We start from the raw sequence: 57,671 nt of genomic DNA, 5'->3' as shown, positions 1-57,671 counted from the left end.
TGGCCTGCACCTGGACGCTGAAGCTGCCGTCCCTGCCGTGGAAGTCGGATCCCGGGATGCATCCGTAGGCGGCGAGTGCTTCGGTGGCCGCCTTGATGACGCAGGCGTCCCGGGACTCCGGAGAACCGGCCACAGCCGCCACGGGCAGGGAGAAGGTCAGAGTGTCCACGTAGGTGGCGTTGCCCGGCAGCCCCAGATCGTCATACAACTCGATGGTGTACTCACCCGGGCCGACACAGCCGATGTAGGCGCTCACCCAGCCGTAGACGCGACAGCCGCCGTCGCCCTCGTCTTCGTCACCTTCGCCATCCCCATCGCCCACAGGACCCTCCACGGAGTCCATCGCCCAGGCCTTCCATGCCTCGTCCGGATCGCCACCTGCGGCCTCCAGACAGCCGTTGGGGTCAGCCAGACCGTGATGGAGGGCAGCGGAGGCGAAGGGGACGGCGTCACGGGCATTGGTTCCGACGATGTCCGGGTCGATGCCCGCACGAACCAGAGTGTCGGCGTCTTCGAGACTGCACCCCAACTCGAGGAATCTCACTCTGGCGGCGTCGTTCCCACCCATGCCCAAGCCCTCCCACTCTGCTGACGCCGACGACCTGCTCGATCGCCGGATGACCGGGTAGCCCACCCCCATGAGGCAACCGTTGTCAAAGGCCATCAGTATGGGCTGTCGTGCGCTAAGTTCACAACGATTTGCCACCTGAATCGACGCTCAGGCTGTCCATCGGTGCGCGGGAGGCATAGGCTCGCCCAGCAGCACATGGCCCACGGGGAGGGGACCGCCCATGCGGAAGGGCAGCCATGAATACGAACAGGCGCTGGACGCTCTGGTCGGGATTCTGCGGGACCGAGCGCGTCAGGGGGCGGAACCCTTGCAGTACGGCCAGTTGAGCAATGAACTTCAGCGGCTCGGCCATCCGGTGCCGGCCCACGAGGGGCCGATGCCTCACCTGTTGGAAGACGCCTCCGCTCGCGAGAACCCGGACGGTTCATTGCCCATGCTGTCGGCGCTGGTGGTGCTGCAGGAGACGCGCATACCGTCCGGCGGCTTCTTCAAACTGGCCCGGCGTGCTCCGTACCGACGCAGCGGCGACGAAGTGGAGCTCTGGGTCAACGAGTTGAAGGCTCTCGCGGCGCATCACGCCGCCCGTTGACTCCTCACCGCATCAGCACACAGTGCTCGCCGCGACTCCGGACCCCCATTTTCTCTGACCATCAGTCCGTCCGCTGGCCCGCTGGGCAGACCAACAGTTCAAGGAAGTGCGCGTGAGCGAGAACGGCTCCGGCGGAAGAGTGCAGCCCGCCCGCCCCGGCGATCCCACCCGCATAGGCCCGTACCGCATCGTCGGCCGTCTCGGCGCCGGAGGCATGGGCACCGTCCACGCCGGAGTCACCTCCGAAGGACTGCGGGTGGCGGTCAAGGTGGTCCACCCCGAGCATGCCCAGGATTCCGAGTTCCGGGCCCGGTTCAGGCGCGAGGTGGAACTGTCCTCCCGGGTCACCGGGCCGCACCTCGTCCCGCTGCTCGCCGCCGATCCGGACGCGCAGACGCCGTGGCTGGCCACCGCCTACGTGCCGGGACCGACGCTGAACCAGCATGTGAGCGCGCGCGGGCCCCTCGACGAGGGAAGCCTGTACGCCTTCGCCGCCGCCACGGCACAGGCACTGGCCGCCATCCACGCCGCGGGGGTGGTGCACCGCGACGTGAAGCCGCAGAACGTCCTCCTCACGCCCTCCGGGCCCCAAGTGCTGGACTTCGGCATCGCCCACGCCGCCGACGGCACCAGCGTCACCCGGACCGGGGTGATGACCGGCACCCCCGGCTGGATCAGCCCAGAGCAGTACCGTCAGGGCACCGCGGGTCCGGCGGGCGACGTGTTCGCCTGGGGAGCGCTCGTGGCCTACGCGGCCACCGGGCGGCTGCCGTTCGGGGCGGGCGCACCCGACGTGGTGGCCTTCCGCGTGATGTCGGGTGAGGCGGATCTGGACGGCGTCCCCACCGCCCTGCGCGGGGTCGTGGAGAAGGCGCTGTCCAAGGAACCCGCTGATCGCCCGTCGGCCGCCGAAGCCGCCTGTGAGTGCGCCGTCCGGCTGGCCTCCGAGGCGACCCAGGTGGGGGGCGCTGGCTCGGGACCGGCGACGGCCGTGGACATGGTCGCGGCTGCATGGGACGTGCCGGCCGGGGACGATCCGTCATGGCACCTGACCGCGGACCGGAAGCGGCCGAAGAAGCGGCTGGTCGGCGGCCTGCTCCTCGCGGCGGGCGTCATCGGTGGCCTGGCCGGAGGGGTGGCGGCGCTGCTGCCGGGGGACACGGGGACCGACACGCACACGTCGTCGGCGGCGTCCTCGGCCTCGTCGTCGTCGTCGGCCGGATCCGCGCAACCGTCCACGAAGACGGTGAAGAGCGGCGCGGCGGCGAAGCAGCGGGCCACGAGCGGCGACGAGGCGACCGCGCAGCTGGGGCCAGGCGCGAGCGGCTCAGGGCGCGGGCGAGCACGACGTGGCGCGCGCGGTCCTGCACGACGAAGGTGTCGTCGCCCAGGAGCTGAGCGACGGCGCCGACTTCTCCCCGGAGACCGTGCGGTTCCACGAGTCGCGCCGGGAGGTCTACCTCTCGTACACGCTCAGCTCCGACGAGCAGGGCGCGATGTACGCGGAGACGGAGATCGCCAGGAACATGTGCCTGACGGCGCGGGATGTCGTACTGCGTCTGCACCCGGACCTCCCGTACCGCCGGTACGTGATGGTGAAGGAGGAGCCGGGCCAGGATCCCGAGGTCACCTGGCAGGACGACTTCGTCACCAACTCCAAGTGCCAGGTGGCGGCCGACGACGGCAGCGTGCAGGACTCGGACGGCAACGCGCAGGACTGGGCACCGGACGAGGACGGCCTCGGTCAGGCGATGATCCCCAGCACCGACGGCGACGAGATCCGGGTCGCGGACCACCTCGCCCGGAGGCTCATTCAGCGGAGCAACTCCATGCGCCAGGTCCTCGGTACCGATCGGGTGCTGGGCAACGCGGAGATCAAAGTGGGCTTCGACCCGGCCAACTCGGTGATGTACGTCTGGTCCGACTACGCACCGTGGAACCAGGGGAAGGCCGAGTCATGGGCGGCCATGGCCGCCGGCGAGGCGTGCCGGGCTCTCGTGGCCCAACGGGAAGTCGCGGGTGACGCATGGCCGTACGCGCGCTACGCCGTGGCGCAGATCGGCGGCAACCACTACCTGATGATGCGTTGGGGCAACGCCACCACCCGGGCAGCCTGCCCTGCCTGAGCGGTACGCCGGAGCTGAGGCGGGGTTGACCCTCGACCTTGTCGAGGGCCCAGAGTTCCGGGTGTGGAGAGCGAGATGCGCAGCATCGGGGAAATGGCCCGAGACAGCGGACTGAGCGTGAGTGCGCTCCGGTTCTACGACCGGGCCGGTGTACTGGTTCCCGCCTGGGTGGACCCGGTCAGCGGCTACCGCTGGTACCAGCCCGAGCAGGTGGAGGAGGCCCGCTTGCTGGTCCGTCTGCGCCGGGCGGGCATGCCCCTGGCCGACATCCGGCTCGTCCTGGCCGGCTGGTCCGGCTCGGACGGCGATCTCGTGCGAGGTCTGCTCCAGGCACACCTGCGCCGTCTCGAACGAGGGCTGTCCGACGCCCGCGGTGAGTTCTCCACGCTCCGAGCCCTACTCGACCACAGGGAGAATCCCATGACGTCGCTCCGCACCACCACCGCCCGGCCGTCCCTCTCCGCACCGGCGCTGGCCGCCGCGCTGGACGCGGTCCGTTTCGCCGCCAGTACCGACACCGAGTTGCCGACGCTCGGCGGGGTCCTGTTCGACATCGAGGGGGAAGAACTCCGCCTCGTGGCCACCGACCGCTACCGGATGGCTGTCGCATCCCGGACGCAGGTCGTCGTGCCCCTTCCGCTCGCCGACGCGATGCGGGCGCTGCTGACCGGTGAGGAACCCGTCCAGCTCACGGTGGACGGTGACCGCGTGACGCTGGAGGCAGGGGATCGCCAGGCGGCCGGCCAGAGCCTGGGACACGAGTTCCCCGACTACCGCCGCCTCACCGGTCTCCCGGCCGGCCGCCGGGCGCACGTCGACACGGCGGCCTTCCGCCAGGCGCTGGAGACCGGTCCGGTCCGCGCCGGCGAGACCCGCGAGCAGGACCACACGACCCAGGACCTCAGTGTGCTCAGGGTGACGGAGAGCGGAACCGTGATCGTGTGCGACGACGGTGACGACGACCAGGGCAACGTCGCCGTCAACCGCGATTTCCTGCTGCACGCGCTCGCGGCCGGGGCGCGGGAGGAGCTGGTCCTGGAGCTGGGCGCTCCCACGGCGCCCCTCGCCGTCCGCCGGCCCGACGACGAGGGGACGTTCTCGATCCTGATGCCGGTCCGCCTGGAGAACTGACCTCCGCACGGGCCGGGTCCGTCCTCGGTCACGTACGCCCGCCTCAGCCCCGTGCCGGCGTCAGGGCACCTCGCGCCGTACGAGTGCCTCGGCGAAGGGCTCGCCGCTGCGCCGGGCGTACGTCATCCGTTCGCGGACCTCGCTCAGGGTGCGAGGGCGGTACCCGGGCCCGCCGCAGCAGCTGTTGTGGAAACGGACGCCGGCGTGCAGCAGTACGGACAGCGTCCGCCAGGCCGCGGTGTCCCGGCGGCGGGGTGGGGCGAACGCGGAGCCGACGTGGATCAGCGGCCGGGCGCAGCGGGGGCAGGTCCGCTGCCTGTCCCGGTCGTAGGGCTGCTTGTAGGAGGCCCGGCAGGGCAGGCAGACGTAGGAGGTCTTGGCGTGGGCCATGGCGCCAGGGTAGGCGGCACGCGTGGCGGAGTCCTCGGGATTTCCGGGCCGCGACCGTCAGCAGATCAGGTCGCCCGACGCGCCGGGTTCGTGGGCGCCCGTGGAGAGCGAGATCTGCTTGACCTCGCCGGTGTAGTCGCCGACGGCTCCGTCCTGGATCTGTCCGTCGGAGTAGTAGAGGGCGGACGCCCAGGGCTCCGGATCCTCCTCCAGTCCGTCCGTCAGTTTTTCCATCGTCGCGGTACGGAAGTTGGTGCTCAGGCAGCCGCCTTCCATGTACGACCAGTCGGCGTTGGTGCCCTCCTCCGGCTCCGTCGCCTCCGCGTCGGAGGGGAGCAGGGCGAGCGTGGCCTTCCGTGCCCGGTCCTCGTCGACGGGGGACGAGAAGACGATGTCCACGTTGATGAGGTGTTTCTTCCAGGCAGTGGCAGGCGGGACGGTGGCGCAGACGACCTCGTCCTTCGCCAGGCGGTAGGCCACGGGGTCGCCGGCGGGCATTCCCGTCTGCGCCGCACACGCCTTGGACCACGAGACACGTGGGTAGCGGTGGTCCCACCAGCTCACTGGAGAAGCGAGTCCCCGGCCGCCGCGGTCGTCCTCGGTCGGTCCGTCGAGGGTCTGGTCGGGAAGCGGCGCCTCCTTGAACGGCGTCACGTGCGGGCAGAACTCCGTCCGCAGGAAGTCGGCCATCGCGGCGGCCTGCTCCTCGGTCCCGCCGTTCGCCTCGTCCGAGTACTGGATGCCCTCCCACGTCCGGTGACCGACGGCCACGTTGCGGCAGGCGTCGACCTGGAGGACCGCGAGCCGCCGGCGGTCCTCCAGGCTGGTCTCGACGCCCTCCCCGAGGCCGTAGTTGTTGGCGTCGCCCACCTCGCCGAGCCGGTTGACCAAGTCGTCGTCGACACCTGCGGCGGTCAGGACGTCCTCGATCGAGTTGTCGCCCTCGGCCGTCGTCTCCTCCGGTGCGGGGTCCGAGTCCGACTCGCTGTCGGACGGGGTCGGCTGATTCCCGGTCACGTCCTCCGTAGCGGTGGTGGAGGACTCCCCGGCAGCGGGTTCGTCGTCACTCCCGCAGCCTCCGACGGCAAGCACGGCGGCGACAAGGAGTGCGGTGCCGGCGGCACGTCGGTATCGCGACATGGGGTGACTCCGTACGGGGGCGCGGTTGGTGAGCGAAGTGGCAGAGCTTGTCGTGGTGCGGGCGGTCCGGCAACTCGTCGCCTTAACCGCCGCATCGGCTCTGCCGTCCGAGCCGGTCACGGGTCCCCCGGGCCACGCGCGCCTGCCGGGAGGCAGGCAACGGTTGATCGAAAACAGTATGCGATCCATGTACTCAGTTCACAAGAGGCGAGCGTTCCACTTCGGGCGTTCGATCCCGGCCGAATGGACGGCGGCCATAGGCTCGGCGGTCTCGGACCACGAGGCCGGGAGGGGCACATGCAGAAGGGCACGTTCGAGTACGAGCAGGCGCTGGACGCCGTGATCGAGATCCTGCGTGCGCGAGCACGGCAGGGGGCGGCGCCCATTCCGTACGGTGACCTGAGCAGGGAGTGGCTCGGCTCGGTCATCACGTCCCCGCCCACGAGGGCCCCATGCCCTACCTCCTGGAGGACGCCTCGGTCCGGGAGAGCCCCGATGGAGCACTGCCCCTGTTGTCGGCGCTCGTGGTGTTGCAGTACAGCGGCCAGCCGTCCGGCGGCTTCTTCAAACTGGCCCGGCGCGCACCGTACAAGCGGGCGGGCGACGACACGTTGCTGTGGGTCCGGGAGATCGAGAAGCTGGCGGAGCACTACGGCGGACGCTGACGGTCTTGCTCATCGGGGTTGCGGCGGCTTTCGCAGGCGGGTGGGTCACGATCCCGTGGTGTGGAGCGGCACTTCCGCCCAGATGGTCTTCGTGTACGCGTCGCGGGCCCCGCATCCCCAGCGGTCCGCGTAGGCCTGGACGAGGAGCAGTCCGCGGCCCGATGTCTCGTCGGCGGACTGTGGTGTCACGGGCGTCGGCAGGCGCTCGGGCCGGGTGTCCGTGACCTCGATGCGGAGGGCCCGGGGCAGGTGGAGCAGCGTCAGACGGAAGTCGCGGCCGGGGAGGCTGCCGTGGCGGATCGCGTTGGAGGCGAGTTCGGCCGTGACGAGGGCGACGCTTTGCGCGGGGTCGGAGTCGTACGGGAGGCCGGTCCACTCGGTGAACTGCTGGACGGCGAGTTGGCGGGCCAGGCGGGCGCCGCGCCTGGTGCTGCTGAAGCGCAGGGTCAGGTGGTGGGTGGCGGCGTCGGACCGTGTCTCGTCGGTGATGCGGTGCTGTGTCACGTCGGCAGCGTGGAGGGGCGAGCGGGCTGGTGACCAGGGGGTACGGCCGTACGTCGAGGGCGTCGTACGGAGGGCTCGGGGCGGAGTGGTGGTTGTTGTACGGGGCTTGTACGGCCGTTGTACGGGCACCGGGCCGTGTCCCAGTTTCTTCGGCCCGCGTTGTGCATGGCCCCGGTGGTGTGGGCGGGGTCTGCTTCGGGACGGAGGGGCGTGGGATCGTGGCGACGGTACGGGATGCGCGGAACAGGCGGACGGTGAAGGCGAAGGAGGAGGGGCCCGACCTGCCGGGCGTGTGGGCGGCCTATGGGGTGTTGCTGCAACACCTCCGCAGGCGCGCCGGGTTGAACCAGCAGCAGCTCGGGGACGCGATCGGATACTCGCTGGAGCAGGTGGCCTCGGTCGAGCAGGGGCGGCGGCCGGCGAAAGCGGCGTTCACGGTGGCGGCGGAGCGGGTGCTGGAGGCCGGTGGGGTGTTGGAGGTGCTCCAGGATGAGGTGGACCGGGCTAAGTTGCCTCGGTTCTTCCGGAACTTCGCGGTGATCGAAGCGGAGGTGGTAAGCCGCTTCTCGTACGATCCGCTGCTGGTGCCGGGGCTGTTGCAGACGGAGGCGTATGCGCGGGCGGTGTTCGCCGGACACTGTCCGCCGCTGAGCGAGGAGATCATCGACCAGCACACGGAGGGGCGGCTGAGTCGACAGAAGCTGCTGGCGCGGGTGCCGCTCGCTGAGTTGTCGTTCATCATCGGTGAGGAGGCCCTGCGAAATCCGGTCGGCGACAGGGAGGTCATGCCCGGGCAGTGGCAGCGTCTGCTGGAAGTCGGTGCGTTGCGCAATGTCGAGGTGCAGGTCATGCCTGTAGGGCCCGGCTTCCACTCTGGTTTGAACGGGCCGTTCGTGGTGCTGGAGACCAAAGAGCATCGGCACCTCGGATACATCGAATCTCAGGAAGTCGGGTGCGTCGTCCAAGATCCCGCAGAGGTCAGCGCCTTCGGCTTGCGGTATGGCAAGCTGCGATCGCAGGCTCTGAACGCTGTCGAGTCTGCACGGCTCATCGAACGGCTGGTGGGAGAGACGTGAGCGTGGAGCAGGTATCCGAGAACGTGAACGAGCTGCGCTGGTTCAAGAGCAGCTACAGCGGGTCGGGCGGCGGCGACTGCGTGGAGGTGGCCGCCGGTATGGACGCCGTGTACGTGCGAGACTCCAAGGCCGTTGGTGGCGGGCCGGTGCTGCGGGTTGGTCGGGACAAGTGGGCGGCGTTCGTTGCGCTCGCGGTGGAGTAGAGCCGAGCAAGCTCCTGACCGGAACAACGGGCTCGCTCGCGGCACTCGGAGTGCCGCGAGCGAGCCCGTTGTCATTCCGCCGGCTCAGAACAGGGCGCCCTCAGCGCCCTCCCCGAAATCCGAACCACCTCGGGCGGCCAGCTCTTCCTTGCGCTTCCGGACGGCCTCGGGAGACGGCGGGGGCAAGTCGGGATGCTTCTCCCTTGCCTTTTCATCCGTCACTCCCTTGTGCCGACGGAGGTGAACCTCATCGGCGTAAGCCTGGTGGTTCAGTTGGCGGAGGCGGTCAATGATCTCGGTTCGGGCGAGAAGGCCGATGGTGTAACGAATGCCCTGGTCGGTCTCATGGAAGCCGTGGTCGAGCGGGAACGTCTCGTGGGTCGGGTCGGCAGGTGGGGTCTGCCCAGAGTCGTCCAGGAGGTCATGCCAGCCGTACGCCTCGACGGTAGCCCGGTCGATCTCCTCGTGGATGCGGCGGAGTCCGAGGATACCCTCGTCCTGACAGCTTGGGTCGTGAACAAGGTTGTAGACAGCAGTCAGGCCCACATCACGCGCGAGCATCAAGTCACGACGAGCACTTTCAAGAAGAACGCCAGCCTCACGCATACGACGCGTGAATTCGGGGCGGTAGAGCGTATCAAAGACGGCAGAAGGAGCATAGTTAAGATCCGCCTTCATTGTGGAGCTATTACCGATTGCCCACCAATAATGAGCAGCACTACTAAGGAATGCCAGCATCGCACGATCATTGCTCGCAAATACACAGAGCTTATGAGACAGAACCTGCTTGGCCGGAACGACGAGCGGCATAACCACTTTACTTACCAAAGTGAGCGCAATTACTTCTCTCAAACCTGCACAAGCCTTCATCATAACAGGGGCGCGGCCAGCATATTGCCACCACTTTTCCCGACGAGATGCCATCTTATTCTTCTCACGTTCGGGACGCACCATCCGCTCCACCTGCTCGAAGCATGATGGGTAGGATTTGGCCACATCGAGCGACCAGTCGTGGAAATTGATCACCCATCGACTCGCCGACCCATCGGGCCTCGAGTTCAGATCCTCCCCATTCAAGTAGGGGAACAGGATATGAGCATTCCGCTCATCCTGCCTGATCAATTCCGCAGCTTTCTCCGGGGTTAGAGTGAATCCCATACCTAGCACCAGCATGCCTTGAAACGCGATTTCCCTATTAGAGGACAGCCGTTCGCTCCAAGACTCAATCCTCGAAGCAGGACTCAACGAACTTGTGATACGGCGGACACTCATACCGGAAAGAATCACCGGCACGCCGAGGGAAACAGGAGCCCGACTCATCCATACCGCGCAATACTCAAGGACAGCCGATCTCGAGGGCCACGGGGCACTTTTGATGGCGCGACGGATCATATTTCCGGCAACCAAAAGCGGACTTAGAGCCACTTCTCGGGAATCCCCTTGAGCCAAAGTATTCGTGGCCACAACGCCAAACTGTCCGTACTTGTTCATCAACGCACTCAAACGCAACACAAAGTAGGCGGACAAGTCAGCCGTACCACGAACGCCCTTGACGCCGTTACCAAGATCATTCACTAGATGATCACGATACGCTTCGCCGTATGCGGTCTTGAGTTTGAGGCCGCCCAAGAAGGGAGGATTTCCAATGATCGCATCAAACCCACCCCTCCGAGTAAATACCTCCGGAAACACCAACGGCCAATGCACAGGCCGCCGCTCCAGCGCCCCCTCCGGCAGTTCCGCCCCCAGCCACTCCTGCGCCCGAGCCCGCGCCTCCCCTACCACCTCGGAGTCGTCCTCGACCCCGTCCTCCATGATCCGCTGGACGATCCACGCCGCCTGCGGGAACAGATCCCGGACCCGCTCCCCACCGTCCTCCGCGTACCAAGGCACCCGCCCCGAAGCGCACGTAGCAATCGCCGCCCCCGCGATCAGGTCGCCCACCAGACGCAGCCGCCGCGAGTGCCGGTTGACCTCCTCCAGGCGCTCCCGCTTCCTCTGGAGCGCCGGCAGGTCGACGCCCTTGATCGCCGTGATGGCCAGGCGCTCCCGGGTCAGCTGGTCCACCAACTGCCGTGCCTGCTCGGCCAGGATGTCGGCCTGCTGCTCCGGCTTCATGTGGACGCCCTGGATCTGCTCCATGCTGTGCACGCCCAGCAGCGAGTCGCCGCACGCCAGCCGGTCGTCCAGGAACGTGAAGGGCCGCTCCGGGTCCATCGACACCAGCCACAGCGACAGCTTGGCCATCTCCACCGCCATGGGGTTGATGTCCACCCCGTACAGACAGTGCTCGATGATCTGGCGCCGCGCCTCGACGACCACCGGGTCCTGTTCCGCGTCGGCCGCCGTCACGGCCTCCACCGCGCGCCCGGCCCGGTAGACCATCGCGTCCGCGCGGCCCTCGTTCTCCCAGGCCTCTATCAGCCGGTCACCGAGGTAGCGGCAGGCCGCCACCAGGAACGCCGCCGAACCCATCGCTATGTCGGCAACCTTCAGGTCGAGGATCTGGTCCGCCGACTTCAGGCGCCACTCCGCCGTGTCCGCCGTCTGGAGCGGGCCCGGCTCGTACACCAGTGGCTCCAGCGCGTGCAGCACGACCTCCTCCGCCAGGAAGCGGGGCGTGTAGTGCGTGCCGGTGTTCTTACGGAGCGAGGACTCGGTGACGTACAGGGCGCCGTTCGGGATGACCGTCGGCAGGCCCCGCAGGTCGTCGCGGAGGATGCCGGCGAACGGCAGCAGGCGCTCCGTCAGCGCCGGGTCCTTCGTCACGGCGTTCAGGCGGCGTCGCGTCTCCGCCGCGGCCTCGGCCCCCACCGGGGCGAGCTTCTTCTCCAGCTGTCCCGCCGTCGCGGGCGGCTTCGGGTCCTTCCACTTCTCGTGGATGGACTTCGCAAGCGTCTTCAGCGAGCCGCCCGCCTTCGCCGCTAGCAACTCCAGCTCCCGCAGCGGGACTTCGTGCTCCAGGCCCTCGGGGCCGATCAGCCCCACCATGTGCTCGGTCGCGCGGCGGCCGTCGTACGACAGCAGGCCCTCGTAGACGTAGCCGATCTGCTCGACGTCCAGCGCGCGGAAGCTGAGCGTGCGGACCTCGCGGTCCTTGCCCTTGCCGACGCGGACCTCCTGCACCGCCTGGAGCATGTGCAGGACCGTGCGGTCGTCTATCGGGAGGAGCGGGGTGGTGCGCTCCAGCCAGGGGTAGGCGTCGGGGTCGAAGATCGAGCCGTCGTAGGCCGGGAGGTGGAGGTCGGAGCCCGGGTGGTCCACTCCCCCGTGGACGGCGTGGAACAGGGCTATCAGACGGTGCCAGGCCGACCTGGTGTGCTCCAGCGACGCCTCGCCCTCTTCGTCGGCGCGCGCCTTCAACTCGTCGCGGAGGAAGCGTGCGGAGTACGACCGCGCGTAAACCTCGTTGTCCGCCGGCAGCAGGCCGCGCTCCTCGGCGAAGAGCAGGAACACTATGCGCATCATCACGGCGACCGAGGCGCGGTACACCTCACCGGCGCTGACCCCCGACGCGTGCAGGCCGGGGCCGCCGTCCTCCATGGCCCGTACGTCCGCGCGGCCGATGGCGTCCACCAGCAGCTCCACCGCCTGGCGGACCTGGACGCCCAGCGCCTCGGTGACGTCCTCGCCCGCCGCCAGGCTCTCCTTGAGCAGGCCCACCAGCGTCTCGGGCTCGTCGTACTCGAAGAAGCGGCGGCGGCGCAGCAGCGAGACGAAGGCGCGGACGACGTTGCGCTCCGCCGCCTCGTTCCAGCCGATCGCGTCGAAGACGGCCGTCGTCGTGACGCCGCCGAGCGGGGCCCACACCAGGCACCACCAGCGGCCGTCGGTCACCAGGCCCAGCGGCACGCCGTGGTGGCGCAACAACCGGGCCAGGCGGTCGGCCGGGGCGGCAGCCCAGTCGCCGCCTCCGCCCGCCCGCGCGGTGGGCGCGGTGCCCGCCGGGACCGTCAGGCCGAGCAGACGTACCCGCTTCGCGGCGGCCTCGGTGCTGGGCTCGGTCGCCAGGTCGGTGCCCGGGTCGACGAGGGCGAAGTCGGGGCGGACCTCGGTGTTGTGCTCGGCGACGCGCAGGGTGAGGCGGTCCAGGCCGTGGTGCTCCGACTCCCCCACGCGGAGCGTCAGGGCGTCGTTCCAGCCGAGCAGGCGGCTCAGGATGTACGCCACCCACTCGTCGCGGCCCGCGGTCGTGTCCGTCTGCCAGTCGGCGTGGCGGGCGCGCAGCCGGGCCCGTTCGTCCTTCTCCAGGGCGTCGAGCTGGGGCCAGGCGCGCAGCAGGACGGGCATGGTGAGGAAGGGGCCGGAGACCTCGGTGAGGTCCAGCCACTCCTGGTGCTGGCGGCGGCCGTCGGCGGCCTGGGCCTTGGCTGCGGCCATTCCGGAGCTCGCGGGGCGGCGGGGGCTCATCGGCGGGCCTCCTTTGCGGGGACGACGAAGACGACGGCGGCGGGGAAGAGGTGGGAGCGGGGCTCGCGGTAGCGGGCGGCGATGGCGGCGAGTTCGCGTTCGCGTTCGGCGGGCAGGCCTTCGAGGCGTTCGCGCCAGCGGCGGCGGTCGTCCTCGAACTGACGGCGCTCGTGGCCGGTCAGCTCGTGCGTGGAGAGCAGGGCGAGCTGTTCGCCGTCGCCGTCCCCCTCCTCCCGGAGCTTGGCTCGCAGGGTGGCCTCGAAGCGGTCGAGGGTGGCGGTGATGCGGCGCTCCTCCTCGGCCCGGCGGTCGGCGAGCCGGCTTTCCAGCTGGCGGCCGAGTTCGGCGGCGCGGGCCTCCAGGGACCGGTAGAGCGGGTCGCGGAGCACCGGCCAGGCCTCGGTGAGTTCCTTGCGCAGGTGCGGGGCGGCCTCGGTGCCCTCGGTGAGTGCCTGGGAGAGGACCCGGCCCTGCTCGTTCACCGACTCCCAGCGGCGGAAGCGGCCGGTGTCGCCGAACCAACCGCCCGCGTACAGGACTTCCTCGTGCAGGCGGGTGCCGTCGGTGCCGACGAGGACGTAGCGGGCGTAGGCGGAGACCAGGGTGGTCGTCACCGCCGGGTCGTCGGTCACGACGGCGGTGACGCGGCTGAGGCCGACCGAGTCGGCGTTCCAGACGGCGGCGGTGAGCAGGCGCGTCGACAGGGCGACCAGGGGATGCTTGAGGTGGGCGAGGACCACGTCGTCACCGGCCTGCGCGGCCACCACCGGGGAGAACGTGAGCGGGCGCTGCTCGCCCTCCCGCAGCTTGTGCGCGAGGCCGCGGGTGGCGCGCTCCCAGCTGCCGGAGAGGGGCTGCACCTCGAAGAGGTCGCCGGGCTCGAACTGCTCGGCGCGGAAGGTGGAGGGCAGGAGGGGCGGCTGGTGGTCGAGTGCGAGGGCCGTGTCGACGACGCGCTTGACGTTGGCGGGGGTCAGGCCCAGGGCGGACACGGTGCCCTCGTACTGGTCGGCGAGCCGCTTGGTCTGGGCGGTGACGTTCTGTTCGGGCGCGACGTCGCCGCCGGTGCGGCGGCCCTTGATCGGCTTGGGCTTGGCGTTCTCGATGTCGACGGGGGCGGTGTCGCCGGTCATGCGGCGCTGTACGGCGTCGGCGAGGACGGCGTTGACGGAGCCGAGGTCGTGCTCCATGCGCGCGACCTTCTTGGCGACGCGGGAGAGGAACTCGAGGTCGGCCTCGTAGGAGCCGGCCTGGGCCTGCTGCCATCCGGAGCCGATGAAGTGGGTGATCTCCGGGTCCTGCTTCTGGCCCCAGCGGTCGATGCGGCCGATGCGCTGTTCGAGCTTGTTGGGGTTGAAGGGTATGTCGTAGTTGATCAGGCGGTGGCAGTGGTTCTGGAGGTCGATGCCCTCGCCGGCGGCGTCGGTGGCGAGGAGGATGCGCACCTTGCCCTCGGGCTGGGAGGGGTCGGCCTGGAAGCCGAGGCGGATGCGCTCGCGCTCCTCGGCGGACAGCCCGCCGTGGAGGCGTTCGACACGGCCGCCGTCGGTCAGTTGCTCCTGCTGGAGGAGGTCGTGGAGCCATTCCTGGGTGTCGCGGTACTCGGTGAAGACGACGACCCGCTCGTTCGTCCAGTGCTTGCCGTCGGACGTCCGGCATATCGCCTTGAGCGCGCGTATGAAGGCCTCCGCCTTGGAGTCGGGGGCGGCCTCGTGGGTGAGGGCCCAGCGCTCCATCTCCTGCAGCAGGTCCAGTTCCCGGCCGTCCTCGGCGGGCGTGAGCGAGGTGGAGCGGGTCAGGGCGTCGTCCTCGGCGTCGACGAGGCCGGTGTCGTCCAGGTCGGCGACAAGGTCGGCGAACTCCTCCAGCCACTCGGGGACTTCGGCGGCGGCCGCGCGTCCCTTCGTCGGACCGGTGTCCTCCAGGTGGGAGAGGTAGACCTGGACGGTGTGCAGGAAGGCGGCCGGGGAGGAGAACAGGCGCTTCTTCAGCAGCAGGGTCACCAGGTCGGCGGCGCGGCGTCCGCCCCGGGCCTTCGGGGTGAGCTTCCTGCGGCGCTGCTCGGCGAACTCCCCCAGCAGGCCGTGGATCTCGCGCTCCTGCGGGGTGTAGTCGACGGGGAGTTCGCGGGTCCGGCGGGTGCGGAAGCGGGGGGTGCCGTCGGCATTGGTGACGGTGGACTTCAGACGCCGTACGACGGTGTCCTTCAGGGCTTCCTTGTCGGGGTCGACGCCGCGGGCGAAACGCTGGTCGTCGATGAGTTCGAGCAGGGCGGTGTAGGACTCGGGGTAGCCGTTGTGCGGGGTGGCGGAGAGGAACAGCCGGTGCTCGAAGTGCGGGACAAGACGCCGGATCAGCTTCGTCTGCTGGGAGTCGACGGCGTACACCTGCTTGGGCGCGGCGGGCGCGACGTGGTGGGCCTCGTCGAGGACGAGCAGGTCGAAGAACCGCTTGTGTTCGCCGTCGGTGCTCTCCTCGGGGGCGCCGATGACCTCGTCGAGGAGGCGCTGGGCCTTCTGGCCGCGCAGCCAGGGCAGGGAGACGATGGTGAGGGGGTGGACGCGGAAGGGGTTCGCGGCCGTGCCGTGGGTGCGGCGCAGGCGGGCGCAGTGCTCGGAGTCGACGATGGTGAACTCCAGGCCGAACTTCTCGGCCATCTCGTCGCGCCACTTGAGGGTCAGGCCGGCCGGACAGACGACCATGGCGCGGCGCGCCCGGCCGCGCAGCAGGAGTTCCTGCACGACGAGTCCGGCCTCGATGGTCTTGCCGAGACCGACGTCGTCGGCGAGGAGGAGATTGACGCGGGGTGCGCCGACCGCGCGGGACACCGGCTCAAGCTGGTACGGCTCCACGGCGACGCCGGAACGGAACGGCGCCTGGAGGGTCCTGGCGTCGGCGGAGGCGACGGCGGACCAGCGGACGGCGTCGAGGAACGCGGCGAGGCGGTTCGGGGAGTCGTAGGAGTCGGTGGAGGCATCGGGGAGGGAGCCGGCTGGCAGCACCCGGCGGCCGGGCTCCACCTCCCAGATGACGGAGAGGGTGTCGCCGAAGCGGCCGTCGGCGACGGACTGGAGGTGGACGAGGGTCGCGCCCCGGCGGTCGTCGTCGCCGGCTCGTGGGGAGGGTTCGACTCGGGCCACCACCCACGACTGTCCGCGGACCTCGACGAGATTGCCTTCCGTGGGGAGCTGTTCGGCCCCCTTCCGCTCGGTCGCACGCTGAACTGCCGACGTCATGGGCGCTGTTCCCCTCGGTGTCTCCTGTGCCGTCCGTAGACCGTGATGTGTCTCCCCACCGGAACGGCGCGACGGAGCGTAACACGGTCCGTCAACTGTGAACAGAGCTCACAAAGTTGAGTTTCGGCTGATATGTGATTGCTTCAGCCCATCCGCCGCAGCCGCTCCAGCAGCGCCCGGCTGCGCCCGTGCCCGGTGCCGGCAGCGGGCATGACCGCGTCCTCTTCGTCAGCCAGGCGGCGCAGCAGTTCCTCGGCGGCATGTCTTTCTCCGGTGCGGATCAGCAATACGGCGATCTCGTAGCGGGTGTCCAGCACCGCGGGATGGCCCGGTCCGAGCAGGCTGCGTTGTTCGGCGAGGACCGACTTCAGCTCGTCCAGGGCCTCCCGGGTGCGGCCGAGCGCGCCCACGCACAGGGCGGCTCCGGACCGCGCGGCGAGCGCGGCCGAGCGGTCGAGGCCGGGGGCATCCATCAGTTCCCGGTACTCCTCGAGGGCATGAGCCGGACGGCCGGCGCGGCGCAGGGCCTCGATCTCGGCCAGGCGTGGATGAGGGGGCGCCGACTCGGCGGCGGAAGCCGGCCGGGGGGCCCAGGCGGTGAGCAGGGCCGCCACCTCGGCGGCCGAGGCAGGCCGGTCCTCCGGCCTCTTCTCCAGCAGACGCTCGACCAGGGTCCGCAGGCCGTCGGGCACGTCTGGGCGGCGGTCGGCGAGCGGCGGGACGGGCTCATTGGCGTGCCGGTGGTACAGCATGAAGGGGCTGCCGTCGGTGAACGGCGGTGTGCCGGTGAGGAGCTCGTACAGGACACAGCCCAACGAGTAGAGGTCGCTCGCGGGCACCGTGCAGCCCACGGCCTGTTCGGGCGCCATGTAGACGACCGTGCCCGGGGTGGCGTTGGAGGCCGTGAAGTGCGTCTCGCCGGACTGCGGTTCCAGGGCCGCGGCCACCCCGAAGTCCAGAACTTTGATGTCCCCGTCCGGGGTGACCATCAGGTTCGACGGTTTGAGGTCGCGGTGCACGACGCCCTGACCGTGGGCGTAGGAGAGCACTTCGGCCGTGCGGCGGGCAACGTCCGCGGCCTGATCGACGCCGAGCGGCCCGTCGTTCTTGAGGACTGCGTCCAGGGCTCGGCCAGGGACGAGGTCCATGATCAGGTAGAGCTCGCCCTCGTGGTTGCCGTGGTCATGGACGGCGGGGACACCAGGGTGGCGCAGGCGGCTGGTCAGGCGGATCTCGCGCAGGAAGCGGCGTTCCAGTGTGCCGGGTTCGGTACCGCGGCCGCGGGTCGCCAGGAGTTTGACGGCCACGTCGCGGTGATGGTCGCGGTCGTGCGCCGCCCAGACGACGCCCATGCCGCCCCGGCCCAGTTCGTGCGTGAGCTCGTACCGCCCAAGGCTTCGCCCCATCGCGCCCCGTCCCCAGTCCCGGCGCTCCCCACGCCCGCCGCCTCCCGGCGACCGGGGCACGTCACGGCACCCGGCCGACGAGATCATTGTGTCACCGGCACACGGCACTTGCAGCCCTTGGATACCCAGAAAGATGATTCCTACAACCACCCCCCGGGGCGGCCAGGAATGGGGGCACGCCTCACAGCGGCATCGGGCCCTGCGGAACCAGGAACGGCCGGCGGGGATCCTCGGGCACGGTGCGCCTGACGGCCAACTCGGGTCGCGGCTGCGGCAGGTGGGGCGCGAGGGCCGCGTAGACCTCGGCCGCGGAGGAAGGGCGGTCCTCGGGCCGTTTGGCGAGCAGGGCCGTGAGCAGCTTCTGCAGGTCGCCGGGCACGTCCACCCCGGAGTCGGCGACGAGGGGCGGGGGCGAGGCGAGATGGTGGGAGGACAAGAGCGCGGGCTGATGGGTGGGGAAGGGGGTCTCACCCGTCAGCATGTGGTGCAACAGGCAGCCCACGGCATACAGGTCGCTGCGGCCGTCGAGCTGGTCCCGCCCCGCCAGCAGCTCGGGTGAGGCGCAGAAGAGGTTGCCGATGCCCTCGCCGGTCGTCGTCAGCCGCGCATCCGTGTCCCTGAGCAGCTTGACCAGCCCGAAGTCCAGGATCTTCACGACGCCGTCCCGCCGGATCATGATGTTCTGCGTCTTCAGGTCCCGGTGGACGAGGTCGGCGGCATGGACCGCGGACAGTCCCGCGCAGAGCTGGGCCGCGACGGCGACCGCCGAGGCGAGGTCGAACCGCCCGTCCTCCTGCTGGTCGAAGAGGTACTCGAGAGTGGTGCCTTCGATCAGTTCCATCACCAGGCAGCAGGTGTCGTCCGTGAGCGATGCGTCGAAGACAGTGGCGACGTTCGCATGGTCCAGGCGTGCGGCCGCCCGCGTCTCCCTGCTGAACCGGGCCAGGGCCGCGTCGCGGCTGCTCGCCACGGCCAGCAACTCCTTTGCGACGGTCTTGACCGCGACGGGCCGGCCGAGGGACAGGTCCTGCCCCTGCCACACCTGCCCCATCACACCGCGGCCCAGAACCGACTCCAGCCGATAGCGGCCACCAAGCACCATTCCCGGCCCGAGACCCGGCATCTTCCCCGACCTCCGCATCTCCCACACATCACAGTGGAACGTAAACTCTGTGAACAGAGTCAATGAGCGTAGTAGCCTTCTTTTCATCGGTTGCTGGGGAGCCGACCACTCGCCAGCCACCAAGGACCTCGGAGACTGATCGATGAGTACCCCCGACGTCGTACCCGTCAGCCTGGCCGAGATCGCCCGGATCGCCGGCGTCGGGCGAGCCGCTGTGAGCAACTGGCGCCGACGCCACGACTCCTTCCCCACACGGATCGGGGGCACCGACGTCAGCCCGCAGTTCTCGCTCGCCGAGGTCGAGCAGTGGCTGCGCGACAACGGGAAGCTGAGGGACGTCGGCGGCAAGGAACTCCTCTGGCCGCGCTTCGAGTTGCTCGGCAGCAGGAACGAGTCGGGGCTGGCCGTGGCCGAGGCCGCCCGCCGGATGCGGTCGTCCAGGGCACGGATCTCCCATGCCGAGCTCTCTCCGCAGGCTCGTGAGCTGGTGGCCGAGGCGGCGAAGCTGGGACGGGCGGAGGGGCCGCGCGACACCTTCGAGTTCCTGCTGCAACGGTGGCTGGAAACCCATGTCCGACAGCTCAGCACCACGCCACCCCCACTCGCCACACTGATGACCCGGATCGCCCTCACCGTTCGTCTCGGTCCGCAGGATGGCGGACTGACCGTCCTGGATCCGGCGTGCGGCACGGGACACCTGGCGGCAGCTGCCGCTCAGGAGTACGACGGCCCAGGCCTCGAGTTGCTCGCGTGCGAGCGGGATCCGGCGCTGGCCGCGCTGGCGTCCGCCCGGCTCGGCTTCGTCGCGGACGACCGTCACGTCCGTACACGGATCGCCACGGCCGACGCGCTGCGGGAGGACCCCTTCACCGGGGCCAAGGCCGACATCGCCCTGTGCAACCCGCCGTTCAATGAACGGGACTGGGGATACGAGGAACTCGCCACCGACCAGCGCTGGACCCATGGGCTGCCCCCGCGGACCGAGCCCGAACTGGCCTGGGTACAGCACCTCCTCTCCCACCTCAGACCCGGCGGAGTCGCCGTGGTGGTCCTCCCACCCGCCGTCGCATCACGCAAGGCGGGTCGGCGTATTCGCGGCTCGCTGCTGCGCACCGGAGCACTTCGGGCGGTGGTGTCCCTGCCTCCGGGCAGTGCACAACCCCACAGCGTGTCACTGCAGTTGTGGGTCCTGCGAGCAGCGGCGGAAGGCCCTGCCGCCCCTCCTCCGAGCCAGGACGCCCTCCTGGTGGACGCCACGGGCTTCGCACGACCGGGAACACGCGAGCCGAGCCCCGACTGGGACGCTCTCGGTTCCTTCGTCCTCACCGCGCTGGCGAACCTCGACCATTCCGATCAAGAGCCGCTGGAGAGCGCCGCGCGCGTTCCCTTGCTCGACCTTCTGGACGACGAGGTGGACGTCACCCCGGGACGCTACACCGCGTCGGCGTCCGAACCGTCGTCGAAAGAACTTGCCAATAAGTGGAGCGAGTTCGGGTCGCTGCTGACCGATCTGGCCGATCAGGCACAACATCTGTCCGTACTCGACGTCGAGACCGGCACCCAGCAGACCACGACGACCGTGGGAGACCTGGTCAAAGCAGGTGCGCTGACGCTGCGCGCCGGTCAGCAGCCTATGGAGAAGACGGCACCTGTCAGCGGGACCGCCGTACCGTTCCTCACCATCGCCGACCTGCTGCTCGACGGTGCGCCCAGCGGGCTGCTGGCCGCCCAATCGGCCCACACCCTTGCCGAAGAGGGCGATGTAGTGGTCGCCGGAGTGATCCGGGCCTTCAAGGCGTGGGTGCATGAGGGCGCACCGATGGCTCTCGGCCCGCAGCTCTACACCCTGCGGGTGGACTCGGAGAAGCTCGACCCCCACTTCCTCGCCGGCTGTCTGCGCGCTCCGGCCAACGGGCGCCAGGCAGGCACCCATGCTTCCAGCTCCTCCCGGGTCGACATCCGGCGGTTGCAGGTACTCCAGCTTCCCCTGGAGAAGCAGATGGTGTACGCGGATACGTTTCGTCGCCTCAGGGCCTTCGAGACGCTCGTCGCCAGGGCCGAGCGTTCAGGCAAGGGGTTGGTAAGCGACATGAGCGATCGCCTTGCCGCAGGTGGACTGGCTACCTGACCCTTACCGGCCGGTCGGCCGGGCTCAGCAAACACCGGTAACGACCATGCAGTGTCGCGCCGAACGGTCGCAGCGACGCGCTGACGCCTGCGTCGGAAGTCCTCGTCATCGAGTCATGGCGGAGGCTTCATGGCGGCGAGTGCCGGCCGAGCGCGCGCAGGGGCGCCTATGCGGCACACCGCGTCTCCGGCGATCAGTGAGATGGCGCAACTTCTGCTGGCCCTGATCTCACATGCACGCCGCGCCCGCGTCAACCATTTCCCCCAGAACGGTCAGGATCCGCAGAGCTTGGAGCGCCTCCGCCCCTGTCCACCCAGACGGTGACGTGAGGCGTCGGGCAGAGCGCGCGCAGGCAACGCGCCTGCGTCTACCAGCGGCAGGAACTGCCCAACCGGCGAAGCGCCTACGTCTCGCGAGGACGGGTGAGGTGGCCGGTGTGCGGACGGAAGATGCAGCCCTCCGCGATCCGCGACCGCGTCTACTACCGATGCGAGTACAAGGAACAGGAAGCAGCCCTGTACCCCGGGCTTGCCCCCCCGCACCCTCAACCTGCGCGAAGACATCTTCTGCTGGGCCCTGGATGCATGGATCGCCCGCGCCTTCGCCCCCGAGCGGGCTCACCGCCCTCCTCACCGTACCCAGCCAGGCCAACATCGCGGCAAGCGCCGCGGAGCACCGAACACCCGAGCAGGCTCAAGCCCGCCAGGCGATCAAGGAGTGCGAGCGGCGCCTCGCCCGCCACCAGGCCGCCCTCGACTCCGGAGTCGACGCAGCCGTGGTCACCCAGTGGATCAACGACGCCAACGCGACAGGGAAGCGGCACAGAAGAAGTTCGACGACCTATCCGCCGTCACCCGACAGAAGGATCCACCGCTTGCCCCTGACGAGATCCGCAAGATCACCAAGAGTTTTGGTGACATTGCGCAACGTATCTGCCCAGCAGACGCCGACAGGAAGGGCCCAGTCCGCGAAGCCCCGGGCATCACGATCACTACGAAAACACAACGAGGACCGCGACCGTTAGGTCGAGGCCCTCGCTTGCGTATCGTTGTAAGGAGTGTCCGAGGGGCGAGTCAACGGCTGACGATACGGTCTTGGTGGCGCAAGGGCAGTTCCACCTGCCAGACGGAAAGTGAGCCACACCTCCACTGAGGTGTTGTCGCGTGACCCGCACTGTATGAGCGGCGTTACTGGGGCCGGCAGTCAGTCGCGGGGGCGGTGACTGGCTTCTTCGAGGTCGAGTTCGTGCTGGATCCGCCGCCGGGTGGTGTGGCTGATCTTGTTCGCTTCGTAGAGGCGCTGATACGAGCAACTCCGATCACGGAGCACTGCGGCCAGGTGCTCCAGCCGCCCCGTACGGCGGGCGACCGCTGCCACAGCGGCGCCCTGCCGCTCGAGCGACAAGGCGGTGGCCGCACCGATGCCGCTGGGACCGGGGCCGCCTGCACGACGAGGGGTTCGAGTTCTGCGTCAGCCTCGGCTATCGCATGGGTGAGGTTCTGGTGGCGGCGAGCCAGTCGCCGCAGCGCGGTTTTGACCGCGCAGCTCGGGTCGGCGAGGTCGGTGCCGGGGCGGGAGCGGGCGAGCTGCGAGATCAGCTGGTAAGTAGGCAGGCCACGTAGGCGTTCACGTACCTCGGCAGGGGCTGCGACGATGAGCGTACGGATCTGGTTGATCGTCTGGGTACGGGCCTTGATGGCCGAACGCCGGACGATCCGCAGGGATCGGATGGCCTCCACGATGCCGTCGCGGGTTTTCGGCTGGCCGCTTGCGCGGCCGGACAGGAGGGCGGTCGCGGCGGCGTAGGCGTCCACCGGGTCGGACTTTCCGTTGGCCCGCCGGGCCTTGCGGTCGGGTCGGTCCACGTCCACGACGGTGGCCTCGTTTGCCCGCAGGAACCGGGCGAGTTCGGAGCCGTAGGCGCCGGTCCCTTCAACTCCGACGGCGAGGACATCGCCGTGCGTACGCAGCCATTCCAGCAGGTGGCGGTAGCCGTCGGGGGGTGGTGGGGAACGGTGCGGTGGCAAGGTGGCGGCCGATGGAGTCGATCACTGCGGCCTGGTGGAAGTCGGTGTGGGTGTCCACGCCGCCGACCACCACGATCTGGTCTGCCATGCTGTGTCTTGCTGTCCTTCCGTGCGATGCGCGAGGGATCGCACGGGCCGGTCGGGCGGCTGGACAAGACTGTGGTGGGACCTTTGGCCGGGCTCTATGAGGTCACAGGCGCCGGACCGGCCGCGTGCACAGCGCCGCCCAGCCGGCCGACGATTCCTGGAAAGGACAGCCAAAGCGTCAATCGTTCGGTGAGTCAGACCTGCCGAGCGGCGCCGTGGTCAATCCTCACAGTCGTCCGTACAGTGGCGCGCTCCACCCGGACGCCATGAACCACGCCCGCTCCACGGTGTGTGGGTCGACGGCGGACGGGATGGGAGCTGGGGAGAGTGCTGGGCTGGGTAGGTCTTCGGCCGCACCCTGAGATCACGATGCGTGTAGCCTCGATTGGGATCAGTCGTCTCTTGGCTTGGGGGAAGTACCAATGACGAAGGGCCCGTTCGTCACTATGGCCGCCGCGACAGCCGCGCTTGGGACTGCACTTGGTTCCCTTGCGCTCCAGCTTCGTGCGGACGGCTACGAGCAGTACGTCGAATCCGTAGCCACCTTCAGTGTCCTGATGTCCGTCACCGCAGTTCTCACCGTGGTGACGTGGGTCCGTGACGGTCGACCGCACACAAACTGAGTGTGCAAAGGGCGCCTCTCCGCCCTGACACCAGCCGCTGACACCAACAAGTGCGAACAGCGGCGGTCGGCGCCAAACCTGAGTGGACGATCGACCGAGGCTGAGCGCCGGTTGGCCGACGTCGTCGCACCCCGTGATCGACCTGATAAGGACGAGGCCGAACCTCAAAGCGCCGTGCCCCACTCGTGCCCGATGAAGCGGGAAACGACGGGGAACAGCGGGCAGCGACGGTGGCCGGACATGAGAGCGGCCCCTGACCGAGTCTCCCTGCTCAGGGGCCGTTCTCGCTGCTTGCGCTGCGGAGGCGGTGGGATTTGAACCCACGGTGGCATCGCTGCCACGACGGTTTTCAAGATCAGTCAGGAGGTGGACACTGCACCAGACCGACGGGCTAAGAGGTCCTGACAAAGGCGCTGCACGTGGCGGTGGGTGATCAGGCAAGTGGCGAGGCCGAGGAAGGCTTCGTGGATGTCGTGAGCGATCAAGCCGACAGTCACATGGTCGAACCGCTTTTGTTAGAGACAGTAAGCCATGATGCAGCGATGAGCAGGATCATCGAATTCTTCGTTGCGCCGGATGAGACGTCAGCGGCCAGCGTCCTTGCGGGTGGACCCGAGGGCACGTTCGAGACGGTGACACTGGGCAACTTCTTGGTTGAGATCTCTATCCTGAAGTGGGAAGAGCTGACGACCGGGACAAGCTTCGATGCGCTTTGGGATGCCGGGGAGCCGCGCAGTGTCGCCGAGGACGGTGATTGCCAGGTGTTCGTGGTGTCCGAGCGGCTCCTCCGCGAGTTGGCAGGCGTCGACGACCTTCGCATCGCCGAGCTCGCCAAGGGCTGGAAACGCATGCGCAGCGAAGATGGAGAGGATCTGGACGACGAGCCCGCGCGCGAGATCCTGACCGAGGTTTCTGAACTGGCCCGCGTCGCGAATGATCAAGGGTTCGGCCTCTACTGCTGGGTGGCGTAGACGGTCCCCCACCGCCGGGCCGGCGCGCGGGCGCCCAGATGCCCGCCCCGGCCTGGTCAGCATGTAGCGGTACAGCAGCGGAGTACAGCAACCACAGCAACCCGGCCCGCCCGGTAATGCCTCCAAAGAACCGTGCCACGACCGGTATGACCACCACCGACCGATCCACATAGAGCTACGGATCAGAAGGTTCCAGGATTCGAATCCTGCCGAGTGCGCACGGGTAAGAGGCTCCGGACCACTCCGGGGCACGCTGCAAGCCGGCGGGCGCCGCGTCGAAGGGGCCACGAGCCGCGAGAGAGCTATCAGGTTTGTGTTCATCGACCAGGCTCGAACCCGCGACTGGGCGTTGGTCAGGGGCCGGTGTCGCGGTCGTCGGGATGCTGAGACACCGACGGATCGTCTGAGTTTCAATATCTGAACCAAAATGGGGAGGGATCCAGGGTGGTTCCCCCGCCGTTTGGCAGGTGTGTCTTGTGCCCCTCTGGTAGCAACGCGGCAGCAGCCAGTCATCACCGACTGCAGGCACGCGGATGACCGGCCGAACAGCCCTCAGTTACCGCCCCGCTCGTAGTTCGCATCGAGGTGCCACACGCAACACCCCCGCTCGGGCCGTATCGGGGCCGTGCGGGGGTGCTCAACGACGACCAATGCTGACAACCACCGACAGCTAAGACGCAGGTCACAGCATTGATCGATTATCCGGCCCCAGGTCAGAGACCTCCTTCTTCACTTCTTCGGCTACTGAGAGGTCGTTTTCTCCCGATGTTTCATCCCGGAATTAGTGTTTGATCCCGGGGTGTCGGGTCGTGCCAGGAGATGGTGGCTTCGCCGGTGAGGCGGCGGGCCATGAGGTCGGTCATGGCGAGGTGGATCATGGCTTCGGAGCGGGAGGGCAGGGTCTCGTAGTCGCGCGCCAAGCGGCGGTGGAGCATCAGCCATCCGTAGGTCCGCTCCACGGTCCAGCGCTTGGGCAGCGGGGTGAATCCCCTGGCTCCGGAGGCGCGTTGGACGATTTCCATGTCGATGCCGAGGGTGGCGGCGTGCTCGACGAGGTGCTGGCGGTAGCCGCCGTCCACCCAGACCTTGCGGATGGTGGGATGGGCGGCCGCCACCTGGTCGATCAGGTGGGTGCCGGCGGTGGAGTCCTGCACGCTTGCGGCTGTGACCAGCACCGCAAGCAGCAGTCCGAGGGTGTCGGTGACGATGCTCCGCTTGCGGCCCACGATCTTCTTCGCCGCATCGGTGCCCTGTCCGGCGGCCGGGACGCTGGTGGAGGTCTTCACGCTCTGCGCGTCGATGACGCACGCGGACGGCTCGGCACCCTTGCCCTCGTTCTGCCGTAATAGCCTGCGCAGCACGCCGGTGAGCTGGGCGAACACACCGTCCTTCTGCCACTTGGCGAAGTAGCCGTAGACGGTTTCCCAGGGTGGGAAGTCGTGCGGCAGGTAGCGCCACTGCACCCCGGTGCGGTCCACGTACAGGATCGCGTTCATGATCTCGCGCAGGTCGTGCTCGGGCGGGCGTCCGATGTTCAGCGCATGCCTGCGCCGCTCGGCCCGCCAGGCACTGAGCACCGGCTCGATCAACTCCCAGCGGGCATCGGACAGATCACTCGGATACGCACGACGTTCGGCCATGACCTGGACGTACCGCCGACCAGGGGCGTGCGCCCAGGCGTGAACCGAGAACGGCGGGAGCACCACCCCACGACGGGGGTCTTGGGATGAGACAGGCGCAAGGCACACCCCGCCCCAGCCGTCACCTCATCCGGCACATGTGCCGCAGCCACTCCACCAGACTCGCCGAGACGCCAACCCCTGACCGAAAAGCCCAGGACGAAGCACACATCACAGGTGAAAACGACCTCTGAGAGGTCATCTCATTTAGCGGGCTAGGTAAGAGGCTGTTGTCTTTCCGAGCTTGAGGAAAGCGTTTCCGCTGGTCAGGTGTAGGTATGGCGGCAGTGTGGGAGTGGTGGCTCATCGTGTCGTCGCTCCTGTGGAGGTCGCGGATGCCGTCGGTGGTCGGACTGCTGGAACAGCACGAGCTCGCCGCTCGCCGTCGGGTGGATGGACTGCGTGAGGAAGCCGACCGCATTCAGGCCGAGCTGGCCGCAGCGGAGGAGGAATGGCAGGAGTGGACGATCGCCCGCCGGCGGGTCGGAGTGCTGCTGTCCGCACCGGCCGACGCTGGGACCGCGGGCGAGGCTCCGGCGCCGGTGACGGTCGCGGTGAAGCAGAAATCGCAGGTGCCGGTGTGGCGCGAAGGGCTTGCGTGGTCGGCACTGCCGGTCGACTACCAGCGCATCTTCACGACACTCGCGGACCGGTCCCGGCTCGGGCAGGGGCCGATGACCTGCCAGGAAATGGCTGCGAGCTTCGGCATGGAGGTGGTGCCGGCGCGAGTGGAGGCGCTGCGGGCGAAGGCGAAACGCCTGGTCGCCCGCGGCTGGCTGGCCGAGCAGCAGCCGGGCCGGTTCACCCTCGCTGCGGGTGTGGCCGGGCCAGGCGGCGGGTCATGAGCAGGGTCATCGACCAGTAGACCATCGCCTCGGCGCTGGTGGTGCGGCGTTCGAAGTCGCGGACCAGGCGGCGGCTTTGCATCAGGTGGGCGAAGAGGCGCTCGACGATCCACCGTTTGGGCAGCACCACGAAGCCGCACCTGTCGTCGCTGCGCTTGACGATCGCCAGGACCAGGGCGAACGTGGCCAGGCAGTGCTCGACGAGGCTGCCGGTGTAGCCGCCATCGGCCCAGACGAGGGCCAAGCGGTGATGGGCGTCGGCCACCTGCGCGAGCAGGACCTGGGCGGCGGTGCGGTCGCCGACATCCGCGGGGGTGACCATCACGCCCAGGAGCAGGCCGAGGGTGTCGACCACGACGTGCCGCTTGCGCCCGTTGACCAGTTTGCCGCCGTCGAAGCCGCGGCTGTCCGCGCCGACGACGGCGTCCGCCTTGATGGACTGGGAGTCGATCACCCCGGCCGTCGGCTCCGCGTCCCGGCCCAGCTTCTCGCGGACCCGCGCGCGCAGCCGGTCGTGGAACTCTTTGATCAGGGCGTTCTCGCGCCAGCGGCGGAAGAACGCATACACCCGGTCCCACGGCGGGAAGTCGGCGGGCATCGCCCGCCACTTGATCCCGTTGTCCACGAGATACCGGACCGCATCAAGTATCGCCCGGTGGCAGTACCCCTCGGGCCGGCCGCCCCGACCGTGCATCCAGCCCGGTACCGGCAGCAACGGCCGGATTGCCGCCCACTCCGTATCCGTCATGTCCGTCGGATACCGGCGCTGCCGCTCGGGCCGGTCGGCCGCGTTGCCGTACACGTGCGCGAGGCAATCACACGATCGAGCAGCCGAGTTGGACTGCCCGGCCATCGGCACGCAAGACTGCAGCACAGGGGCCTCCTGGTGCTCTTTGGATTCGACACCCACGAGCTGTTCAGGAGGCCCCGTCTTCATGCTCTCGCCCGACCAGGATCACCCGACCGGGAAGCCGCGTTCGACTACCACCGTTCAAGATCGGAAAGACAACAGCCTCTAAGAACAGCACCGCGGCGCCGTCACCACCTCCTTCCTTGCCACAATCAGGGGTGCATCGGACGACGGGGAGGAACAGCAATGGTGGAAGCGTGGGATGTAGCCGAGACAGCGGGAACGGTGGCGTCAGCCGCAGCAGCAGCTGTGGCCACAGGGCTTGTCGCCTGGCAAGCTCGGCTCGCGCGTCGTGCCAATGCCAGCGCCCACGCGGTCGTGATCGATTCAGCCAAGGCGCGGCTGGACGCAGAAGCACCGGACCTAGACGTCAGGGTCCTTGCCCCGGAGTGGCCCCCGCTGCATGACGCCAACGACAGCACCTCCCATCTGGCAGGCGACACGGTCTGGAGCCTGCCCGGCGACGAGGAGAAAACTCTCGTTTGGACGCTGCCGGTTGACCTCGCCAACCGGGGAACGCGGGATGTCGAGGTATCAATCAGCGGCGACATCCGTCCGGTAACCGAATTGGCGGACCCGGCATGGCACCCTGGCCAGCCGATCGAGGACTTCCTGATGCCCGCTAGAGAGCCTTACCGCTTCCACCTCCAGGGCACACTGACGTTGCGACAGTGTGCCGACAACTGGGGCGCCCGCGAACAAGGCCGTCCCCTACCGCATCGAATAGCCGGTGTCGTGAGCGCCACCGACCGGCGCGATGAAGGGGTCACCGACCGATGGGAGTTGGTGATGACCGGCTGCCCGATCGAACCGGTACCCGAGACGGAGGACCAGTGGCGTCTCACTGCCGACTCCGTGGTGCCTCAGTGGAAGATCCTCACCGTAGAGCCGGTTGCCCGGGAGCGCACCTACTGGATCTCCCGCCGCCGAGGAGTGAAGTATCCCTCGGTCGAGGACCTCCTCGAGTGATCCGTCGCCCGCAATGGGGTAGGGCCGTGAAGGCCGCATGATGTCTGGGTATGCGGTGGCGGCCGGCCTGGGCAGGGAGTGTGCCGGGGTGTTGGGTGCACCGGGGCGTGCGTTCAGCCGCAACAACCTCGCCAGCGCCTACCGGGCGGCGGGGGACGGGGCCCGCGCCATCCCCCTGTACGAGGCCACCCTCGCCCAGCGCGAACAGGTCCTCGGCGACACCCACCCCGACACCCTGAACAGCCGCAACAACCTCGCTCATGCCCGCCGAGCCGCGCCAGCAGAGCAGCAACCTCGGCGACCGATTGATCACCCCATCAGACCTCAATGACCACCCAGCCGAGAGTTCGGGGCGAAGAGGTCGCGTGCCACAGCCGTGCCAGATAGAGCGGTCAACCACGGTCAACAGCGGCTCACATCAGTCGAGATGCGCCGGTGACCGGCGAGCTCTTCAGAGCCGGAGTGACCTGCGCGCCAGGGTCGGGTCGTTCCCTGCCCCCGCCCTTACAAGGCCGCGGTCCGCCCTCCTCCGGTGCAGTCGTGCTCGGGTCGGTATCCGGCGAGGTGTTCGCGGGGCCGCTTTAGCTGATTCGGGCGTTTTGGCCTCACGGTTAGGGCTGTGTTTCTACGCTGAGTTCATGGTTACGGGGCTGGTTGTGGATGCCAACGGGTTTGAGCTGGTCGTTGCTGGCCAGCGGGTCGGTCCCCGTCGGCTGTTGCACACCTCTGACGTCGAGCTGCTCAATGCCGTGGCCGACCACTATGTGGATGCCGTGCGTAACGGCTCCAAGGACCAGGCGCTGCTTGCGGTGGGACGCGAGTTGTATCGGTGGCTCGACGGTGACCTGGGTCAGTTGACGCGCCTGCTCGATGAGGCGTCGGCGCCGCTGGTGTTCGAGGTTCGAGCGCCGGCGAGGCCGTCTGCGGCGGCGTGGGCGCTGCTGCGGGCCCCCTATGAGCTGCTGGCCGCCTCCGAGGGTGGGTTCCTCGCCGAGGCGCCGAAGCTGTTCGCTGTGGCGCGTCGGCTCGGTCACCCGAGCCCGGTGCAGGCCCTGGACGGGTACCGGCTCGGGGTGGCGTTCATGGCCTCGGCACCCCGGGGCCAGCACGAGCTGGACTTTGAAGCCGAGGAGATGGCCATCCTCAACGCCGTCGGGGAGACGAGCCTTGATCTCGTTGTCGAGGACTCCGGCAATCCCGAGCATCTTGGCCTGCGTCTGTCCGAGCTCGGCGGGATGCCGGTGGTTCATCTGTCGTGTCACGGGCTGCACAACTGGCGGCCGGGGCCCGACGGGCCCGCCACCCCGGTCCTGCTGATGGAAGATGATCTCGGGGACGGGTGTCCGACGAGCGCGGACGCGCTGGTGGGCATGTTGACTCCTCGGCCGCGGCTGGCGTTCGTGTCGGCTTGCCTGACCGCCACCGGTGCCGACGTGGCCGGGCACGTTCCCGCCGGCGCTGGCCACCGCGGCGGTCCGGCAGCCGAGCCCGGCGTGTCGGTGGCGCACTCGATGGCCACCGGGCTGGTGGCCGCCGGGATTCCCGCGGTCATCGGCTGGGACGGCTCGGTCAGCGACCAGGCCGCCACTCGTTTCGCCGAACGCCTGTACCGGCAGCTCAGCCGCCGTGTCGAAGTGGCCGAGGCCGTCGCCGAGGCCCGCCGACACCTGCTGACCTGTCCCGATGAGCGCCAGCGCGCCGAATGGCACCTGGCGCGGCTATGGCTGGGGCCTGCTGGTGGCGGCCGGCTGGTCGCGGGAAACCGCAAACGCCAGATGGTGCCCCCGCACCATGTGACCAAGACGTTCCTGGACCGCAAGCACCAGCTGCCGGTCGCGGCCGCAGAAATGTTCGTCGGCCGCCGCCCGGAAATGCAGCACACGCTGCGGGCCCTGCGCGGCGGGCAGAAGGCCGGGGTCCTGCTCCACGGGCAGGGCCGGTTGGGCAAGTCGAGCCTGGCCGCCCGGATCGCCGACCGTCACCCCAACCGGGCCGTCGCGGTCGTGTTCGGCGACTACACCCCGACGGCCATCCTCGACGCCATCACCGATGCCGTCGTCGCCAACCCCGACGCCCGCGCCCTCATCGAAGCCAGGCTCGGCGAGGTCCGCGAACAGCCGGAACGCCTCAAACCGCTCCTGATCGATCTGCTGGCCGGACCGTGCTCCCAGGAACTCGACGACGTTCACAAACCCCTCCTGCTGATCATCGACGATCTCGAACAGATCCTGACCGCCAACCCTGAGGGCCCGCACCGGCTCGACCCCGGGCACGCCACCGTGCTCGCCGACGTGCTCTGTGCGTTCGACCCGACCATCACCGACAGCCGACTGGTGGTCACCAGTCGCTACACCTTCACTCTCGACGGGCTGGAGGCCCGACTGGAACCGGTCCAGTTGCAGCCACTGTCGCCGGCGGCCCAGCGCAAGCTCCAACGCCGTCAGCAGGACCTCGCCCCGGCCGAGTACCGGACCCAGCGCGCCGACCTGGCCCAGCGGGCTCTTGACGTCAGTTGCGGCAACCCCGGACTGCAGGACCTCATCGGACTGCGCCTGGTCTACAGCAGCCAGGTCGACCAGGCCCGGGCCGAGGCCGCCGTCGCCGGCATGGAGGCCTACCTTGATCAGGGAGACCTCCCAGCCGACAACGCCGACATCGGCGAGTTCCTGGAGAACCTGGCTCTCGACACCCTCCTCGACCAGGCCGGGCCCGCCCACCGGGACCTGTTGCGGGCCTGCACCCTGTTCACCGTCCCGGTCCCGCAACCCGTCATCGACGTCCTCGCCGCAGCTGTCGGCGGATCGGCGTCCCGCCTGTGCGGCCTGGGGCTCCTTGACGCCTTTGCCGACCAGCACCGCCCCGACGTTCCGGCCTTGGCCGTCAACGCCCTCGCGGCCGGACGCCTGGCCCCCCTCACCCCCGACGAGCGGGCCGCCCTCGCCACCATGGCCGCCGAACCGCTGTACGCCCAGTGGGGCGGTGCCACACCCGACCCCGCCCGCGGCAGCGACCTGGACCTGCAGCTGACCCAACTCGCCCTGGCCGCCGACAACCCGACCATCACCGCCGACTGCGCCACCGCGGCCGTGTCCGCCCTGCGGCAAGGACCGGCCTCCACCGCCGCCGAGCTCGGCCACCACGCGATCACTCTCCTCGACCGCCACAACCACGAGGTTCCCCTCACCCTGCTCCGGGCCGTCGCCGACGCGGCCGTCACCAGCGGCGACGGCGACCACGCCGACACCCTGCTCCACCGTGCCGTCCAGCAGACCCAGAGCAGCGACCGGCAGACCAACCCGACCGGCCACGCCGCACTCCTCTACGACCACGCCAACCGCCTGATCACCCGCGGCGAGGTCGACCAAGCCGAGGGCCTGCTCCACCAGGCCCGCCAACTGTTCACCGACGCCGGTGACACCCTCTCGGTCGCGGTCACCTGGGGAAGGATCGCCGACGTCCTTCAGCGGCGGGGTGAGGTCGACGAGGCGTTGCGGATCCGCCGCGAGGTCGCCCTGCCGGTGTTCGAGCGGATCGGTGACACCCGCTCGGTCGCGGTCACCTGGGGCCAGATCGCCGACATCTTCGAGCGGCGGGGCGAGGTCGACGAGGCGCTGCGGATCCGCCGCGAGATCGAACTGCCGGTATACGAGCGGATCGATGACACCCGCTCGGCCGCGATCACCTGGAGCCAGATCGCCGACATCCTCCAGCAGCGGGGCGAGGTCGACGAGGCGCTGCGGACCCACCGCGATATCGCCCTGCCGGTGTACGAGCGGATCGGCGACACCCGCGAGACCGCGGTCACCTGGGGGAGGATCGCCGACATCCTCCGGCGGCGGGGCGAGGTCGACGAGGCGCTGCGGATCCGCCGCGAGGTGGAACTGCCGGTGTACGAGCGGATCGGTGACACCCGCTCGGCCGCGGTCACCTGGGGCCAGATCGCCGACATCCTCCAGCAGCGGGGCGAGGTCGACGAGGCGCTGCGGATCCGCCGCGAGATCGAACTGCCGGTGTACGAGCGGATCGGTGACACCCGCTCGGCCGCGATCACCTGGGGCCAGATCGCCGACATCCACCAGCAGCGGGGCGAGGTCGACGAGGCGCTGCGGATCCGCCGCGAGATCGCCCTGCCGGTGTACGAGCGGATCGGCGACACCCGCGAGACCGCGATCACCTGGGGCCAGATCGCAGACATCCTCCAGCAGCAGGGCGAGGTCGACGAGGCGCTGCGGATCCGCCGCGAGGTCACCCTGCCGGTGTACGAGCGGATCGGCGACACCCGCGAGACCGCGGTCACCTGGGGCCAGATCGCAGACATCCTCCAGCAGCAGGGCGAGGTCGACGAGGCGTTGCGGATCCGCCGCGAGGTCACCCTGCCGGCGTTCGAGCGGATCGGTGACACCCGCTCGGCCGCGGTCACCTGGAGCCAGATCGCCGACATCCACCAGCAGCGGGGCGAGATCGACGAGGCGCTGCGGATCCGCCGCGAGATCGCCCTGCCGGTGTACGAGCGGATCGGTGACACCCGCTCGGTCGCGGTCACCTGGGGAAAGATCGCCGACATCCACCAGCAGCGGGGCGAGGTCGACGAGGCCCTCGAACTGCAGCTCAAGCGCTTGGAAGTCAATGAAAAGCTCGGCCACATCGACGGCATCGCGGCAGCCAACTGGGACCTTGCACGAATCGATCTGAGTCGCCAGGATCTCGACGCGGCGGTGCCGAGGCTGGTCACCTCGTTTCAGCTCTTTCTGAAGCTTCAACGGCCCGATGGCATCGCGATCGTCGGGACTACCTTGGGGCAACTTCTGCTGGCTGCGGGTGAACGCAGGCAGGCCCGGCAGGTGTTTCAGGCGAGCCGAGTCGCTGCCGCCAAGATCGGTTTCGCAGACGCTGTTAACCAGCTTGATGAGCTGCTGAAGGCCACTGGCGACGGGAACGAGGAAGTATGATCATCGAGTTTGTCGGAGCGGACGTCGAAGCCGCCGGGAAGAGCGTGGCCACGTTGACCTCGAGCTGGGGCTACCAACCCGAACCAGCTCCGACAGCGAAACCGGCGAACGATCCGGACACCAAGGGCGTCGATCCCGTCGCGGTGGCGTCCCTGGTCGTGTCCATTCCATCGGCCATGCTCGCGGTCGCGGACATCGCCGACCGTATCCACAAACGGCGCCGCGCCGGCGAGCTCATCGAACGCGCCCAACAGCTCCAGGCTCAGCAGACGGCGGTACGGCTCGTGCGCGAAGACCGCTCCGTCGATCTTGCCACTCTCACCCCCGACCAGCTTTTGGACCTCATCGCTGACGAGCCTTCAGCAACCTGATCCCAGAGAGCACCGCCGACGGCCTGGACCCGCCCCGCATCAAGTCGCAACGGCCCGTGCCACCGTTCAGGGCTGATAGCAAGGACAGCACACAGAGACCCTTGATGAGGAGTTGGCGCGTCAGATCCCTGGTGCAGTGACCGAGTCAGGAGGCGCGACGGGGTGAGTGTCTAACTGCGTGACAACGCCGACGGACAGCGGCGGACAAGCGTGGACGCCTGTGGACCATCGGAGAAGGTGAGAGACGCAGCGACCCAAGGTCAGACGGTCACCCAAGTTGCTTCGGGACGAAGAGGTCCGTGCCCCACCCGGGCCCGATCGAGCGGGGAACCCCGGGGAACATCGGGCATCCACGGGGCCCAACAAGTGAGCAGCCCCCGACCAGAGATGCAGGTCAGGGGCCGTTCTCACAGCTCATCGAGCGGAGGCGGTGGGATTTGAACCCACGGTGACATCGCTGCCACGACGGTTTTCAAGACCTTCCCTTAGGCCGCTCGGGCAACCCACCTCCGGCCCGCCCACCTGCTGTCGGCAACACGCGGCGGGGCGGATACAGCGTACCGGCCCCAAGCCCGTAGCGGGGGCATGGTCCACATGGGGTCCACCGGCTCTGCTTCCGGCCGCCAGTCCCACCGCCTACGATCAGTACCTGAGCCGCGGTCCTACGTCTACGGGAAAACGCTGGTGCCGGTCCGCCCGTGTCCTATAGCGCACCTGTTCGTTCTAACGAAGAGGGGGTCCAACAGCCGGCGACTGGGGGCTTGGGATGCGGTGGCGGTGGGCGCTGACCTGGATACTGTGCGCGGCTCTCACAGCTGGCTTGTTCGTGCTGTGGTTAGCCGCAGACGGTGATCAAGCCAGTGCCGCCAGCTCGGTCGTAGCAGCAGTCATTGGGTTATTCGGTGTCATGTCCGTTTGGGCGTGGCAGCATCCCGCCCGCCGAGGTCGCTCTAGCACTGACCAGCTAGCAGACGCCACCAACGTGTTGGCGCGACTGGTTCGTCGTCAGTGGCAGGACGAGGCAGCTTTGAGGCAACTCTTCGATCCAACGCCGCTTCCCGTAGTCTGGGCGGACTCTTCGCTGCCTACCATCAACGATCACCGACAGCTCATCGGCGATCCGATTACTTGCTCTGCGAGTGAGCCGGAGACGCTGGCGGCCGCATTTCGTAGCCTTCTACGACGACGGCTGGTAGTCCTGGGTGAGGCAGGGGCAGGTAAGACCACGTTCACGGTTCTACTAGCGCTTGCCCTGCTGGATAACCGCAGCGAGCACGAACCCGTTCCTGTGGTGCTTTCACTCGCCTCGTTCGACCCATCCCGTGAAGAGATTCGTTCGTGGCTGGCTCGTCGGATTGCAGTTGAATACCCTGCATTGACGGCCACAGACGTCTATGGACCCACGGCAATCGAAGATCTTCTCGGAGAGCACAGGATCCTTCCGATTCTCGACGGCCTTGACGAGGGTCCGGCAGCCAGTCGCGGTGCTGTGCTAAGGGCCCTAAATGAGACTCTCGATTCGCAAGCCCCCCTTGTACTCACCTGCCGGACTGTCGACTACAGCCACATCGTGTCCGAGAGTGGTGTCCTTACAGGTGCTGCTGTGGTCGAGCCATCCCTCGTTGATGCCCGTGATGCCATTGAGCTTCTCTATCTCGCCACGCCGCGAGATCACCGACAGGAACGTTGGCGGCTCCTGGCTCAGCATGTCGAGCGCCATCCGCAGGGACCCGCCGCACAAGCCCTAACCAGTCCATTGACGATCGCTCTGGCGCGCATGGTATATGCCGATCAACATGGTGATCCTGTCGAACTTATCGACGGGCGTCGGTTCTCTACACGTACCGCTATCGAATATCACCTGTTGGAGGCCCTGGTACCCACCCTTTACGCCCGCCTTCAGAGGCGTCAGCCCAATCGGCCTTGGCATCCAGAACAGGCCGAGCACTATCTTGCTCATATCGCTGCGAGACTTCAGAGGCAGAACACGTACGACCTGGTTTGGTGGCAGATATACCAATGGGTCCCAGCGCTGACCACGCCTTGGCGACGCTCTTTGTCGGCGGCGGCGGTCACACTCATTGCGCTTCTGCCGAGCCTTGCACTTCCTGATCCCGCGCTATGGGCTGGCTGGTTTCACCCCATCTCAATCGTCGCGACAGCATCAATCACTTTCACTGTTTCCGCGATCAGCAATAGTCGCGCGGCGCGAGCAGGTCGACCAGCCCTGGTCACGTTGATCGGCGCTCTGGCCGGGGGCGCAACCATAACTCCGTTGGCGTTTCTAATCAGTTTGAGCTTGGGCGCCGACGCAGCCACTTCAGTTGTAAGCACCTTCGCCAGCGTCAGTTTTCCCTTGTGGCTCGTACTCTCAGCCACAGGTCAACCGGTTCCGCCTCTTAACCCGAGCCGTTCCCGCCTAGCCAGCACTTACCAGCGCCATTCGCTGCGCCGCGCGATCACCATCGCAACGAGTATTACTATCGCTTGCGGAGTGGCCGCGATGTCAGATGCATACCTTGAGGGGCAGGAACCTTCACCAGCCATTATCTGGGGCGGGGTGGTGATCGGAGCTGTCATCGGCATGAGCGTGGCCGCGTTGACGGTGGTACGAGCACCCGTTACGACTGACGAACCTACTACCTGCACATCTACCATCAAAGCGGATCGTCGGATTTGCATCGTCAGTGGAACCGTCGGCGCTTTGACAATCGTCACCACATTCGCGAGCTTCAGTTTGATTTCTGGCGATCTTCGGAGCGCTGTATCGCTTGGATGGTCCATCCTTCTGAGTCTTGGGCCAGTCGGTCTTTCACTTGCTTTAGCCGCGCACTCGTGGCCTTATTACTGCATCGCGCGCCTACTTCTAGCCGCGGGTGGTCGACTCCCGTGGCGCTTGCAGTCCTTCCTCGCTGAAGCTCATCGGTTGGGGATCCTGCGCCAGGTCGGACCCGTTTTTCAGTTCCGTCACGCTCGCCTTCAGCAGCACCTCGCTGACCAGGTCCGTGTGCCAGCGCCACGCTCTCCTTCAGGTCAAGGCGTTTCCCCTTCACCCGACCCGCGCAGTCCTGCCGGATCATGAAGCTAGCGACCACAAGGGCTCCGACCCGGCCACGAAGCGGCTGGCCGCATTCGCGGCGGAGAACGCCCGGCTCACGGAGGACCTGGTTAAGACGTCATCTCATTTGGATTTCTCCGGTAGCCTGCGGGCGTGGGGATCGTGGTGCGGCTGGTGCCAGATGAGTTGTGGGAGTTGTTCCAGCGGGTGGTGCCGGAAGCGCCTACCCGGCCGCAGGGGGGCGGCCGGCGTCGGCACGGCGACCGTGAGGTGCTGGCTGCGATCGTGTTCGTGGCCACGTCGGGCTGCACCTGGCAGCAGCTGCCGTCCGCATCGTTCGGGCCGTCGGGAGCAACGGCTCACCGGCGCTTCGCCGAGTGGACGAAGGCCAGGGTCTGGGCCAAGCTCCACCGCCTGGTCCTCGACGAACCCGGCGCCCGGGGTGAACTGGACTGGTCCCGCTGCGCGATCGACTCGGTGAACATGCGGGCCCTGAAAAAGGGGATCTAACAGGCCCGAATCCTGTAGATCGCGGCAAGTACGGCTCGAAGATCCACTTGATCACCGAGCGGACCGGTCTGCCCCTTTCCATCGGAATTTCGGGAGCGAACCTGCACGACAGCCAGGCGCTGATCCCGCTGGTGAAGGGCATACCGCCCATATGCTCCCGGCGCGGACGCCGACGACGCAGACCCGGCAAGCTCCATGCCGACAAGGGATACGACTACGACCACCTGCGCCGATAGTTACGCAAGCGAGGCATCAGACACCGCATTGCCCGCAAGGGCATCGAGTCCTCGTCCCGCCTGGGCCGTCACCGCTGGACCGTAGAACGCACCATGTCGTGGCTCGGCGGATGCCGCAGACCGCACCGCCGCTACGAGCGCAAAGCCGAGCACTTCCTCGCCTTCACCAGCATCGCCTGCACCCTCATCTGCTACCGCAGGCTTGCCAAATGAGATGACCTCTAAGTGTCTGGCCCCGTGATCGTCCGATGCGAACCTCCGATGGCCAAGGCTCTGCGGGCTGATCGTTAGGCCGACGAACGCGACCGATCACCTAGGAGCGTGTCCCGGTAATCAATGGCCTGTCATCGGAGGACCGTTCCACTTGTCCGAAACGCGATGTCGTATTTCCGCCAGCGTCGGTGGGTTCGCTCACGAGAGAGTCAGCGATGGTTCGTGTTCCTGATCGCGAGCCTGTCCGTCTGGCACTCCGCGAAAGGCGCAGCGCATGCACGTCGTCCCCAGGCTCAAGGTGCTGTACTTCGGAACTCCGGTGGTGCTGATCAGCTCACTCAACGAGGACGGCACGGCGAACTTGATGCCGATGTCCTCGGCGTGGTGGCTGGGCCAGTCCTGCATGCTCGGTCTCGGCGACAACGCCCAGACCACCGCGAACCTGTTGCGGGAGGGCGAGTGCGTGCTCAACCTGCCTTCGTCAGCGATGGTCGATGCCGTCGACCGGATCGCGCTCACCACTGGGAAGCCGGCCGTGCCGGATTACAAGGCGAAGCAGGGCTACCGGCACGAGCCGGACAAGTTCTCGACCGCACAGCTGACCGAACAGGCATCGGACCTGGTCCGGGCCCCCAGGGTTGCGGAGTGCCCGGTCCAGCTGGAATGCAGGGTCGTCTCGGTCCATCCTTTCGGCGGTCCCGAACCGCATGCCACTGCCTTCGAGGTCGAGGTCCTTCGCGCCCATGTCGAGGAGGACCTGGTCATCCCGGGGACGCACTATGTGGACCCGCTCGGCTGGGACCCGCTGATCATGAAGTTCTGCGAGTTCTTCGGCGGGGGACGCAACGTTCACCCGTCGAGGCTCGCCGAGGGCTGGAACATGCCGCACCAACTCCGGTCGACGACTGTCTGAGCAGGCATCCGGCGTCCACCCGCCCCGCAGCTCGTGACCAGTGCGAGATGATCACGGCATGCGTGATGGGATGGCCCTGTTCGAGGTCGAGCCGGTCGAGGAGAAGCGGTCGCAGACGCGTACTGCGAGCGACGTCTCGCCCGCTACCAAGCAGCCCTCGAGGCCGGAGCCGACCCAGCCGTCGTCACCCAGTGGATCAACGACGCACAGCGAGACAAGGAAGCGGCGCAACAGAAGCTCGACGCGCTCCCCACCGTCACCCGAAAGAAGGAACCCCCTCTCAACGCGCAACAGATCCGGCAGATCACGGAGAGCCTTGGGGACATTGCACAGCGCATCCAAACGGCCAGCGCCGACAAGAAGGGCCCACTCTACGAAGCCCTAGGCATCGCAATCAGCTACGAACATACAACGAGGACCGCGACCGTTAGGTCGAGGCCCTCGTCACCGTATCGTCAGTGGTTGTGTCCGAGGGGGGACTTGAACCCCCACGCCCGATAAAGGGCACTAGCACCTCAAGCTAGCGCGTCTGCCATTCCGCCACCCGGACTAGGTGTCTGCCGCCTGGCCGGGGGCGTTCCCCGCGGCGACAGGGACAAGAATACCAAGGTTTCGGAGCGCCTTTCACCTGCGTATTCCGGGTCCCGGGTGCGGGCCGCGACGCTTGCATACCCACTGTGACCAAGCCGCTGCGACTTCACGCCAAGCCCAGGTCAGAGGCGACTCTGCCCCAGTCCTCGGCCGGGGGCGGGGGCGGGGTGAGCCGGGCGCCGCTCGTGTGCAGTGGGCGACGCCCGGCCGTTCGTCACGGCATCAGCTGGTACTCCGGGAAGTTCCCCGGCAGCCGCTCCCCCGCCGGACCCTGGGTCACCGCGCGAACGAGCAGGTCGCCGCCCACGAAGGCGCCGCGCCAGGAGGCGCCGAAGCCGCCGAAGAGTTCGTCGCGGTCGCCGCGGGAGCGGGGCCGGCCATGGCCGACCTTGAAGGCACGGATCTGCGGGGCCAGGCGGTCGTAGGTCTCCTGGTCGTCCGTCGCCAGAGTCGCGACCAGCGCGCCGTTCGACGCGTTCATCGCCGCCAGCAGCTCCGCCTCCGTGTCGACCAGGACGATGGTGTCGACCGGGCCGAAGGGTTCCGCGTGGTGCAGCGGAGAGGACGGGGGCGGGTTCAGCAGGGTCACGGGGTGCACATAGGCGGATGTGTCCTGGCCGGGCAGGAAGCGGGCGTCCGCCGGCCTCCCCCGGTGCAGGGGGACCGCGCCGCGGTCGATCGCCTCGGCCACCTGGTCCGACAGTTCCTTCGCCTTGGCCGCGTTGATCAGCGGACCGAAGTCCAGTTCCGGGTAGGGGTCCTCGCGCTTCTCGACCGCCAGCGGGTGGCCGACCCGTACGCGCCGGACCGCCGGGAGGTACGCCGCCAGGAACTCGTCGAACAGGGAGCGCTGGACGACGAAGCGCGGGTACGCCGTGCAGCGCTGTTTGCCGTAGTCGAAGAGCTTCGGGACGACCGCGGTGAGTGATTCCCAGTCCGTGTAGTTCCAGATGCCCCAGGTGTTGAGGCCCTCTTGTTCGAGAATGTGCCGTTTGCCCAGGTCGGCGACCGCCGTGGCCACCGCGGCGCCGGTGTCCCGGCCGCCGACGAAGGAGACACAGCCGATCTCGGGGGCCCGCACCAGCGCCTCCGACAGCTCGCCCCCGCTGCCGCTGACGAGGGTGACGGGGATCCCTTCGCGTGCGGCGAGTGCACAGGCCAGGGTGAGGCAGGCAACGCCGCCGTCGGTCGGCGTCTTGGCGATGACGGCGTTGCCCGCCAGGGCCTGCACCAGCATCGCGTGCACCAGGACGCTCATCGGATAGTTCCAGCTCGCGATGTTCGACACCGGGCCGTCCAGCGGGGCCCGCTCGCCGATCATCGGTTCGATCCCGTCGACGTACCAGCGCACGCCGTCGATGGCCCGGTCGACGTCGGCCCGCGCGAGCCGCCAGGGTTTGCCGATCTCCCAGACGAGCAGGAGGGCCAGCAGATCGCGGTGTTCCGTGAGGGCGTCCAGGGTCGCGGCGACCCGGGCCCGGCGTTCGGGCAGGGGCACGTGCCGCCAGCGGCGGTGCTGGTCCAGGGAGGCGCGCACGGCGCGGCGGGCGCTGTCGCGGTCGAGGCGCGGCGGGCCGGCGATGGGGCCCCCGTCGACCGGGCTGGTCGCGGGCAGCGCATGGCCGTCCGCCTGCCAGGAGGAGTCCCAGAGGTTCAGGACGCGGTCGTCCCGGAAGGCCTCGGGGGCTACTTCGAGGCAGCGCCGCCAGGCGTCGGGCCAGGAGGTACCGGATTTGAGGGTGAGGGTGAGTGCCATTCGGTTGCTCCGCTCTCGGTGCACAGTCGGGGGCGGGTCGTGCATGGCTTGTCGGGTTCCACGAGTTCCACGGGTTCCGCGGGTTCCACGGGTTGCGCCGCACATATGCCCGCGGAGGGGATTCCCTCTATTGCGGGCGCATGGGACGGAATGTCTCACGGATAGCGTGCGGCTTCCCGGCCGACCACACGTTCAGAGAGCTCGTGCGGTCGCACGGAGGACGCTAGCGAGGCGTCGTCGCGTCTGAAAGTAACGTCGCCCCAACTATGAGTGACGTCACCCTCAGGACATCGTCCGGGCGTGATACGAACGCCGCGTGTGCTCGGTGTGTTCGCGCATGAGCCGGGTGGCCCGCTGCTCGTCGCGGTCGGCGATCGCGGCGATCAGCTCGCGGTGCTCGTTCCAGGACTGCTGTCCCCGCTGCCGGGCGACCGGGGTGTAGTACCAGCGCACCCGTCGGTCGACCTGCCCGGCCAGCTCCGCGAGGACCGCGTTGCCCGCGAGTTCCATCACCTTCGCATGGAAGCGGGCGTTCAGCGCGACGGCCCGGTCGACGTCGTCCTCGGCGACGGCGCGCTCCCCCTCCGCGCAGAGGTCCTCCAGGGCCGCGATGCCGGCGCTGCCCGCGTGCGCGGCGGCCAGCCGGGCGGCTTCCGCCTCCAGCAGCGTACGCACCGTCAGCAGCTGGTCGGCCTCCTCCTCCGTCGGCTCGTGCACGAACGCGCCCTGGGCGGGCCGCAGATCGACCCAACCCTCGGTGTTCAGCCGCTGGAGCGCCTCGCGCACCGGCTGCCGGGAGACCCCGAGGTGCCCGGCGAGTTCGCTCTCCACCAGATGCCGGCCGGGCTGGAGGGCGCGCGTGGTGATGAGTTCGAGCAGCGCCTCGTAGACGCGGTCGCGCAGCGGACCGGGCCGCTCCAGCCTGGGCACCGCTCCGTGCGGCAGTCCTCTCGACGACATCGCGGTCCCCTTCCAGGGCAACGGCAGCGCGGTGGCCGGGAGACCAGTATGGAGGGCCGACCCGGCCCGTAGGGGGCCCCGGGGCCCCCTACGGACACCTGACGATCTGGCCCGCGTACGAGAGATTTCCGCCGAAGCCGAAGAGGAGCACCCGGTCGCCCGTCGCGATCTCCCCGCGCTCCACGAGCTTGGACAGGGCGAGCGGGATGCTCGCCGCCGAGGTGTTGCCGGATTCGGCGACATCGCGGGCGACGACCGCGTTGACCGCGCCGAGCTTCTCGGCGAGCGGCTCGATGATGCGCAGGTTCGCCTGGTGCAGCACGACCGCCGCGAGGTCCTCGGGCGCCGTCCCGGCCCGTTCGCACACCTGACGGGCGATGGGCGGCAGCTGGGTGGTGGCCCACCGGTACACGCTCTGCCCCTCCTGCGCGAACCGCGGGGGCGTGCCCTCGATGCGCACCGCGTGTCCCATCCCGGGCACCGAGCCCCACACCACCGGCCCGATCCCGGACTCTGTCCCGGCGGGGCACGCCTCGACCACGGCGGCCCCGGCGCCGTCCCCGACCAGGACGCACGTCGATCGGTCGGTCCAGTCCGTCACGTCGGACATCTTGTCGGCGCCGATCACGAGCGCCCGGGTGGCCGCGCCCGCGCGCACGGTGTGGTCGGCGGTGGCGAGTGCGTGCGTGAAGCCCGCGCAGACGACGTTGACGTCCATCGCGGCCGGCTGCGGGATGCCGAGCCGCGCCGCGACACGGGCGGCCGTGTTGGGCGAGCGGTCGACGGCGGTGGAGGTGGCGACCAGCACCAGGTCGATGTCGCCCGGTGCCAGGCCCGCCGCCGCGAGGGCCTTGGCCGCGGCGTGCGCGGCCAGCTCGTCGACGGGCTCGTCGGGGCCGGCGATGTGGCGTGTGCGGATGCCCACCCGGGTCCTGATCCACTCGTCGCTGGTGTCGACCATGCTCGCCAGGTCCTCGTTGGTGAGCACCGTGGCGGGCTGGTAGTGGCCGACGGCGGCGATGCGTGAGCCGTGCATGGGTGGTTTCCCCTCGTTGCCGTGGGTAGCGGGATCCACCAGTCTGATCAGTGACTCACGGGTACGGCGGCAGGCGAAGCGACAGTAATGGTGCGTCCGTGTTGTCGGCTTCCCGCAGACCCTCGGACGCCCGAGTATCCGCGGTACCGCCGTGCTTCGCCGACCGGGTCGGAGTTCGACCGGCGCGCTGCGGGTACCTGGGACGAGTCGGCGCAGACGCGTGCGACCGACGTGTGCGCGTCTGCGGTGTTGGCTGCACCTATGACCTGCACGGTGCAGGACAATGACCGGGTGAGGGTCCACCTACAGAACCGGGGCTGATCAGGACATGGGACGAGTCACGGAACGACGCAAGGTGATCCGCATCCGGGACGGCGCCGTCTCCGCCCGCCCGGACACGCTCGTCGCGGAGGAGCCGCTGGAGATCCGGCTGAACGGCAAGCCGCTCGCGATCACGATGCGCACCCCGGGTGACGACTTCGCGCTCGCGGCCGGCTTCCTGGTCAGCGAGGGGGTGCTCGGCGCGGCCGGTGAGCTGCGGAACATCGTCTACTGCGCGGGGGCGACCGTGGACGGGTCGAACACGTACAACGTGGTGGACGTGCAGACCGCGCCGGGCGTGGCGATCCCGGACATCACCCTCGAGCGCAATGTGTACACGACCTCCTCGTGCGGTCTGTGCGGCAAGGCGAGCCTGGACGCGGTCCGTACGACGGCTCGCTGGCCCATCGCGGACAACCCCCCGGTCCGGGTGGATCCGGAGCTGCTCGCGAGCCTCCCCGACCGGCTGCGGGCCGCGCAGCGGGTCTTCGACCGGACCGGGGGGCTGCACGCTGCTGCCCTGTTCGCCGAGGACGGGGAGCTGCTCGACGTCCGGGAGGACGTCGGCCGGCACAACGCGGTCGACAAGCTGGTCGGCCGGGCCTTGCAGAACGGCGGCCTGCCGCTGTCCCGCGCGATCCTGCTGGTCTCCGGGCGGGCCTCCTTCGAGCTGGCGCAGAAGGCCGTGATGGCGGGCATTCCGGTGCTGGCCGCGGTCTCGGCGCCCTCGTCGCTGGCGGTCGACCTGGCCACGGAGACCGGTCTGACGCTGGTGGGCTTTCTGCGGGGCAGCTCCATGAACGTGTACGCGGGCGAGGACCGTATCGCCCTGCGGACCGCGGCCGGCCAGGGCTGACCGGCTCCCCGCGGCGCGGCGCGGGGCCCCGACCGGTGGGGAGCGCCCCCTGCGCCGCAGGGGCCCCGTCTCAGCCCTCCGCTCCCGGGCGCCCCGGGCGGATGCGGCGATCAGGGTGGGCGCCGGCCCGGCCGGTCATCCCGGTGTGAGGCGCACCTGCGAGGCCGTCACGACCGTTCCCAACCGCGGGAAGTCGAGCCGGACCGACGCCTCGTGCTCGGCGGCGGTGAACGCGGTCATGGCGTCCTCGACGAAGACGAGGGCATAGCCGAGGTCGGCGGCGGCGCGGGCGGTGGACTCGACGCCCAGGTTGGTGGCGATGCCACCGAACACCAGCGTGGTGATCCCGCGCTCCCTCAGGCGCTCGTCGAGGCGGGTGCCCTGGAAGCCGCCGACCGTCCCCTTCACCACCTCCAGGTCGCCGTCCCGGAGCAGCCCGGCCGCGAGGTGGCTGCCGGGCGGCTGTTCGGCGACCGAGGGGCGTTCGACGCGGAGGAGCACGACGGGCGCGCCGGCCGAGCGGAACGTGCGGGCCAACTCCTCCGCGGTGAACAGGACTTCGGTGCCCTTGCGGGGTTCCAGGGGCAGCGCGACGATGCGCTCCATCAGATCGACGAGCACGAGCGCGGTGCGCGTGGGATCGAGCGTGAGAGGTGCGGTCATGACGGAACGTTAGCCGCCATCAGCCCTCCGTGCCCGAAATCCGGATCAGCAGATCCATGAAGTGGTCGCGTTCGGCCGCCGAGAGCGGGGCGAGCAGGGCGTCGTTGGCCTCGCGGGCCGCCTTCTGGCAGCGCTCCAGCAGCCGTCGGCCCTCCCGGGTGAGCGAGACGGCGTTCTTGCGCCGGTCCTTCGGGTCCGGCGCGCGCACCAGGAGCCCCGCGGACTGGAGGTCGTTGAGGATGCCGACCAGGTCCTTCGGGTCGAGTCCGATGCCACGGCCGAGGTCGGCCTGAGCGACAGGGGCGAGGTCGCGGACGGCGGAGAGCACCACGTGGTGCCACATCTTCAGGCCTTCGGCGGCCAGCGCCTCGGCCACCAGGGCGCGGCCGCGTGCCGCGGCGCGGCCGAGGATCCAGCTCGGCAGGGAGCGGATCGCGGTCAGGGGTGCTTCGGCCATGACCGGAGCCTAACGAAAAGTCATTGGACCTCCCCACGAAATCCGATACCGTTGGGAGTCCCAACGACTTCTGGAGGTGCGATGCGTCGCGTCCGGTACGAGTCCGCCCGCGGCCCCCTGTTCGTCGAGGAGGTCCCCGTGCCCGAGGCCGGCCCCGGAGAACTCCTGGTGCGCTGCGAGGCCGTGGGAGTCACCCTGCCCGTCGTGCGCAAGGTCACCGAGGCCGCCGAGCCGATCCCGCTCGGCGGGGAGATCGCGGGCGAGGTGGTGTCGGTCGGCGGCGGCGTCACCCGCTTCCGGGCGGGCGACCGTGTGACGGGGCTGTGCTTCGGGCACGGGTACGCCGACTTCGCCGTGCTGCACGAGACCATGGCCTCCCCCGTGCCCGGCCACGCCACGGCCGTCGACGCCGTCGCACTGGTCCGCAGCGGTCTGGTCGCGCTCGGCGCGCTCGCCGCGGCCCGCCCGGAGCACGGCGAGTCGGCGCTGGTCACCGGGGCGGCCAGTGGCGTCGGCCACCTCGCGGTCCAGCTGGCCCGGACACGTGGCGCGTCCCGCGTCCTGGGCGCGGTGTCGGGGGCCGGCAAGGCGGAGTTCGTGCGGTCTCTCGGTGCCGACGACGTGGTCACATACGACGCCCCCGACTGGGGAAAGCCCGTCGACTACGCCCTGGACGCGGTCGGCGGCGCCCTGCTCACCCCGGCGCTGGCCGCCGTGGCCCCGGGCGGACGGCTCGTCACGTACAGCTCGGGCGGCGGCACACTTCAGGCGTACGACCTGCTGGTGGGCGCCAAGACCGTGACCGGCTTCCAGATGGCCCGGATCGCCCGCGGACGGCCGGAGCTGTACGAGCGGTGGCGACGGGAGCTGTGGCAGCTGTTCGCCGAGGGGGCGCTGAGACCCGTCGTGCACGCGGAGTTCCCGCTGGAGGAGGCGGCGAAGGCCCATGCGGTGATCGAGTCGCGCGCCAACCGCGGCAAGGTGGTGCTGCGGCCCTGACCCCGCCACGGCCGCTCCGCCCCTGCCGGGGAAGGTGTGCCCTGCACCCTTCTTGTGGGGTCGTTGGGGCCCCAAGTACCGTCTGGGACCGGCACGTTGGACGTGGGACGTCTTGTATGTCCTGCGCACATGAGACCCGACGCATGAAGGGCGGGCCGCACCATGGCGTCAAGCCTCCGTGCACGACTCGGATCGACCCTGACCGCCGTCCTCACCGCCGCCGCACTCCTCGTGCTGCCGAGCCCGGCGGGCGCGCAGCAAGCCGCAAGCGAGGCCGATTTCGAACAGCAGGTGCTCTTCAAGGCCTCCCAGGACCCCGGCTACTCCTGCTTCCGTATACCGGCCGTCGTAAGGACCGTGAACGGCACCCTGCTCGCCTTCGCCGAGGGCCGCGTGCTCAACTGCGGTGACGCGGCCGACATCGACATCGTGGTCAAGCGCTCCACCGACGGCGGCCGCACCTGGGGCCCGTTGCAGATCGTCAACGAGGGCTCCGGGGACACGCACGGCAACCCGGCCCCACTCGTGGACCGGGAGACGGGCCGCATCCTGCTCGCCGAGACATACAACACGGGCCGCACGGACAGCGCGAGCTGCTCGGTGCCCTGCGACCGCACCCCGCATCTTCAGGTCAGCGACGACGACGGGCTGACCTGGTCGCAGCCGCGGGACCTGAGTCCGCAGATCCTGCCCGCGGACTGGAACTCCTGGTACGCGACCGGGCCGGTGCACGGCATCCAGCTGACCCGCGGCCGGCACGCGGGCCGCCTGGTCTTCGGCGTCAACGCCGAGACATGGAACGGCAGCCGGGTCACCGCGAACCACGCCGCGCTGATGACCAGCGACGACGGCGGCGACCACTGGCGCGTCGGCGCCACCGACTCCTGGCCGATCGCGGACGACGGCACCTTCCGCCAGAAGCCGTCCGAACTCGCCCTCACCGAGCGCGGTGACGGCTCGGTCCTGGTCAGCGGGCGCGAGCAGGACGGCACCGACCTCGGCCACCGCACCCAGACGGTCAGCCGCGACGGCGGCGGCAGCTTCGCCGCCCCCTTCCGTGATCTGCCGGACCTCTACACGCCCCAGGTCCAGGGCTCGATGCTGCGCCTCGGCGACCGCATCCTGCTGGCCTGCCCCGGCGACCCGGACCGCCGCCGGACGATGATGATCCGCTCCTCCTACGACGGCGGACGCACCTGGGACAGCGTGGACCGCGGCACGGTGGTCACCACGGACTGGTCCGGCTACTCGGACCTGGTCCGTATCGACGGGGACACCGTGGGGCTGATGTACGAGGGCGGCGCGGTCGACGCGCGCGACGAGATCCGCTTCGCCCGCTTCACCGAGGACTGGCTGCGGCCGCGCCGCGGCCCCGACCCCCTCACACCCGACCTGGCCCCGCACGCCCGGCCGGCCGCCGTCCTCGGCGGCGCGCAGCAGACGGACGGGGTGTTCGGCGGAGCCCTGGCGTTCGACGGCGCCGACGACGCCGTACGCCTGCCGTATCAGCCCCGGCTCCCCCTCGGCAGCAAGGACTTCACCGCCTCGCTGTGGTTCAGGTACACCGCTGCGAGCGGCGAGCAGCCCCTGCTCTGGATGGGCGGGATCGGCACCTCGCAGCCGCAGGTCTGGCTGCGCGCGGAGCCCGCTTCGAACCGCGTCCAGGGCCTGATCACGGTCCGCGACGGCGCCTCGGCACCGCGGTCGGCGTATGTGCGCACCTCGGGCGCGTACAACGACGGCCGGTGGCACCATGTGGCGCTGCGCCGCGGCGGAGGGCAGCTCACGCTGTTCATCGACGGCACCGCGCTCGGCACGGCGGACGTGCCCGGTTCGGTGAGCCGCAACTCCCCCTTCGGCGTCCACATCGGCCAGCGGCTGGACGGCCGCGCCTTCTTCACCGGCGCGATCGACGACGTCAGGGTCTACGACCGGGCGCTCGGCGACGACGAGATCGCCGCGCTGCGCACCGGCACCCGCCTTCCCGCGCCTGACATGGTGGTGTGGCTGCCCATGGACCGGGTGGGCGGCAGCCACTAACGTCCCCGAAGTGCCCGACGACACCACGGCACGACGGCGGGCCGGGACCGGGCTCGGCCTGGTCCTGGCCCTGGTCTGCGCGGCCGTGCTGCTCACCGCCCTCCCGCACCACGACCGGGAGGGCGGCGTCTGCACACCGCGCACACCCCGGTCCTGGACTGCCGACACCGCGCTGGACACCGAGTTCACGCGGTACGGCGACAACCCCTCCCGCACCGACGACTGGACCGGCGGCGACGGCACCCATGCGGTACGCCTGCCGGACGGGCGGGTGCTGTGGCTGTTCTCGGACACCTATCTCGGGCAGGTGCACGGCCCGCCCAACCCGTTCGGCGAGCCGTACGCCTGGCGGGACGCCTCGGCGCCGCTGGTGCGCAACTCGGCGGTCGTGATGTCCCGCGCGGGCCGGCTGGAGAGGACGCTGCCCGCGCCGCTGTTCCCCGATCCGGCGCCCGGCCGGTGGCGCTGGCCGGTTGCGGCCCAGGTCGAGCCTCGCTCCCCCGGCTCCTTTGAGCAGGTCGTCCGCGTGCTGCTGTGGACCCGTACGGCCGGCGCGTATCCGTGGATCTACGGGGTTCCCGCCGCGACGGAGGTCGCCACGCTCTCCCTGCCGGACCTGCGTGTCGAGAGCGTCGTGCGCATCCTCGACCAGCAACAGGTCCCCGACCCGTCCCGGCGGGTGCTGTTCGGCACGACGACGGCGGTCGACGGGACGTGGACCTACGTCTTCGGCGGCGACGACGCCCGGGCCGCCTCGCGCCCCGCCTCCCGGGCGTACCTGGCCCGGGTCGAACGCGGCCGGCTCGCCGAGGCCACGGCCTGGCAGTACTGGAACGGCTCGGCCTGGACGTCCCGGCCCCGCCTCGGGGCCGTCCTCGGCGACGGGCGCAGTACGGGCGTGGCCAGCGCGTTCACGGTGGTCCGTGACGAGGGGACGTATGTGTTGCTCACCATGGCCGCCGGCGCCAGGGGGCTGACCACGGTCACCTCCTACTGGGCGTGCGCACCCACCGGCCCCTGGCACGGGCCGGGGAAGGGACTGCGCGCGCCTCTGCCCCCGGGCGAGGTCGCCGCCTACAACCCGCAGGCGCACCCGGAGGTGAGCGGCGGCGACGGGCTGGTGCTCAGCTACGACGTCAACTGGCTGGATGCGACGGGAGTCGCGGCACAGGCGAACCTCAGCCGGAACGTCTCCCTGTACCGGCCGCGGTTCGCGGTGCTGCGGCTGTCCCGGGGCTGACCGCCGGGCGCTCCGGGTCGTGCGCACGGCGTTTGGCGATCACCGCGCAGACCATGAGCTGCATCTGGTGGAAGAGCATCAGCGGGAGCACGGCCAGTGAGGCCTGCGCGCCGAAGAGCACGCTCGCCATGGGCAGTCCGGAGGCGAGGGACTTCTTGGACCCGGCGAACTGGATCGCGATCCGGTCCTCCCGGCCGAAGCCCAACGCCCGGCCGCCGTACCAGGTCAGGGCCAGCATCACGGCGAGCAGGGCCGCCTCGACCACGAGGAGGCCGCCCAGCCGCAGCGGGCTCGCCTGGTGCCAGATGCCCTGGACCATGCCCTCGCTGAAGGCGGTGTAGACGACCAGCAGGATCGAGCCGCGGTCGACGAGCCCGAGCGCCTTCTTGTGCCGGGTGACGAAGCCCCCGATCCAGGGCCGCAGCAGCTGGCCCGCGAGGAACGGCGCCAGCAGCTGCAGTGCGATCTTGACGAGCGAGTCCGCGGAGAACCCGCCGCCGCTGTTGCCGAGCAGCGCCGCCGCGAGCAGCGGGGTGACGACGATGCCGGCGAGAGAGGAGAAGGAGCCCGCGCAGATGGCCGCGGGCACATTGCCGCGCGCGATCGAGGTGAACGCGATCGACGACTGGATGGTCGACGGGACGAGCGTGAGGAAGAGCAGGCCGGTGTAGAGGTGGGGCGTCAGCAGCGCCGGCACCAGGCCGCGCGCGGCGAGGCCGAGCACCGGGAAGAGCACGAATGTGCAGGCCAGCACGGTGACATGGAGCCGCCAGTGCTTCAGGCCCGCCAGTGCTTCGCGGGTGGAGAGCCGGGCTCCGTAGAGGAAGAAGAGGAAGGCGATGGCGGCCGTGGAGGCTCCGGAGACGACGCCCGCGGCCGTGCCCCGCGCCGGGACGAGGGCCGCCAGCCCCACCGTCCCCAGCAACAGGAGGATGTAGGGGTCGACGGGCATCCGATGCGGCCATCGCAGGCGTTTCACTGTGCTCCATTGCGTCGCTGTTCGTCCGGTCCGGACACGGTCGTGCCCTCCCCATCGTCCTGCGGCCGCGAGCGATCGGGAAGCCCATATACCGCTCTGACTGTCATCGCGTTTCGCGATAGCCTCGGAGGCGTGTACGACCCCGCCCAGCTGCGTACGTTTCTGGCGGTGGCCCAGACGCTGAGCTTCACACAGGCCGCCCGGCGGCTCGGGCTGCGCCAGTCCACGGTGAGCCAGCATGTGCGGCGCCTGGAGGCCGCGACCGGGCGCCCGCTGTTCGCCCGGGACACGCACTCCGTGCAGCTGACGGAGGACGGGGAGGCGATGCTCGGCTTCGCGCGGCGGATCCTCGAGGTGCACGAGCAGGCCACGGCGTTCTTCACCGGCACCCGGCTGCGCGGCCGGCTGCGGTTCGGTGCCTCGGAGGACTTCGTGCTGACCCGGCTGCCGGAGATCCTGGAGCGCTTTCGGTACGACCATCCCGAGGTGGACCTGGAGCTGACGGTCGAGCTGTCGGGCACGCTGCACGAGCAGCTCGCGGCGGGCAGGCTCGATCTGGTGCTGGCCAAGCGGCGCCCCCAGGACCCGCGCGGCCAGCTGGTCTGGCACGACAGGCTGGTGTGGATCGGTGCGGAGCGGCTGCGTCTGGACCCCGACCGCCCCGTGCCGCTGATCGTCTATCCGCCGCCGGGCATCACCCGCGCGCGTGCCCTCCAGTCGCTGGAAAGGGAGGGCCGCGCCTGGCGCATCGCATGTACGAGCGGCAGCCTCAACGGCCTGATCGCGGCGGCCCGGGCCGGCCTCGGTGTGATGGCGCACTCCCGGGGACTGGTCCCGCCGGGCCTGGTGCGCGTTCCGGAGCGGGCCGGGCTGCCGGAGCTGGGAGAGATCGACTTCGTGCTGGTCCAGGGCGAGCGCCCGGGACCGGCACAGGACACGGCCCGGGCGCTGGCGGCGGCGATCCTGGCGGGCGGGGACCGGCTGCACCGCCGGTAGTTGGCCGGTGGTCACCGCGCCGGGGCCCGCGGACCCGGGTCAGCGCCACCAGCTACTGGCCAGTAGAATGTGCGGCGCGGTAAGCACGTCGTACAGATTCCGTGCAGATCGCAGGCCCGGAACCTACCGCGCCGTAGCAAATTCTGTCCGCCACCTCCCGCTATGTGCGCATTTCACCCGGCTGACCTGTGCGTTTTGCCACAGGCCCGCGGGTTTCCGAGCCCCTCCCGCCCCGTCGTGCGGTGGGGTAGCTTTCACGGCGCTGTGCGGAGCGCCACAAGGAGCGGGGATTGCGCGAATTCACCAACCCTCCGTTGGCGTCGGCGCCGCCGGTGGGCGGTCTGGCCGATGTCGTCTTCGAGTATGCCCAGGAAGACCCGCTCCGTATCGCCCTCGGCCGCAAGGACGACGAGGGCCGCTGGCAAGATGTGACCGCCGCCGAGTTCCGCGACGAGGTCCTCGCACTCGCGAAGGGGATGCTGGCCCAGGGGGTCCGGTTCGGGGACCGGGTCGCGATCATGTGCCGTACGCGCTACGAGTGGACGCTGTTCGACTTCGCGGTGTGGTCCATCGGCGCGGAGGTGGTGCCGATCTATCCCACCTCGTCGGCCGAGCAGGTGTTCTGGATGCTGCACGACGCACAGGTGTCGGCCGCGATGGTGGAGCACGAGGACCACGCGATGACCATCGCGACGGTCATCGACCGGCTTCCGCATCTGCACCGGCTGTGGCAGCTGGACGTCGGCGCCCTCCAGGAGCTCTACGACGCCGGCGCGCACCTGGAGGACGAGGTGGTACACCGGCACCGGCAGGCGGTGACCCCCGAGACGACGGCGACCGTCATCTACACGTCCGGCACCACCGGCCGCCCCAAGGGCTGTGTGATCTCGCACGGCAACTTCATGTTCGAGGCCGACACGGTCGTCGCGTGCTGGGAACCGGTCTTCCACTCCAGGAAGGGCGACGAGGCGGCCACCCTGCTGTTTCTTCCGCTTGCGCATGTGTTCGGGCGGATGGTGCAGGTCGCGGCCTTCCGCGGCAGGGTGAAGTTCGGCCATCAGCCGCAGCTGAACGCGGCGGCGCTGCTGCCCGATCTGGCCGCGTTCAAGCCGACGTTCTTCCTGGCCGTGCCGTACATCTTCGAGAAGGTCTTCAACGCGGCCCGCCGCAAGGCCGAGACCGAGGGCCGCTCGGGCCCCTTCGAGAAGGCGGTCGAGGTCGCCGTCAAGTACGCGGACGCGATCGAGGCGAAGGCGTGGGGCGTCGGCCCCGGCCCCTCGGCGAGCCTGCGCATGCAGCACCAGTTCTTCGACAAGGTCGTGTACACGAAGATCCGTGCCGCGATGGGCGGCCGGGTACGGCACGCGATGTCCGGCGGCTCGGCGATGGACCGCCGGCTCGGGCTGTTCTTCGCGGGTGCCGGCGTACAGATCTACGAGGGCTACGGGCTCACGGAGACGACGGCGGCCGCGACCGCGAACCCGCCCGGGCGCACCCGGTACGGCACGGTGGGACAGGCCATCCCCGGCACCACCGTGCACATCGCGGACGACGGCGAGATCTGGCTGCACGGCGGCCATGTGTTCCAGGGCTACCTCAACAACCAGAAGGCCACGGACGCGACCCTGCACGACGGCTGGCTCGCCACCGGCGACCTGGGCTCGCTCGACGAGGACGGCTATCTCACCATCACCGGGCGCAAGAAGGAGATCCTGGTGACCTCCGGCGGCAAGAGCGTCTCGCCCGGTCCGCTGGAGGAGCGGGTACGGGACCATCCGCTGGTCGCGCAGTGCATCGTCGTGGGCAACGACCGGCCCTATGTCGCCGCTCTCGTCACCCTCGACGCGGAGGCTGTGGAGCACTGGCTCCAGATGCGCGGCAAACCGCGGCTCACCCCGGCCGAGCTGGTACGCGACCCCGATCTGGAGACCGAGGTGCGGCGGGCGGTGGTCGCCGCGAACACGCTGGTCTCGCAGGCCGAGTCGATCCGCACCTTCCGCATCCTCGCGCACCAGTTCACCGAGGAGCACGGGCTGCTGACCCCGTCGCTGAAACTGAAGCGCAAGGCGATCGAGAAGGCGTACGCGAGCGAGGTGGAGGCGCTGTACGAGGCCTGAGCGGGCCACCGCGACCCCTCGACGCGCCCCCCTTTGGTTTAATATTCAATTAACCGCATGGGGCATGAGGAGGTCGCACCATGCCGGAACTGGGAATCGCCGACACGGTGGGCATCCGTCTCGACGAGTTCGAGGCCGGACGGGGTCACGTCGAGGACGCACAGATCGGTGACGATCCGGTCCACGCACGCCCGTCCCGTCAGCGGCAGCGTGCACTCCTGAACGAAACGCGCGCGGACCCACGTGCCGGGCGATTCACTGGGCGGTTCGCTGGGCGGTTCGCCGGGGGGTGACTCGCCGCGCGTGTCCGAGGACGCCGGATACGTGTCCGGCCGATCCGCGGGTCCCCTCGGAATTCCCTGGCGAAATCACCCGTCAGGAATGCAGGCGTCCGCGTGATCGTTGACGATGGCAGTACCACCCCCCGACGACTTGAAGGATCGAGAGCTCGTGAGCAGCAAGGTCCCCCCGATCATCCTGAACAACGGCGTCGAGATGCCCCAGCTGGGCTTCGGCGTCTGGCAGGTACCGGACGACGAGGCGGAGACCGCCGTGGCCACCGCACTGGAGGCCGGCTACCGCAGCATCGACACCGCGGCGATCTACGGCAACGAGGAGGGCGTCGGCAAGGCGGTCGCCGCCTCCGGCATTCCGCGCCAGGACCTCTTCGTCACCACCAAGCTCTGGAACAGCGATCACGGGTACGACGCCACGCTGCGCGCCTTCGACACCTCGCTGGAGAAGCTCGGCCTGGAATACGTCGACCTGTACCTCATCCACTGGCCGCTGCCGTCCCGCGGCCTGTTCGTCGAGACGTACAAGGCCTTCGAGAAGATCTACGCGGACGGCCGCGCCAGGGCGATCGGTGTCTCCAACTTCCTTCCGGAGCACCTTCGGACGCTGCTCGCCGCGACGTCCGTCATCCCGGCGGTCAACCAGATCGAGCTGCACCCGCACCTGCAGCAGCACGCGGCGCGCGACTACCACGCGGAGCAGGGCATCGCCACCGAGGCCTGGTCGCCGCTCGGCCAGGGCAGGGGCCTCCTGGAGGTCCCCGCGATCGTGGCCATCGCCCAGAAACACAACCGGACTCCGGCCCAGGTCGTGCTGCGCTGGCACCTCCAGCTCGGCAACATCGTGATCCCGAAGTCCGTGACCCCGTCCCGGATCAGGGAGAACATCGAGGTCTTCGACTTCTCGCTGGACACCGAGGACATGGCGGCGATCAGCGCGCTGAACGAGGACCGGCGCCTGGGCCCGGACCCGGCGAAGTTCGACATGACCTGACGGACGACTGGGCGGCACGCCCCGGACCGCTTCCCGGCGGCTCCGGGGCGTGCCGCTGTCCATGGGGAGGCAGGCCGCGGACCGGCGTTGACCCGAACCCAACTCGAGCCCGCCGTGGGAGCCTTGGGAGTTGACGCGGCCATGAGGAAGGGGCACCTTGTACGGCACCCGGTAAGGAAACTTTCCTAACAGAAGGGTCCCCCACAGTGCGCACTCGAACACTGACCCTCTCCGCGGCCGCCGGCGCCGCACTCCTCGCCGCCGCGGTGCTCCCCGCCCACGCCTCGGGGGCAGCCACCCCCAAGTCGGCCCGGGAAGGCTCGGTCAGCGCCGCCGACCTGCTCGCCAAGGTGACGTCCTGTTCGCAGATATCGAACGGGAAGTACAAGACGGACGACGAGACCTCGGCCACCGTCCCCGTGTGCGGAAAGAACGGCGCGGTGTTCTGGAAGGCCGACATGGACGTCGACTGCGACGGCCAGGTCACCGGCAAGTGCAACGGCGACACCGACCCCTGGTTCCAGGACGACACCGCGTTCCACCAGTCCGACGGCAGGCCCCTGCGTGCCGACTCCCTCCCGTACGTCGTCGTGCCGAGCGCGAGCGGCATCTGGAAGTACTCCAGCTCCGGTATCAAGGGCGGCGGCGTGGTCGCCGTGATCTACAACAAGAAGGTCGAGTACGCGGTCGTCGGCGACACCGGACCCACGAAGATCATCGGCGAGGCCTCGTACGCGAGCGCCAAGGCACTCGGCATCGACCCCGACCCGGCGACCGGCGGCGCCGATTCGGGCGTGACGTACATCCTGTTCAAGAACTCCCAGGTGTCGCCGATCGAGAGTCACGGCGCGGCGGTCTCCCTCGGCGAGTCGCTGGCGAAGCAGTTCCTGCGCAACAACTGATCCGGCGGCCGGGCCGCGCCCGGTACCGCGTCGCCGGCGGTACCGGACGCGGCCCGCCTCAGACGGGTCGCACCGCCGTGTACACCGTGTGCGCCTTGAGCACGAAGACATCCGTCCGGCGGTGCACGCTCGCCTCGTCCTCGGGGTCGAGGAGGCGGTCGAGGGTGGCACGGTCGTCGGCGTCCAGGCCGTCGGCGAGGGCCTCGCGCAGCCGGGTCAGGGTGGCGGCGACATACGTCCGGGCCCGGTCCTCGACCGGCGCGGGCAGGTCGAGGAGGAAGCTGCGCGTGCCGGTGTGCTTCAGACCGGCGGCGGTCAGCAGGGCCGGCCAGTCCTCGGCCTCGGCGACGGCGCCGGGCAGTTCGGCCCGCATCCGCGCGAACCACTCCGCCTCGACCGCGTCGAGCCGCGCCTGGAACCCCGGACGGCCGAAGCCGATGTCCCTCGGCAGGAACCGCGCGGGCAGACCGCCCTCCAGCAGCGCCAGGGTGCCACCGGGCGCGAGCCGCTCGGCGAACGCGGCGAGCGCGGCCCGCTGGCCGCCCAGGTGGTGCAGGCTGTTGGCGGCCCAGAGCAGATCGGCGGGGTAGTCCAACTCGGCCAGCACGTCGGGTAGTTCACCGGTGATCGTGCCGAAGCGGTCGGCGAGGCCCAGGCGGGCGGCCCGGGCGCGGGCCCGTTCCAGCAGGGGCCCGGAACCGTCCACCGCGACCACCCGCGCGCCGGGGTACGCCTCGGCGAAGAGACCGGAGACGACGCCGGGTCCGCTGCCCGCGTCGACGATAAGGCCGGGCTCGGGCGTCTCCTGCGCCAGCCACGCCATGACCCTCTTGTACAACGGAGCGAACAGCTCCGCCTGCGACTCCAGCATCAGGGCCATCGCGGCCCAGTCGATGGCGGTGTCGCCGGAGCGGCCGTGGCGGCCGGAGTGGCCGTGGTGCTCGTGCCCCATGGTGGTCAGCCTTTCTTCTCGGTGCCGCCAGCCTGCGCCGAGGTGCCATGCGAAGGCCACCTGTGTTGCGGGAGCGGCAAAAACCGGGTGCGGCGGGGAGGGCGGGCCGCGACCATGGGCCCATGGGCGACGAGATGGTGGAGCGTTTTCTCGAGGACGGGTTCGTGAAGGTCGAGGGCGCCTTTCCGCCACGGGTCGCCGAGGACTGCGCGCGGCTGCTGTGGCGGGAGACGGGCTATGACCCGGACGACCCCGGCACCTGGAAGGACCCCGTGTACCGGGTGGGCGGCATGGCACAGGGCCCCTTCGCCGCCGCGGCCAACTCCCCCGCCCTGCACCGGGCCTCCGACCTGCTGGTGGGAGAGCGCCGCTGGGAGCCCCGCTACTCGCTCGGCACCTTTCCGCTGCGCTTCCCGCACGAGGAGGAGCCGGACGACGCCGGCTGGCACGTCGAGGGCAG

General features: G+C 69.3%; 44 protein-coding genes, 2 tRNA genes and 3 pseudogenes (2 of these 49 only partly in view). 27 read left to right on the top strand and 22 right to left on the bottom strand.

Annotated features, from left to right (window positions below; all coding sequences use genetic code 11):
• A protein-coding gene (locus tag ABZ876_RS17350) for a hypothetical protein (RefSeq protein WP_361781093.1) crosses the window boundary here: on the bottom strand, positions 1–568 show its start. It extends 980 nt beyond the left edge of the window; the window shows 568 of its 1,548 coding nt (coding positions 1–568); it begins with the start codon at positions 566–568; the stop codon falls past the left edge of the window.
• A 223-nt stretch (positions 569–791) separates the two neighbouring features.
• On the opposite strand from ABZ876_RS17350, the gene ABZ876_RS17345 reads away from it, so the two are divergent.
• Both ABZ876_RS17345 and ABZ876_RS17340 read left to right on the top strand, forming a co-directional pair.
• Positions 792–1,160, top strand: coding sequence for a hypothetical protein (locus tag ABZ876_RS17345; RefSeq protein WP_361781090.1), 369 nt, complete (start codon positions 792–794; stop codon positions 1,158–1,160).
• Positions 1,161–1,374: 214 nt separating this feature from the next.
• Positions 1,375–2,019 (top strand): annotated as a pseudogene (locus ABZ876_RS17340) (serine/threonine-protein kinase); the annotation flags it as partial.
• Here ABZ876_RS17340 and ABZ876_RS17335 read toward each other — a convergent pair.
• Positions 1,908–2,441 carry a hypothetical protein gene (locus tag ABZ876_RS17335; RefSeq protein WP_361781087.1) on the bottom strand — a complete coding sequence of 178 codons (534 nt, stop codon included), beginning with the start codon at positions 2,439–2,441 and terminating at the stop codon, positions 1,908–1,910. The pseudogene ABZ876_RS17340 and the gene ABZ876_RS17335 sit on opposite strands and share 112 nt — an antisense overlap.
• 68 nt (positions 2,442–2,509) lie before the next feature.
• Between ABZ876_RS17335 and ABZ876_RS17330 the strand changes: the two genes are divergently transcribed.
• Both ABZ876_RS17330 and ABZ876_RS17325 read left to right on the top strand, forming a co-directional pair.
• Positions 2,510–3,286, top strand: a complete 777-nt coding sequence (locus ABZ876_RS17330; RefSeq protein WP_361781084.1) for a hypothetical protein — start codon at positions 2,510–2,512, stop codon at positions 3,284–3,286.
• Positions 3,287–3,361: 75 nt separating this feature from the next.
• Complete coding sequence (locus ABZ876_RS17325) at positions 3,362–4,417, top strand: MerR family transcriptional regulator (RefSeq protein WP_361781081.1); 1,056 nt, start codon at positions 3,362–3,364, stop codon at positions 4,415–4,417.
• A 60-nt stretch (positions 4,418–4,477) separates the two neighbouring features.
• On the opposite strand, the gene ABZ876_RS17320 is transcribed toward ABZ876_RS17325, so the two are convergent.
• Positions 4,478–4,807 (bottom strand): deoxyxylulose-5-phosphate synthase, encoded by a 330-nt coding sequence (locus ABZ876_RS17320; RefSeq protein ID WP_361781078.1) that lies wholly within the window; start codon positions 4,805–4,807, stop codon positions 4,478–4,480.
• 57 nt (positions 4,808–4,864) lie between these two features.
• Entirely contained in the window at positions 4,865–5,947 is a 1,083-nt protein-coding gene (locus ABZ876_RS17315) for a hypothetical protein (protein ID WP_361781076.1), read from the bottom strand.
• Between the two features lie 452 nt (positions 5,948–6,399).
• Between ABZ876_RS17315 and ABZ876_RS17310 the strand changes: the two genes are divergently transcribed.
• Positions 6,400–6,612, top strand: a complete 213-nt coding sequence (locus tag ABZ876_RS17310) for a hypothetical protein (RefSeq protein WP_361781073.1) — start codon at positions 6,400–6,402, stop codon at positions 6,610–6,612.
• Between the two features lie 45 nt (positions 6,613–6,657).
• Here the strand turns inward: ABZ876_RS17310 and ABZ876_RS17305 are convergent, their stop codons facing one another.
• Positions 6,658–7,116, bottom strand: a complete 459-nt coding sequence (locus ABZ876_RS17305; RefSeq protein WP_361781070.1) for an ATP-binding protein — start codon at positions 7,114–7,116, stop codon at positions 6,658–6,660.
• 254 nt (positions 7,117–7,370) lie between these two features.
• On the opposite strand from ABZ876_RS17305, the gene ABZ876_RS17300 reads away from it, so the two are divergent.
• A complete protein-coding gene (locus tag ABZ876_RS17300) occupies positions 7,371–8,192 on the top strand; it encodes a helix-turn-helix transcriptional regulator (protein ID WP_361781067.1) in 822 nt (273 codons plus the stop codon).
• Positions 8,189–8,395 (top strand): DUF397 domain-containing protein, encoded by a 207-nt coding sequence (locus ABZ876_RS17295; RefSeq protein WP_361781064.1) that lies wholly within the window; start codon positions 8,189–8,191, stop codon positions 8,393–8,395. The genes ABZ876_RS17300 and ABZ876_RS17295 overlap by 4 nt, the downstream gene beginning before the upstream one ends.
• Positions 8,396–8,479: 84 nt before the next feature.
• On the opposite strand, the gene ABZ876_RS17290 is transcribed toward ABZ876_RS17295, so the two are convergent.
• The 4 genes from ABZ876_RS17290 to ABZ876_RS17275 all read right to left on the bottom strand — a co-directional run bounded on the left by ABZ876_RS17290 (position 8,480) and on the right by ABZ876_RS17275 (position 18,570).
• Positions 8,480–12,775 carry a type IIL restriction-modification enzyme MmeI gene (locus ABZ876_RS17290; protein ID WP_361781061.1) on the bottom strand — a complete coding sequence of 1,432 codons (4,296 nt, stop codon included), beginning with the start codon at positions 12,773–12,775 and terminating at the stop codon, positions 8,480–8,482.
• A gap of 26 nt (positions 12,776–12,801) precedes the next feature.
• Positions 12,802–16,041, bottom strand: coding sequence for a DISARM system SNF2-like helicase DrmD (drmD, locus tag ABZ876_RS17285; protein WP_361781058.1), 3,240 nt, complete (start codon positions 16,039–16,041; stop codon positions 12,802–12,804).
• A gap of 143 nt (positions 16,042–16,184) precedes the next feature.
• Positions 16,185–17,447, bottom strand: a complete 1,263-nt coding sequence (locus ABZ876_RS17280) for a serine/threonine-protein kinase (protein WP_361781055.1) — start codon at positions 17,445–17,447, stop codon at positions 16,185–16,187.
• 181 nt (positions 17,448–17,628) lie between these two features.
• Positions 17,629–18,570 carry a serine/threonine-protein kinase gene (locus tag ABZ876_RS17275; protein WP_361781053.1) on the bottom strand — a complete coding sequence of 314 codons (942 nt, stop codon included), beginning with the start codon at positions 18,568–18,570 and terminating at the stop codon, positions 17,629–17,631.
• Positions 18,571–18,712: 142 nt separating this feature from the next.
• Between ABZ876_RS17275 and ABZ876_RS17270 the strand changes: the two genes are divergently transcribed.
• Positions 18,713–20,698 (top strand): N-6 DNA methylase, encoded by a 1,986-nt coding sequence (locus ABZ876_RS17270; RefSeq protein ID WP_361781050.1) that lies wholly within the window; start codon positions 18,713–18,715, stop codon positions 20,696–20,698.
• A 1,187-nt stretch (positions 20,699–21,885) separates the two neighbouring features.
• Here ABZ876_RS17270 and ABZ876_RS17265 read toward each other — a convergent pair.
• On the bottom strand, positions 21,886–22,725 hold the full coding sequence (locus ABZ876_RS17265) for a transposase (RefSeq protein WP_361781048.1): 840 nt from the start codon (positions 22,723–22,725) through the stop codon (positions 21,886–21,888).
• Positions 22,726–23,234: 509 nt separating this feature from the next.
• Between ABZ876_RS17265 and ABZ876_RS17260 the strand changes: the two genes are divergently transcribed.
• Both ABZ876_RS17260 and ABZ876_RS17255 read left to right on the top strand, forming a co-directional pair.
• Positions 23,235–23,435, top strand: a complete 201-nt coding sequence (locus ABZ876_RS17260) for an SCO3870 family protein (protein ID WP_361781045.1) — start codon at positions 23,235–23,237, stop codon at positions 23,433–23,435.
• Between the two features lie 419 nt (positions 23,436–23,854).
• The gene (locus ABZ876_RS17255) at positions 23,855–24,406 is read left to right on the top strand and encodes a hypothetical protein (protein WP_361781042.1); all 552 of its coding nucleotides are present in this window, start codon (positions 23,855–23,857) and stop codon (positions 24,404–24,406) included.
• 770 nt (positions 24,407–25,176) lie between these two features.
• On the opposite strand, the gene ABZ876_RS17250 is transcribed toward ABZ876_RS17255, so the two are convergent.
• Positions 25,177–26,046, bottom strand: coding sequence for an IS5 family transposase (locus ABZ876_RS17250; RefSeq protein ID WP_361781039.1), 870 nt, complete (start codon positions 26,044–26,046; stop codon positions 25,177–25,179).
• Between the two features lie 374 nt (positions 26,047–26,420).
• On the opposite strand from ABZ876_RS17250, the gene ABZ876_RS17245 reads away from it, so the two are divergent.
• On the top strand, positions 26,421–26,930 hold the full coding sequence (locus tag ABZ876_RS17245) for a hypothetical protein (protein ID WP_361781335.1): 510 nt from the start codon (positions 26,421–26,423) through the stop codon (positions 26,928–26,930).
• Here the strand turns inward: ABZ876_RS17245 and ABZ876_RS17240 are convergent.
• Positions 26,887–27,732, bottom strand: a complete 846-nt coding sequence (locus tag ABZ876_RS17240) for an IS5 family transposase (protein WP_361781036.1) — start codon at positions 27,730–27,732, stop codon at positions 26,887–26,889. The two genes, ABZ876_RS17245 and ABZ876_RS17240, sit on opposite strands and share 44 nt — an antisense overlap.
• A gap of 294 nt (positions 27,733–28,026) precedes the next feature.
• Here ABZ876_RS17240 and ABZ876_RS17235 point away from each other — a divergent pair, with 294 nt between their 5' ends.
• From ABZ876_RS17235 to ABZ876_RS17220, 4 genes are all read left to right on the top strand, one after another.
• Entirely contained in the window at positions 28,027–28,809 is a 783-nt protein-coding gene (locus ABZ876_RS17235; RefSeq protein ID WP_361781033.1) for a hypothetical protein, read from the top strand.
• An 88-nt stretch (positions 28,810–28,897) separates the two neighbouring features.
• A complete protein-coding gene (locus tag ABZ876_RS17230) occupies positions 28,898–29,140 on the top strand; it encodes a tetratricopeptide repeat protein (protein ID WP_361781030.1) in 243 nt (80 codons plus the stop codon).
• A 385-nt stretch (positions 29,141–29,525) separates the two neighbouring features.
• Positions 29,526–33,758, top strand: a complete 4,233-nt coding sequence (locus tag ABZ876_RS17225; protein ID WP_361781027.1) for a CHAT domain-containing protein — start codon at positions 29,526–29,528, stop codon at positions 33,756–33,758.
• Entirely contained in the window at positions 33,755–34,129 is a 375-nt protein-coding gene (locus ABZ876_RS17220; protein WP_361781024.1) for a hypothetical protein, read from the top strand. The genes ABZ876_RS17225 and ABZ876_RS17220 overlap by 4 nt, the downstream gene beginning before the upstream one ends.
• Before the next feature lie 422 nt (positions 34,130–34,551).
• On the opposite strand, the gene ABZ876_RS17215 is transcribed toward ABZ876_RS17220, so the two are convergent.
• Positions 34,552–34,640: transfer RNA gene (locus ABZ876_RS17215), tRNA-Ser, on the bottom strand.
• Positions 34,641–34,895: 255 nt separating this feature from the next.
• Between ABZ876_RS17215 and ABZ876_RS17210 the strand changes: the two genes are divergently transcribed.
• From ABZ876_RS17210 to ABZ876_RS17200, 3 genes and pseudogenes are all read left to right on the top strand, one after another.
• Positions 34,896–37,211: an NACHT domain-containing protein gene (locus tag ABZ876_RS17210; protein ID WP_361781021.1), complete on the top strand. Its 2,316-nt coding sequence runs from the start codon at positions 34,896–34,898 to the stop codon at positions 37,209–37,211.
• A 135-nt stretch (positions 37,212–37,346) separates the two neighbouring features.
• Positions 37,347–38,146, top strand: a pseudogene (locus ABZ876_RS17205) (IS5 family transposase).
• 274 nt (positions 38,147–38,420) lie between these two features.
• Positions 38,421–39,059, top strand: a complete 639-nt coding sequence (locus ABZ876_RS17200; protein WP_361781018.1) for a flavin reductase family protein — start codon at positions 38,421–38,423, stop codon at positions 39,057–39,059.
• A 465-nt stretch (positions 39,060–39,524) separates the two neighbouring features.
• Here the strand turns inward: ABZ876_RS17200 and ABZ876_RS17195 are convergent.
• The 4 genes from ABZ876_RS17195 to ABZ876_RS17180 all read right to left on the bottom strand — a co-directional run bounded on the left by ABZ876_RS17195 (position 39,525) and on the right by ABZ876_RS17180 (position 43,402).
• Positions 39,525–39,609 (bottom strand) — tRNA-Leu (locus tag ABZ876_RS17195).
• A 255-nt stretch (positions 39,610–39,864) separates the two neighbouring features.
• Positions 39,865–41,406: an aldehyde dehydrogenase family protein gene (locus ABZ876_RS17190; protein WP_361781015.1), complete on the bottom strand. Its 1,542-nt coding sequence runs from the start codon at positions 41,404–41,406 to the stop codon at positions 39,865–39,867.
• Between the two features lie 282 nt (positions 41,407–41,688).
• Positions 41,689–42,366: a GntR family transcriptional regulator gene (locus tag ABZ876_RS17185; RefSeq protein ID WP_361781012.1), complete on the bottom strand. Its 678-nt coding sequence runs from the start codon at positions 42,364–42,366 to the stop codon at positions 41,689–41,691.
• Between the two features lie 88 nt (positions 42,367–42,454).
• Positions 42,455–43,402: a beta-ketoacyl-ACP synthase III gene (locus ABZ876_RS17180; protein ID WP_361781009.1), complete on the bottom strand. Its 948-nt coding sequence runs from the start codon at positions 43,400–43,402 to the stop codon at positions 42,455–42,457.
• Positions 43,403–43,730: 328 nt separating this feature from the next.
• Here ABZ876_RS17180 and fdhD point away from each other — a divergent pair, with 328 nt between their 5' ends.
• On the top strand, positions 43,731–44,579 hold the full coding sequence (gene fdhD / locus ABZ876_RS17175; RefSeq protein WP_361781006.1) for a formate dehydrogenase accessory sulfurtransferase FdhD: 849 nt from the start codon (positions 43,731–43,733) through the stop codon (positions 44,577–44,579).
• 135 nt (positions 44,580–44,714) lie between these two features.
• Here the strand turns inward: fdhD and ABZ876_RS17170 are convergent, their stop codons facing one another.
• On the bottom strand, positions 44,715–45,242 hold the full coding sequence (locus tag ABZ876_RS17170) for an isochorismatase family protein (protein WP_361781003.1): 528 nt from the start codon (positions 45,240–45,242) through the stop codon (positions 44,715–44,717).
• A gap of 19 nt (positions 45,243–45,261) precedes the next feature.
• Positions 45,262–45,699, bottom strand: a complete 438-nt coding sequence (locus ABZ876_RS17165) for a MarR family transcriptional regulator (protein ID WP_361781000.1) — start codon at positions 45,697–45,699, stop codon at positions 45,262–45,264.
• 81 nt (positions 45,700–45,780) lie between these two features.
• Between ABZ876_RS17165 and ABZ876_RS17160 the strand changes: the two genes are divergently transcribed.
• The 3 genes from ABZ876_RS17160 to ABZ876_RS17150 all read left to right on the top strand — a co-directional run bounded on the left by ABZ876_RS17160 (position 45,781) and on the right by ABZ876_RS17150 (position 49,978).
• Positions 45,781–46,698, top strand: a complete 918-nt coding sequence (locus tag ABZ876_RS17160; protein ID WP_361780997.1) for a zinc-binding dehydrogenase — start codon at positions 45,781–45,783, stop codon at positions 46,696–46,698.
• A 162-nt stretch (positions 46,699–46,860) separates the two neighbouring features.
• Complete coding sequence (locus ABZ876_RS17155; RefSeq protein WP_361780994.1) at positions 46,861–48,738, top strand: sialidase family protein; 1,878 nt, start codon at positions 46,861–46,863, stop codon at positions 48,736–48,738.
• 10 nt (positions 48,739–48,748) lie between these two features.
• Positions 48,749–49,978 (top strand): hypothetical protein, encoded by a 1,230-nt coding sequence (locus tag ABZ876_RS17150; protein ID WP_361780991.1) that lies wholly within the window; start codon positions 48,749–48,751, stop codon positions 49,976–49,978.
• On the opposite strand, the gene ABZ876_RS17145 is transcribed toward ABZ876_RS17150, so the two are convergent.
• Entirely contained in the window at positions 49,917–50,930 is a 1,014-nt protein-coding gene (locus tag ABZ876_RS17145) for a bile acid:sodium symporter family protein (protein WP_361780988.1), read from the bottom strand. The genes ABZ876_RS17150 and ABZ876_RS17145 overlap by 62 nt on opposite strands.
• A 159-nt stretch (positions 50,931–51,089) precedes the next feature.
• Between ABZ876_RS17145 and ABZ876_RS17140 the strand changes: the two genes are divergently transcribed.
• On the top strand, positions 51,090–51,953 hold the full coding sequence (locus ABZ876_RS17140; RefSeq protein ID WP_361780985.1) for a LysR substrate-binding domain-containing protein: 864 nt from the start codon (positions 51,090–51,092) through the stop codon (positions 51,951–51,953).
• Between the two features lie 290 nt (positions 51,954–52,243).
• Positions 52,244–54,070 (top strand): AMP-dependent synthetase/ligase, encoded by a 1,827-nt coding sequence (locus ABZ876_RS17135; protein WP_361780982.1) that lies wholly within the window; start codon positions 52,244–52,246, stop codon positions 54,068–54,070.
• Between the two features lie 38 nt (positions 54,071–54,108).
• Here ABZ876_RS17135 and ABZ876_RS17130 read toward each other — a convergent pair.
• Positions 54,109–54,291: pseudogene (locus ABZ876_RS17130) on the bottom strand (hypothetical protein); the annotation flags it as partial.
• Between the two features lie 229 nt (positions 54,292–54,520).
• On the opposite strand from ABZ876_RS17130, the gene ABZ876_RS17125 reads away from it, so the two are divergent.
• On the top strand, positions 54,521–55,357 hold the full coding sequence (locus ABZ876_RS17125; RefSeq protein WP_361780979.1) for an aldo/keto reductase: 837 nt from the start codon (positions 54,521–54,523) through the stop codon (positions 55,355–55,357).
• A gap of 206 nt (positions 55,358–55,563) precedes the next feature.
• The gene (locus tag ABZ876_RS17120) at positions 55,564–56,259 is read left to right on the top strand and encodes a glycoside hydrolase family 75 protein (RefSeq protein ID WP_361780976.1); all 696 of its coding nucleotides are present in this window, start codon (positions 55,564–55,566) and stop codon (positions 56,257–56,259) included.
• A 58-nt stretch (positions 56,260–56,317) separates the two neighbouring features.
• Here ABZ876_RS17120 and ABZ876_RS17115 read toward each other — a convergent pair whose 3' ends face one another.
• Entirely contained in the window at positions 56,318–57,211 is an 894-nt protein-coding gene (locus tag ABZ876_RS17115) for a methyltransferase domain-containing protein (protein ID WP_361780973.1), read from the bottom strand.
• Between the two features lie 122 nt (positions 57,212–57,333).
• Between ABZ876_RS17115 and ABZ876_RS17110 the strand changes: the two genes are divergently transcribed.
• Positions 57,334–57,671, top strand: partial view of a phytanoyl-CoA dioxygenase family protein gene (locus ABZ876_RS17110; RefSeq protein WP_361780970.1) — the 5' portion only. The gene runs 433 nt beyond the window's last position; only the first 338 of its 771 coding nucleotides appear in the window; it begins with the start codon at positions 57,334–57,336; its stop codon lies off the right edge, out of view.

Origin of the sequence: Streptomyces sp. NPDC046931, from assembly GCF_040644655.1 — a bacterium.
GTDB lineage: Bacteria > Actinomycetota > Actinomycetes > Streptomycetales > Streptomycetaceae > Streptomyces.
The sequence above is the reverse complement of the archived record's forward strand: the minus strand, read 5'-3'. Positions and strand labels throughout refer to the sequence as shown.

Coding starts and splice junctions, on each gene's coding strand:
- ABZ876_RS17185 (WP_361781012.1), bottom strand. CDS start 42,366: ATGTCGTCGAGAGGACTGCCGCACGGAGCGGTGCCCAGGCTGGAGCGG.
- ABZ876_RS17250 (WP_361781039.1), bottom strand. CDS start 26,046: ATGGCCGAACGTCGTGCGTATCCGAGTGATCTGTCCGATGCCCGCTGG.
- ABZ876_RS17320 (WP_361781078.1), bottom strand. CDS start 4,807: ATGGCCCACGCCAAGACCTCCTACGTCTGCCTGCCCTGCCGGGCCTCC.
- ABZ876_RS17290 (WP_361781061.1), bottom strand. CDS start 12,775: ATGGCCGCAGCCAAGGCCCAGGCCGCCGACGGCCGCCGCCAGCACCAG.
- ABZ876_RS17315 (WP_361781076.1), bottom strand. CDS start 5,947: ATGTCGCGATACCGACGTGCCGCCGGCACCGCACTCCTTGTCGCCGCC.
- ABZ876_RS17210 (WP_361781021.1), top strand. CDS start 34,896: ATGCGGTGGCGGTGGGCGCTGACCTGGATACTGTGCGCGGCTCTCACA.
- drmD (WP_361781058.1), bottom strand. CDS start 16,041: ATGACGTCGGCAGTTCAGCGTGCGACCGAGCGGAAGGGGGCCGAACAG.
- ABZ876_RS17155 (WP_361780994.1), top strand. CDS start 46,861: ATGGCGTCAAGCCTCCGTGCACGACTCGGATCGACCCTGACCGCCGTC.
- ABZ876_RS17310 (WP_361781073.1), top strand. CDS start 6,400: ATGCCCTACCTCCTGGAGGACGCCTCGGTCCGGGAGAGCCCCGATGGA.
- fdhD (WP_361781006.1), top strand. CDS start 43,731: ATGGGACGAGTCACGGAACGACGCAAGGTGATCCGCATCCGGGACGGC.
- ABZ876_RS17160 (WP_361780997.1), top strand. CDS start 45,781: ATGCGTCGCGTCCGGTACGAGTCCGCCCGCGGCCCCCTGTTCGTCGAG.
- ABZ876_RS17170 (WP_361781003.1), bottom strand. CDS start 45,242: ATGACCGCACCTCTCACGCTCGATCCCACGCGCACCGCGCTCGTGCTC.
- ABZ876_RS17325 (WP_361781081.1), top strand. CDS start 3,362: ATGCGCAGCATCGGGGAAATGGCCCGAGACAGCGGACTGAGCGTGAGT.
- ABZ876_RS17345 (WP_361781090.1), top strand. CDS start 792: ATGCGGAAGGGCAGCCATGAATACGAACAGGCGCTGGACGCTCTGGTC.
- ABZ876_RS17190 (WP_361781015.1), bottom strand. CDS start 41,406: ATGGCACTCACCCTCACCCTCAAATCCGGTACCTCCTGGCCCGACGCC.
- ABZ876_RS17245 (WP_361781335.1), top strand. CDS start 26,421: ATGCCGTCGGTGGTCGGACTGCTGGAACAGCACGAGCTCGCCGCTCGC.
- ABZ876_RS17235 (WP_361781033.1), top strand. CDS start 28,027: ATGGTGGAAGCGTGGGATGTAGCCGAGACAGCGGGAACGGTGGCGTCA.
- ABZ876_RS17220 (WP_361781024.1), top strand. CDS start 33,755: ATGATCATCGAGTTTGTCGGAGCGGACGTCGAAGCCGCCGGGAAGAGC.
- ABZ876_RS17280 (WP_361781055.1), bottom strand. CDS start 17,447: ATGGGGCGAAGCCTTGGGCGGTACGAGCTCACGCACGAACTGGGCCGG.
- ABZ876_RS17260 (WP_361781045.1), top strand. CDS start 23,235: ATGACGAAGGGCCCGTTCGTCACTATGGCCGCCGCGACAGCCGCGCTT.
- ABZ876_RS17115 (WP_361780973.1), bottom strand. CDS start 57,211: ATGGGGCACGAGCACCACGGCCACTCCGGCCGCCACGGCCGCTCCGGC.
- ABZ876_RS17180 (WP_361781009.1), bottom strand. CDS start 43,402: ATGCACGGCTCACGCATCGCCGCCGTCGGCCACTACCAGCCCGCCACG.
- ABZ876_RS17165 (WP_361781000.1), bottom strand. CDS start 45,699: ATGGCCGAAGCACCCCTGACCGCGATCCGCTCCCTGCCGAGCTGGATC.
- ABZ876_RS17200 (WP_361781018.1), top strand. CDS start 38,421: ATGCACGTCGTCCCCAGGCTCAAGGTGCTGTACTTCGGAACTCCGGTG.
- ABZ876_RS17275 (WP_361781053.1), bottom strand. CDS start 18,570: ATGCCGGGTCTCGGGCCGGGAATGGTGCTTGGTGGCCGCTATCGGCTG.
- ABZ876_RS17270 (WP_361781050.1), top strand. CDS start 18,713: ATGAGTACCCCCGACGTCGTACCCGTCAGCCTGGCCGAGATCGCCCGG.
- ABZ876_RS17145 (WP_361780988.1), bottom strand. CDS start 50,930: ATGCCCGTCGACCCCTACATCCTCCTGTTGCTGGGGACGGTGGGGCTG.